Source organism: Micromonospora sp. NPDC023633 (assembly GCF_040640035.1).
In the GTDB taxonomy this organism is placed as follows: domain Bacteria; phylum Actinomycetota; class Actinomycetes; order Mycobacteriales; family Micromonosporaceae; genus Micromonospora.
On record NZ_JBFABB010000011.1, the window covers coordinates 1 to 57344 of the forward strand.

General features: G+C 72.3%; 53 protein-coding genes and 3 pseudogenes (1 of these 56 running past the window's edge). 22 read left to right on the forward strand and 34 right to left on the reverse strand.

Annotation, left to right across the window (positions count from 1 at the left end):
• The 4 genes and pseudogenes from AB0G13_RS04960 to AB0G13_RS04975 form a co-directional block, all read right to left on the reverse strand.
• Positions 1-592 (reverse strand): annotated as a pseudogene (locus tag AB0G13_RS04960) (hypothetical protein); the annotation flags it as partial.
• Positions 589-3327, reverse strand: coding sequence for an SNF2-related protein (locus tag AB0G13_RS04965; protein WP_357869021.1), 2739 nt, complete (start codon positions 3325-3327; stop codon positions 589-591). The gene AB0G13_RS04965 and the pseudogene AB0G13_RS04960, both read right to left, overlap by 4 nt.
• Before the next feature lie 71 nt (positions 3328-3398).
• Positions 3399-4217 (reverse strand): ABC transporter permease, encoded by an 819-nt coding sequence (locus AB0G13_RS04970; protein ID WP_357869024.1) that lies wholly within the window; start codon positions 4215-4217, stop codon positions 3399-3401.
• Positions 4214-5197, reverse strand: a complete 984-nt coding sequence (locus AB0G13_RS04975; RefSeq protein ID WP_357869027.1) for an ATP-binding cassette domain-containing protein — start codon at positions 5195-5197, stop codon at positions 4214-4216. The genes AB0G13_RS04970 and AB0G13_RS04975 overlap by 4 nt, the downstream gene beginning before the upstream one ends.
• A gap of 73 nt (positions 5198-5270) precedes the next feature.
• Here AB0G13_RS04975 and AB0G13_RS04980 point away from each other — a divergent pair, with 73 nt between their 5' ends.
• On the forward strand, positions 5271-6059 hold the full coding sequence (locus AB0G13_RS04980; RefSeq protein WP_357869029.1) for a TetR/AcrR family transcriptional regulator: 789 nt from the start codon (positions 5271-5273) through the stop codon (positions 6057-6059).
• Between the two features lie 10 nt (positions 6060-6069).
• Positions 6070-6579, forward strand: a complete 510-nt coding sequence (gene def / locus AB0G13_RS04985) for a peptide deformylase (protein ID WP_357869032.1) — start codon at positions 6070-6072, stop codon at positions 6577-6579.
• Between the two features lie 81 nt (positions 6580-6660).
• Here the strand turns inward: def and AB0G13_RS04990 are convergent, their stop codons facing one another.
• The 3 genes from AB0G13_RS04990 to AB0G13_RS05000 form a co-directional block, all read right to left on the reverse strand.
• On the reverse strand, positions 6661-8241 hold the full coding sequence (locus AB0G13_RS04990; protein ID WP_357869034.1) for a VWA domain-containing protein: 1581 nt from the start codon (positions 8239-8241) through the stop codon (positions 6661-6663).
• 249 nt (positions 8242-8490) lie between these two features.
• Positions 8491-9261, reverse strand: coding sequence for a GNAT family N-acetyltransferase (locus AB0G13_RS04995; protein ID WP_357869037.1), 771 nt, complete (start codon positions 9259-9261; stop codon positions 8491-8493).
• Between the two features lie 72 nt (positions 9262-9333).
• On the reverse strand, positions 9334-9693 hold the full coding sequence (locus tag AB0G13_RS05000) for a helix-turn-helix domain-containing protein (protein WP_357869040.1): 360 nt from the start codon (positions 9691-9693) through the stop codon (positions 9334-9336).
• A gap of 100 nt (positions 9694-9793) precedes the next feature.
• Between AB0G13_RS05000 and AB0G13_RS05005 the strand changes: the two genes are divergently transcribed.
• Entirely contained in the window at positions 9794-10405 is a 612-nt protein-coding gene (locus tag AB0G13_RS05005; protein WP_357869043.1) for a malonic semialdehyde reductase, read from the forward strand.
• A gap of 45 nt (positions 10406-10450) precedes the next feature.
• On the opposite strand, the gene AB0G13_RS05010 is transcribed toward AB0G13_RS05005, so the two are convergent.
• Positions 10451-11230, reverse strand: a complete 780-nt coding sequence (locus AB0G13_RS05010; RefSeq protein WP_357869046.1) for a TSUP family transporter — start codon at positions 11228-11230, stop codon at positions 10451-10453.
• A 192-nt stretch (positions 11231-11422) separates the two neighbouring features.
• Here AB0G13_RS05010 and AB0G13_RS05015 point away from each other — a divergent pair, with 192 nt between their 5' ends.
• Together AB0G13_RS05015 and AB0G13_RS05020 are read left to right on the forward strand one after the other, a co-directional pair.
• Positions 11423-12202: an endonuclease/exonuclease/phosphatase family protein gene (locus AB0G13_RS05015; RefSeq protein ID WP_357869049.1), complete on the forward strand. Its 780-nt coding sequence runs from the start codon at positions 11423-11425 to the stop codon at positions 12200-12202.
• A gap of 118 nt (positions 12203-12320) precedes the next feature.
• A complete protein-coding gene (locus tag AB0G13_RS05020) occupies positions 12321-13877 on the forward strand; it encodes an NAD(P)-binding domain-containing protein (RefSeq protein ID WP_357869051.1) in 1557 nt (518 codons plus the stop codon).
• A gap of 82 nt (positions 13878-13959) precedes the next feature.
• Here AB0G13_RS05020 and AB0G13_RS05025 read toward each other — a convergent pair whose 3' ends face one another.
• Positions 13960-15102 carry a glutamate--cysteine ligase gene (locus AB0G13_RS05025; protein ID WP_357869260.1) on the reverse strand — a complete coding sequence of 381 codons (1143 nt, stop codon included), beginning with the start codon at positions 15100-15102 and terminating at the stop codon, positions 13960-13962.
• Positions 15103-15338: 236 nt separating this feature from the next.
• Between AB0G13_RS05025 and AB0G13_RS05030 the strand changes: the two genes are divergently transcribed.
• Positions 15339-16205, forward strand: a complete 867-nt coding sequence (locus AB0G13_RS05030) for a tetrahydrofolate dehydrogenase/cyclohydrolase catalytic domain-containing protein (RefSeq protein WP_357869053.1) — start codon at positions 15339-15341, stop codon at positions 16203-16205.
• Positions 16206-16628: 423 nt separating this feature from the next.
• Here the strand turns inward: AB0G13_RS05030 and AB0G13_RS05035 are convergent, their stop codons facing one another.
• From AB0G13_RS05035 to AB0G13_RS05055, 5 genes and pseudogenes are all read right to left on the reverse strand, one after another.
• Positions 16629-17720, reverse strand: a complete 1092-nt coding sequence (locus tag AB0G13_RS05035; protein ID WP_357869055.1) for an FAD-dependent monooxygenase — start codon at positions 17718-17720, stop codon at positions 16629-16631.
• A gap of 65 nt (positions 17721-17785) precedes the next feature.
• Positions 17786-18390 (reverse strand): annotated as a pseudogene (locus AB0G13_RS05040) (aldo/keto reductase).
• Between the two features lie 32 nt (positions 18391-18422).
• On the reverse strand, positions 18423-19640 hold the full coding sequence (locus tag AB0G13_RS05045) for an MFS transporter (RefSeq protein ID WP_357869058.1): 1218 nt from the start codon (positions 19638-19640) through the stop codon (positions 18423-18425).
• A gap of 46 nt (positions 19641-19686) precedes the next feature.
• A complete protein-coding gene (locus AB0G13_RS05050; protein ID WP_357869061.1) occupies positions 19687-20544 on the reverse strand; it encodes an aldo/keto reductase in 858 nt (285 codons plus the stop codon).
• Between the two features lie 12 nt (positions 20545-20556).
• The gene (locus AB0G13_RS05055) at positions 20557-21447 is read right to left on the reverse strand and encodes an aldo/keto reductase (protein ID WP_357869063.1); all 891 of its coding nucleotides are present in this window, start codon (positions 21445-21447) and stop codon (positions 20557-20559) included.
• Between the two features lie 118 nt (positions 21448-21565).
• On the opposite strand from AB0G13_RS05055, the gene AB0G13_RS05060 reads away from it, so the two are divergent.
• On the forward strand, positions 21566-22429 hold the full coding sequence (locus AB0G13_RS05060) for a helix-turn-helix transcriptional regulator (protein WP_357869066.1): 864 nt from the start codon (positions 21566-21568) through the stop codon (positions 22427-22429).
• 92 nt (positions 22430-22521) lie between these two features.
• Here AB0G13_RS05060 and AB0G13_RS05065 read toward each other — a convergent pair.
• Together AB0G13_RS05065 and AB0G13_RS05070 are read right to left on the reverse strand one after the other, a co-directional pair.
• Positions 22522-23144, reverse strand: a pseudogene (locus AB0G13_RS05065) (Tn3 family transposase); the annotation flags it as partial.
• A gap of 134 nt (positions 23145-23278) precedes the next feature.
• Entirely contained in the window at positions 23279-23731 is a 453-nt protein-coding gene (locus AB0G13_RS05070; protein WP_357869069.1) for a hypothetical protein, read from the reverse strand.
• Positions 23732-23966: 235 nt separating this feature from the next.
• Here AB0G13_RS05070 and AB0G13_RS05075 point away from each other — a divergent pair, with 235 nt between their 5' ends.
• Positions 23967-24671 (forward strand): hypothetical protein, encoded by a 705-nt coding sequence (locus AB0G13_RS05075; RefSeq protein ID WP_357869072.1) that lies wholly within the window; start codon positions 23967-23969, stop codon positions 24669-24671.
• Positions 24672-24720: 49 nt separating this feature from the next.
• Positions 24721-25173, forward strand: coding sequence for an adenylyltransferase/cytidyltransferase family protein (locus AB0G13_RS05080; RefSeq protein WP_357869075.1), 453 nt, complete (start codon positions 24721-24723; stop codon positions 25171-25173).
• Positions 25174-25188: 15 nt separating this feature from the next.
• Here AB0G13_RS05080 and AB0G13_RS05085 read toward each other — a convergent pair whose 3' ends face one another.
• From AB0G13_RS05085 to AB0G13_RS05095, 3 genes are all read right to left on the reverse strand, one after another.
• The gene (locus AB0G13_RS05085) at positions 25189-25707 is read right to left on the reverse strand and encodes a hypothetical protein (RefSeq protein ID WP_357869078.1); all 519 of its coding nucleotides are present in this window, start codon (positions 25705-25707) and stop codon (positions 25189-25191) included.
• A gap of 191 nt (positions 25708-25898) precedes the next feature.
• Entirely contained in the window at positions 25899-26378 is a 480-nt protein-coding gene (locus AB0G13_RS05090) for a barstar family protein (RefSeq protein ID WP_357869080.1), read from the reverse strand.
• Between the two features lie 193 nt (positions 26379-26571).
• Positions 26572-27012: a hypothetical protein gene (locus AB0G13_RS05095; RefSeq protein WP_357869082.1), complete on the reverse strand. Its 441-nt coding sequence runs from the start codon at positions 27010-27012 to the stop codon at positions 26572-26574.
• Between the two features lie 186 nt (positions 27013-27198).
• Here AB0G13_RS05095 and AB0G13_RS05100 point away from each other — a divergent pair, with 186 nt between their 5' ends.
• The gene (locus tag AB0G13_RS05100; RefSeq protein ID WP_268247146.1) at positions 27199-27684 is read left to right on the forward strand and encodes an NUDIX hydrolase; all 486 of its coding nucleotides are present in this window, start codon (positions 27199-27201) and stop codon (positions 27682-27684) included.
• 344 nt (positions 27685-28028) lie between these two features.
• Here AB0G13_RS05100 and AB0G13_RS05105 read toward each other — a convergent pair whose 3' ends face one another.
• Complete coding sequence (locus AB0G13_RS05105; protein WP_357869085.1) at positions 28029-29033, reverse strand: tyrosine-type recombinase/integrase; 1005 nt, start codon at positions 29031-29033, stop codon at positions 28029-28031.
• 221 nt (positions 29034-29254) lie between these two features.
• Between AB0G13_RS05105 and AB0G13_RS05110 the strand changes: the two genes are divergently transcribed.
• Positions 29255-29668: an AAA family ATPase gene (locus tag AB0G13_RS05110; RefSeq protein ID WP_357869088.1), complete on the forward strand. Its 414-nt coding sequence runs from the start codon at positions 29255-29257 to the stop codon at positions 29666-29668.
• A 479-nt stretch (positions 29669-30147) separates the two neighbouring features.
• Here AB0G13_RS05110 and AB0G13_RS05115 read toward each other — a convergent pair whose 3' ends face one another.
• The 3 genes from AB0G13_RS05115 to AB0G13_RS05125 form a co-directional block, all read right to left on the reverse strand.
• Positions 30148-32538 (reverse strand): excinuclease ABC subunit UvrA, encoded by a 2391-nt coding sequence (locus tag AB0G13_RS05115; RefSeq protein ID WP_357869091.1) that lies wholly within the window; start codon positions 32536-32538, stop codon positions 30148-30150.
• Positions 32539-32615: 77 nt separating this feature from the next.
• Positions 32616-33026 carry a VOC family protein gene (locus AB0G13_RS05120; protein ID WP_357869094.1) on the reverse strand — a complete coding sequence of 137 codons (411 nt, stop codon included), beginning with the start codon at positions 33024-33026 and terminating at the stop codon, positions 32616-32618.
• Positions 33027-33031: 5 nt separating this feature from the next.
• Entirely contained in the window at positions 33032-33481 is a 450-nt protein-coding gene (locus tag AB0G13_RS05125; RefSeq protein WP_357869097.1) for a helix-turn-helix transcriptional regulator, read from the reverse strand.
• Positions 33482-33617: 136 nt separating this feature from the next.
• On the opposite strand from AB0G13_RS05125, the gene AB0G13_RS05130 reads away from it, so the two are divergent.
• A complete protein-coding gene (locus AB0G13_RS05130) occupies positions 33618-34451 on the forward strand; it encodes a hypothetical protein (protein ID WP_357869099.1) in 834 nt (277 codons plus the stop codon).
• Between the two features lie 160 nt (positions 34452-34611).
• On the opposite strand, the gene AB0G13_RS05135 is transcribed toward AB0G13_RS05130, so the two are convergent.
• From AB0G13_RS05135 to AB0G13_RS05150, 4 genes are read right to left on the reverse strand one after another with little or no spacing between them, the layout of a single operon-like run.
• Positions 34612-37290 (reverse strand): DUF6493 family protein, encoded by a 2679-nt coding sequence (locus AB0G13_RS05135; RefSeq protein ID WP_357869102.1) that lies wholly within the window; start codon positions 37288-37290, stop codon positions 34612-34614.
• The gene (locus AB0G13_RS05140; protein ID WP_357869105.1) at positions 37287-38624 is read right to left on the reverse strand and encodes an SWIM zinc finger family protein; all 1338 of its coding nucleotides are present in this window, start codon (positions 38622-38624) and stop codon (positions 37287-37289) included. Before AB0G13_RS05140 ends, AB0G13_RS05135 begins: the two co-directional genes overlap by 4 nt.
• Positions 38625-38682: 58 nt before the next feature.
• Entirely contained in the window at positions 38683-39429 is a 747-nt protein-coding gene (locus AB0G13_RS05145; protein ID WP_357869108.1) for a methyltransferase domain-containing protein, read from the reverse strand.
• Between the two features lie 51 nt (positions 39430-39480).
• Positions 39481-40209 carry an SDR family oxidoreductase gene (locus AB0G13_RS05150; protein ID WP_357869111.1) on the reverse strand — a complete coding sequence of 243 codons (729 nt, stop codon included), beginning with the start codon at positions 40207-40209 and terminating at the stop codon, positions 39481-39483.
• Positions 40210-40315: 106 nt separating this feature from the next.
• Between AB0G13_RS05150 and AB0G13_RS05155 the strand changes: the two genes are divergently transcribed.
• Both AB0G13_RS05155 and AB0G13_RS05160 read left to right on the forward strand, forming a co-directional pair.
• On the forward strand, positions 40316-40777 hold the full coding sequence (locus tag AB0G13_RS05155) for a peroxiredoxin (protein WP_357869113.1): 462 nt from the start codon (positions 40316-40318) through the stop codon (positions 40775-40777).
• 71 nt (positions 40778-40848) lie between these two features.
• Positions 40849-41541, forward strand: coding sequence for a hypothetical protein (locus tag AB0G13_RS05160; protein WP_357869116.1), 693 nt, complete (start codon positions 40849-40851; stop codon positions 41539-41541).
• Positions 41542-41650: 109 nt separating this feature from the next.
• Here AB0G13_RS05160 and cydB read toward each other — a convergent pair whose 3' ends face one another.
• Positions 41651-42649, reverse strand: a complete 999-nt coding sequence (gene cydB, locus AB0G13_RS05165) for a cytochrome d ubiquinol oxidase subunit II (RefSeq protein WP_357869118.1) — start codon at positions 42647-42649, stop codon at positions 41651-41653.
• A gap of 15 nt (positions 42650-42664) precedes the next feature.
• Positions 42665-44080: a cytochrome ubiquinol oxidase subunit I gene (locus AB0G13_RS05170; RefSeq protein WP_357869121.1), complete on the reverse strand. Its 1416-nt coding sequence runs from the start codon at positions 44078-44080 to the stop codon at positions 42665-42667.
• Positions 44081-44287: 207 nt separating this feature from the next.
• On the opposite strand from AB0G13_RS05170, the gene AB0G13_RS05175 reads away from it, so the two are divergent.
• Positions 44288-45064 (forward strand): lysophospholipid acyltransferase family protein, encoded by a 777-nt coding sequence (locus AB0G13_RS05175; RefSeq protein WP_357869124.1) that lies wholly within the window; start codon positions 44288-44290, stop codon positions 45062-45064.
• Between the two features lie 142 nt (positions 45065-45206).
• Here AB0G13_RS05175 and AB0G13_RS05180 read toward each other — a convergent pair whose 3' ends face one another.
• Positions 45207-46013, reverse strand: coding sequence for a hypothetical protein (locus AB0G13_RS05180; RefSeq protein ID WP_357869127.1), 807 nt, complete (start codon positions 46011-46013; stop codon positions 45207-45209).
• Between the two features lie 963 nt (positions 46014-46976).
• Between AB0G13_RS05180 and AB0G13_RS05185 the strand changes: the two genes are divergently transcribed.
• From AB0G13_RS05185 to AB0G13_RS05205, 5 genes are all read left to right on the forward strand, one after another.
• On the forward strand, positions 46977-48227 hold the full coding sequence (locus AB0G13_RS05185; protein ID WP_357869130.1) for a sensor domain-containing protein: 1251 nt from the start codon (positions 46977-46979) through the stop codon (positions 48225-48227).
• A gap of 41 nt (positions 48228-48268) precedes the next feature.
• Positions 48269-48913: a response regulator transcription factor gene (locus tag AB0G13_RS05190; RefSeq protein WP_357869263.1), complete on the forward strand. Its 645-nt coding sequence runs from the start codon at positions 48269-48271 to the stop codon at positions 48911-48913.
• A 240-nt stretch (positions 48914-49153) separates the two neighbouring features.
• Positions 49154-49921: a glycerophosphodiester phosphodiesterase gene (locus AB0G13_RS05195; RefSeq protein WP_357869133.1), complete on the forward strand. Its 768-nt coding sequence runs from the start codon at positions 49154-49156 to the stop codon at positions 49919-49921.
• An 18-nt stretch (positions 49922-49939) separates the two neighbouring features.
• The gene (locus tag AB0G13_RS05200; protein WP_357869135.1) at positions 49940-51328 is read left to right on the forward strand and encodes an MFS transporter; all 1389 of its coding nucleotides are present in this window, start codon (positions 49940-49942) and stop codon (positions 51326-51328) included.
• A 59-nt stretch (positions 51329-51387) separates the two neighbouring features.
• Positions 51388-52101 (forward strand): thymidine kinase, encoded by a 714-nt coding sequence (locus tag AB0G13_RS05205; protein ID WP_357869138.1) that lies wholly within the window; start codon positions 51388-51390, stop codon positions 52099-52101.
• Between the two features lie 4 nt (positions 52102-52105).
• Here the strand turns inward: AB0G13_RS05205 and AB0G13_RS05210 are convergent, their stop codons facing one another.
• The 3 genes from AB0G13_RS05210 to AB0G13_RS05220 form a co-directional block, all read right to left on the reverse strand.
• Positions 52106-52564 (reverse strand): hypothetical protein, encoded by a 459-nt coding sequence (locus AB0G13_RS05210; protein WP_357869140.1) that lies wholly within the window; start codon positions 52562-52564, stop codon positions 52106-52108.
• A gap of 128 nt (positions 52565-52692) precedes the next feature.
• Positions 52693-53340 (reverse strand): response regulator transcription factor, encoded by a 648-nt coding sequence (locus tag AB0G13_RS05215; protein WP_357869143.1) that lies wholly within the window; start codon positions 53338-53340, stop codon positions 52693-52695.
• Positions 53337-54293 carry a HAMP domain-containing sensor histidine kinase gene (locus AB0G13_RS05220; RefSeq protein ID WP_357869146.1) on the reverse strand — a complete coding sequence of 319 codons (957 nt, stop codon included), beginning with the start codon at positions 54291-54293 and terminating at the stop codon, positions 53337-53339. Before AB0G13_RS05220 ends, AB0G13_RS05215 begins: the two co-directional genes overlap by 4 nt.
• A gap of 448 nt (positions 54294-54741) precedes the next feature.
• Here AB0G13_RS05220 and AB0G13_RS05225 point away from each other — a divergent pair, with 448 nt between their 5' ends.
• Together AB0G13_RS05225 and AB0G13_RS05230 are read left to right on the forward strand one after the other, a co-directional pair.
• Entirely contained in the window at positions 54742-56046 is a 1305-nt protein-coding gene (locus tag AB0G13_RS05225; RefSeq protein WP_357869149.1) for an ArsB/NhaD family transporter, read from the forward strand.
• A 61-nt stretch (positions 56047-56107) separates the two neighbouring features.
• Entirely contained in the window at positions 56108-56593 is a 486-nt protein-coding gene (locus AB0G13_RS05230) for a TrkA C-terminal domain-containing protein (RefSeq protein WP_357869152.1), read from the forward strand.
• A 58-nt stretch (positions 56594-56651) separates the two neighbouring features.
• Here the strand turns inward: AB0G13_RS05230 and AB0G13_RS05235 are convergent, their stop codons facing one another.
• Positions 56652-57344: the 3' portion of a tyrosine-type recombinase/integrase gene (locus AB0G13_RS05235; protein WP_357869155.1), read on the reverse strand. 306 nt of this gene lie beyond the right edge of the window; the window shows 693 of its 999 coding nt (coding positions 307-999); the start codon falls outside the window, past its right edge; it ends in the stop codon at positions 56652-56654.

Sequence of the window (57344 nt, forward strand, 5' to 3'; positions counted from 1 at the left end):
CGGCCCGCGCGGTGGGGCTGGCCGCCGGTGCGGGTCCGTCGCCGTGGGGTGCGGCGGCGCCGGCGGGCACGAGCGCGCGGGCGTCGCGGCCCCGGATCAGCAGCAGCAGGGCCGGGTCGGCGTCCAGCAGCCAGGACACCTGGTGGCACAGCGCGGCGGCGTGCCGGCACGGGTGCTCCCACTGCGGGCAGTCGCACTCCGGGACGACCTCGCCCAGCTCCGGCAGCAGCGGCACTCCCGTCAATTCGGTGAGGTCCCGGGGCAGTTGCCCGGTCAGCAGCGCCGCCTGGTGCCCGGCGCGGGCGGCCACCTCGGCGGCCAGCCGGTCCCAGTCGTCGGCGTGCAGCGGCGCGACGCGTACCCGGGTGGCGTACGCCTGCTCGGTGTCGCCGTCGTGCACCGCGGCGGCGAGCCGCCCGGGGCTGACGGTGATCGGACCGACGTGCCCGGCGGCGGCGAGCCGGCGGCCGGCGCGCAGCGGCCGGGCGTCCAGGGCGCCCGCCTCCCACGCCCGGTTCCACGCGCTGCCCCACCAGGTGCGGGGCCGGCGGGCCCGGCCGGGCGGGAAGGCGGGGAAGCCGCGCGGGGTCATCGGTCGCCGCCGAGGGTCACCAGGTCGGCCAGCTCGGTGTCGCTGAGCGCGGCCAGTGCCGCCGGCCCGGCGTCGAGGACCGCCTCGGCGAGTTCCCGCTTGCCGGCGAGCAGCGCGGCGACGCGGTCCTCGACGGTGCCCTCGGCGACGAGCCGGTGCACCTGCACGGGCCGGGTCTGCCCGATCCGGTACGCCCGGTCGGTGGCCTGGTCCTCCACGGCTGGGTTCCACCATCTGTCGTAGTGCACGACGTGGTCGGCGCGGGTGAGGTTCAGGCCGGTGCCGGCGGCGCGCAGGGACAGCAGGAACACCGGGGCCTGCCCGGCGTCGAAGCGGCGGACCAGGTCGTCGCGGGTGGCGACGGGCAGCCCGCCGTGCAGCAGCAGCGCCCCGACGCCCCGGTCGGTCAGATGCCGGTGCAGCAGGCGGGCCATCGCCACGTACTGGGTGAAGACCAGCACCGCGCCGCCGGCGGGCAGGATCGCCTCGAGCAGCTCGTCGAGCAGGTCGAGTTTGCCGGAGCGGCCGGCCAGCCGCGGCGCGGTCTCCCGCAGGTACTGGGCCGGGTGGTTGCAGATCTGCTTGAGCGCGGTGAGCAGCCTGACCACCAGCCCGTGTCGGGCGAGGCCGTCGGCGTCGGCGATCGCCTCGAGCAGTTCGGCGACGCAGGCCTGGTAGAGGGCGGCCTGTTCGGCGGTGAGCGCGACGGGCTGGTCGGTCTCGGTCTTGGCGGGCAACTCGGGGGCGATGCCGGGGTCGCTCTTGCGTCGGCGCAGCAGGAACGGCCCGACCAGGCGGGCCAGGTCCCGGCCCGCGTCGGGGTCGCGGTCGGTCTGCACCGGCCTCACCCAGCGGGCCCGGAACTCGCCCAGGGTGCCGAGCAGTCCGTGGGTGGTCCAGTCCAGGATGGCCCACAGGTCGGTGAGGTCGTTCTCCACGGGGGTGCCGGTCAGGGCGACCCGGGCGGCGGCGGGGATCGCGCGCAGCGCCGTCGCGGTCTCCGAGTGCGGGTTCTTGACGTGCTGGGCCTCGTCGGCGACGAGCAGCGGCCACCGTCGGGTGGCGAGCCGGGCGGCGTCGCGGCGCAGGGTGGCCCAGGTGGTGAGCACGAAGCCGCCGTCGAGCCCGTCGAGGGTGCGCTCGGGGCCGTGGAAGCGGCGGACGGCGGTGCCGGGGGCGAAGCGGCGGATCTCGCGTTCCCAGTTGCCCAGCAGCGACGCCGGGCACAGCACGAGGGTGGCGCCGGCGGTGGCGGGGTCGGCCTGGCGGTGCAGGTGCAGGGCGATCAGCGTGACGGTCTTGCCCAGCCCCATGTCGTCGGCGAGGCAGCCGCCGAGGCCGAGCGCGGTCAGCCCGGCCAGCCAGCGCAGTCCGTGGCGCTGGTAGTCGCGCAGGGTCGCGGCCAGCCCGGCCGGTACGGGCACCGGGGGCGCGGCGTCGCCGTCGGTGAGCCGCCGGGCGGCCTCGGCCAGCCAGCCCTCGGTGGTCACGTTGACGCGTTCGCCGTCGACGTGCGTCGCGCCGGTCAGCGCGGCGCGCAGGGCGGGCATCGTGGCCAGCGACCCGGCGTGTGGTTCGCGGGCGCGGCGGGCCAGCTGCGGGGGCACCAGGACCCACCGCTCGCGCAGCCGCACCACGGGCCGGTGCGCGTCGGCGAGTTGGGCCAGCTCGGCGGCGGTGAGCGGGGTGTCGTGCAGCTGCAGTCGCCAGTGCAGCGTCAGCTCGCCCGGCTCGCCGAGCGGCCCCGGCCCGCCGGCGCGGCGGGCCGGGGCGCGCAGCACCGCAGAGGCGGTGAGGTTCCGGTCGAGTCCGGCCGGCCAGTGCACGTCGACGCCGTCGGCGGCGAGCCGGGCCGCCGCGCCGGTGGCCAGGTCGACGACCTGCGCGTCGCTGGGCGTGAGCGCGTCGGGTACCGCGGTCTCCAGCAGCTGCGCCAGGGGTGGCCACACCCGCGCGGCGTGGCGCAGGGCCAGCAGCGTGGCGTCGCGGGAGCCGGGCGGGAACCCGGGGACCGTGTCGCGCCACAGCGCGGCGGTGTCGGTGAGCAGCCCCGGCGTGGCGCGGCGGTGCACCTGCGCCACCAGCCGCCACGGTTCGTCGCGCTCGGCGCGGTGCTCCAGGCGCAGCGACAGTCGTACCGCCGCGTCGGCGTTGACGGCGACCCGGGCGGCCCAGTCGCGCAGCCGCCCGACCGGCGTGGGCGCCAGCGCCGCCCACGCGCCGGTGGCCGCGTCGTCGCGGGGCAGGGTGTCGGCGACGGCGTCGAGGAAGTCGCGCAGCAGCCGCGCCGGGTCGGGCAGCCACGCCGGGGTGCGCCCGGGCACCGGCGTGGCGCGGGCGGTGGCGGGCATCGCGGCGGCGAGCCGCGCCTGCCGGGCCTCGTCGTCGTCGGCGAGTGGCCCGACCCGCCAGGTGTCGTGTCCGGCGGGGGTCACGGCGGGCAGCAGCAGGCCGCGGGCGGCCAGGTGCAGGGCCTCCCGGGCCGCCGCGGCCCAGAACGCCGCCGCCGGGTCCGCGGCCGGCCCGGCCAGCAGCAGCGGTACGCCGGCGGCCACGCTCATCCGCCGCGCGGGCACCGGCGTCGGCTCTCCGTGCGGCGGCGTCGCCAGGGTCGCCGTCACGGCGTCGCCGGGCCCGTCGGGCGGGGCGTCGCCGTCGGGGGACCAGACGAGCAGCGCCCCGGCGCGGGGCGGGTCGGCGGGGGTGAACGTGACGGCGTGGGAGCCGATCGTCACGGGCGTCCTTCCGGGGGCGGTTCGGTGGTCAGGTCCTCGGCGGTGCTGGTGGTGCTCGTCGCGGGGGTCGGTCACCGGCCGAGCCTGCGGTATCGGCGTACCGCCAGGGGCAGGAACACGGCGGTCAGCAGCAGCGGCCACGCCACGGCGAGTGCGACGGCGTGCTGCGCGGCGAACGACTCGCCGCCCCAGCCGGGGTTGGCGAACAGTTCCCGGCAGGCCGCGACGGTCGCCGACAGCGGGTTCCACTCGGCGACCGCGGCGAGCCAGCCGGGCATGGTGTCGGGGGAGACGAACCCGTTGGAGGTGAACCCGAGCGGCCAGACGAGGATCTGCAGCAGCACCACCGACTCGGGTCTGCGCAGCACCAGCGCGAGGTGGATGCCGACCCAGATCAGGGCGAAGCGCAGCAGCAGGAGCAGCCCGACGGCCGCCAGCGCCGCCGGTGCCCCGGCCCGCCACTGCCAGCCGACGGCGACGCCGCAGGCGAGCATGACGGCCAGGCCGGCGGCGCAGTGCAGCAGGTCCGCGGCGGCCCGGCCGGTGAGCACCGCCGAGGACGCCGTCGGCAGGGACCGGAACCGGTCGGTGACGCCGCGCGCGGTGTCGGTGGCCACGGCCGCGTACGTCGACTCGATGCCGAAGACCACCGTCATGGCGAACATGCCGGGCAGCAGGAACTCGCGGTAGTCGCCACCGCCGGGCACGCTCATCGCGCCGCCGAACAGGTAGCCGAACATCAGCACCATCAGCACGGGGAAGAGCAGCCCGACGACGAACTGCCCGGGCTGGCGCCGCCAGTGCGCCAGCGCCCGGCCGGTGAGGGTGAGGCCGTCGGCGACGGCCCAGCGCAGCCGCCGCGGCGCGGGGTGGACGGTCGTGGCGCTCATGCGGTCACCTTCGGCGCGTCGGGGTGGGCGGTGGGGGAGTCGGCGGCGGTGAGCCGCAGGAACACCTCGTCGAGGGTGGGGCGGCGCACCGCGACGTCGGCGGCGCTCAGGCCGGCGTCGTCCAGCGCCCGCAGCACGGCCGCCAGCGCGGCGACGCGCCCGGTGACACCGACGCTGAGCCGCAGGCCCGCCGCGTCGACGAGCGGGGTCGCGGCGACGGCGGCGCCGACGACGCGCACGGCCCGGTCCAGGTCGTCGGCGCGGGTCAGCACGACGTCGACGCGGTCGCCGCCGAGCGCGGTCTTCAGCTGCTCCGGGGTGCCGTCGGCGACGACCCGGCCGGCGTCGACGACCCGGACGGTGTGGGCGAGCTGGTCGGCCTCCTCCAGGTACTGCGTGGTCAGCAGCACGGTGGTGCCGTCGGTGACGAGCCGCCGCACCGCGTCCCACACCTGGGCCCGGGCGCGCGGGTCCAGGCCGGTGGTGGGCTCGTCGAGGAAGAGCACCGGCGGGTCGAGGATCAGGCTCGCCGCGAGGTCGAGGCGGCGGCGCATCCCGCCGGAGTACGTGCCGACCGGCCGGTCGGCGGCGTCGGTCAGGTCGAAGCGGGCGAGCAGGTCGGCGGCCCGGGCACGGGCCCGCGCGCCGCCGAGGTGGTGCAGGCGGCCGAACAGCACCAGGTTCTGCCGGCCGCTGAGCACCTCGTCGAGCGCGGCGTGCTGGCCGACCACGCCGATGCGGGCACGGACCCGCCCGGGGTGGCGCAGGACGTCGGCGCCGGCCACCCGCGCCGCCCCGGCGTCGGGCCGCAGCAGGGTGGTCAGCACCCGTACCGCCGTGGTCTTGCCGGCCCCGTTCAGGCCGAGCAGGCCGCAGACGGTGCCGGCGGGCACCGTCAGGTCCAGGCCGGCGAGGGCCTGCGTGCCGCCGTAGCGCTTGCGCAGCCCCTCGGCCTCGATGGCCGCTCCGTCGTCGTGCATCGGCGCCCCCGTCCCACTCGTGCCGTACGCCGTACCGTACAGAATACGGTACGGCGCACGCTACAGTGCCGGGATGACGACCGAGTACAGCGGCACCGGCGACCCCGCACGCAGCCTCGCCCTGCTCTGGCGCACCCGCGAACGCACCAGCCGCAAGGGCCGACCCGACCTGTCCGTGGACCGGATCGTGCGCGCCGCCATCGAGGTGGCCGACGCCGAGGGCCTCGCCGCCCTGTCCATGCGCCGGGTCGCCGAACGACTCGGCGTGGGCACCATGTCCCTCTACACCTACGTCCCCGGCAAGGGCGAACTGCTCGACGTCATGCTCGACACCGTCTACGGCGAGACCGCCCGCCCCGACGACGTGCCCGGCGGCTGGCGCGGCCGGCTCACCCACGTCGCCCGCGAGACCTGGGCGCTCTACCTGCGCCACCCCTGGCTGCTGCAGGTCGCCACCACCCGGCCCCCGCTGGGCCCGAACGTCATCGCCCGCTACGAGTACGAACTGCGCGCCGTCGACGGCATCGGCCTGAGCGACCTGGAGATGGACGCCGTCGTCACCCTCGTCTCCGGCTACGTGCACGGCGCCGTGCGCAGCGCCGTGGAGGCCGCCCAGGCCGCCGCGCACACCGGCATGACCGAGCAGCAGTGGTGGCAGGCCCACGCCCCCTACCTGGAGAAGGCCCTCGACCCGCGCCGCTACCCCCTCGCGGCCCGCGTCGGCACCGCCGCCGGCCAGGAGTACCAGGCCGCCGCCGACCCCCACGGCGCGTTCGAGTTCGGCCTGGCCCGCATCCTCGACGGCATCGAGGTGCTCGTCGCCGCCCGCCCGGACGCCGCCGCCCCGACCGGCGACCGATAACCTTGCCGGCATGACGATGCGCCCCATCAGGATCATCGGTGACCCCGTGCTGCGCACCCCCAGCGAGCCCGTCACCAGCTTCGACGCCGAGCTTCGCGCCCTGGTCACCGACCTGATGGACACCCTGCTCGGCGCGCCCGGGCGCGCCGGCGTCGCCGCCCCCCAGATCGGCGTCAACGCCCAGGTGTTCGTCTACGACGCCGACGGGCACCGCGGCCACCTGGTCAACCCGACGCTGGAGGTGTCGGAGGAGCTGCAGGACGACGACGAGGGCTGCCTGTCGATCCCCGGCCTCTACTTCCCGACCCCGCGCGCCCTGCACGCCACCGCCCACGGCTTCGACCAGCACGGCGAGCCGCTGAGCATCTCGGGCAGCGGATTCCTCGCCCGGGCCCTGCAACACGAGACCGACCACCTCGCCGGCCGCCTCTACGTCGACACCCTGCGCGGCGACACCCGCCGCAAGGCGCTGCGGGAGATCCGCGCCGGCCGCTTCGACTCGCCCAGCCGCCGCGGCTGACCCCGCGTACGCCAACGGCCGCCGGACCCCGACGGGCCCGGCGGCCGGGACGTCACGCGCGGCACCCGGCCACGCCCGGCGTCACTTCGGCGGGGGAGCCACCAGGCACACGGCCGGCGACGAGGCGTTGCCCGCGTCGTCCACACCGACGATCAGCGCGTCGCCGCGCAACGTCACCTTGTAGTCGATGTCGCCGGTGCCGTCCTTCACCCGCGACTGCGCACCCGGCGCCTGCACCAGCTTGATCTTCGTGCCGGCCGGGAACGGCCCGAACCGCACGCTCGGATCCGCCGCGTCACCGATGAACACCTGCACCGCCGTGTCCACCACGTCGGTCGACGTCAGCTCGTAGAACCCGTCCGGGTTGTAGGAGCCGGGGACGTTGCCGCCGCTGGGGTTGTTCGTCGGCACGCACGCCGTCGCCGGCGCGGTGGTGTCCACCACCCGCATCACGGCGGTGTCGCTGCCGGTGTTGCCGGCCGCGTCGGTGGCCGTGCACGTCACCGTCGTCGCGCCCAGCGGGAACGTCGTGCCGGACGGCGGCACGCAGGTCGGGCTCAGGGGACCGTCGACGTTGTCGGTCGCGGTCGCCGGGTAGTCGATCACCGCGCCGGCCGGGCTGGTCGCCTCCACCGTCCGGTCGTCAACGACCACGGTCGGCGGGGTGACGTCGTTGACCCGCACGCGGATCTGCTGCGTGAACGCCGGCCCGCCGGACAGGCCGTTGAGCAGGAAGTCCACCGTGCAGGTCAGTTCGGTGCCCTGCGCGGCGTCCGCCGCGACCGTGATCGTCTCGGCGAACGGCACGTCGGTGCCCGACTGCTGCGTCCGCGACGGCGCGTCGAAGCCCACCGACAGGCCCGCCGCGCACGAGGTCACCGTCGGGGTGACCGTGACGTCCAGATCCCGCAGGCCCGCCAGGATCGCGGCGGTCACCGTGTCGGGGGAGCTGCCCCCCAACTGCCCGCCGGTGGCCGCCACCGCCGCCGTGGCCTGCCCGGTGGCGTCCAGGCCGCCACCGCCGCCGCTGACGTCGACCGCCAGCAGCCGCGCGTCGTCGGCCTGCAACGCCGCCGTCGCCTGGGCCAGGCTGCGCCCGTTGCTCGGGTCGTGGCTCGGCGCGTCGCCGACGAGCACCACGATCCGGCTGCTGCCCGCCCGGTAGCCGATCGCCCCTTCGGAGACCTCGACCAGCGCGTTCACCCACGCCTCGGGCGTGTCCCCGCCGCCGCCGGCGGCCAACCCGTCGACCGCGCCCTGCAGCGCCGTCGCGTCGTCGGTCAGGTCCTGGCGTACCCGGAACAGCTCCGCGCCGTCCCCCGTGTCCCGGTAGGAGGCCACCGCGAACTGCGCCGACGGCTGCGCCGACCGCACGTCGGTGATGACCTGCTGCAGGTTGGCGCGCACGTTGGCGATCGCCCCGCCCATGCTGCCGGTCGTGTCAACCAGCAGCACCACGTCGGGCTTCGGCGGGATCGGCGGGGTGGACACCACCTTGCCGACCGGGATCACGGTCCCCGGGTCGGCCGCCTGGTCGACGACGGCCGGGCTCACCCCGGGCGCGGCCCACGCCGGGGTGGCCAGCGCGGTCACCGCCGCCGTCACCCCGGCCAGCACGATGACAATCCGTGATCGCCGCCAGGGCACTGCTGCTGTTGCCATGGTTGCTCCTTCAGCTCCGCCGCGCGTGGCACGCGCGACCTCTGCCGCGACGCTAGGCCCGGCGACGGGCCCCGTACGTCAGACACGTGCCCAGGTCAGCGTCGGGTTCCCGACCCGCGACGGTGCCGCACACGAAGTCCTCCACCGCTCGTCCAGGTCCCGCCGCCGGGCGGTCGGGCCGGCCCGACCGCCCGGCGAGGGCCACCCTGACCGCACGGCCCGTCACCGACAGGGCACCGCCGGTCGCCGTCAGCGGGCGGTCAGCGCGTACTCCCCGTAGTCGGCGACCCGGGTGAAGCCCAGCCGCCCGTAGAGCCGCAACGCCGCCGCGTTGTCGGCCTTCACGTTGAGCGTGACGTGGGTGACGTGCTCCCGCAGCCGCCGGCACAGCGCGGCCACCGTCGCCCCGGCCAGCCCCCGCCCCCGCAACCGCGGATGGGTGGTCACGTTGCCCAGCGCCGCCACGCCGTACGCCGGGGAGAACACGTGCACCCCGGCGACCGCCACCAGCTCACCGCCGTCGCGCACGCCCACGTACTGGCCGGTGTCCAGCATCCGCGGGTCGAACCAGTTGCCCGGGTAGGCGACGTCGTACAGCCGGCTCAGCGCCGGCAGGTCGCCGGCGTGCAGGACCGTGCCCGCCTCGGCCACCGCGGCCAGCCGCGCCGGATCGGTCAGCGCCATCCGGTGGTGCGGGCCGGCCGCGTCCATCCGGAACGTCCCGGCCAGGGCCGGCTCCACGCCGGGGGACAGGTGCGCCCACAGGCGGGCCGGCAGCACCGGCGCCAGCTCGCTCAGCAGCGCCGCCAGCCGGTCCACCCGCGCCGGGGGCGCGAACGCCAGCAGCGTTGCCGGGTCGGCGCCGTGGTAGAGCAGCGCCACCTCCTCGTCGCGGCGGAACCAGGAGGTGTACGGCCAGAAGAAGTCGTCCAGGTCGCCCAGCTGGTACGCGTGCAGCACCGGGTCCCGCCCGAGCAGCGCGGCGAGGACGGTCCGGTCGTGTTCGGCGCGTACCGGCATCCGCCGATGATCACACACCGGCCCGGCGCGGAGTGCGCGCCCTTCGCCACGCCGGGCCGTCGCCGGTGGCCCTCAGCAGCCCGGCGTCGCCGCCGGCTCGGCGGGAAGGTTCTCGTGCGCCCACCGGCCCAACGCGTCGAGCACCGGCAGCAACGCGGCACCCGGCCCGGTGAGCTCGTAGCTCACCCCCACCGGGGGACCCTGCCGGACCGTCCGGCTGACCAGCCCGACCCGCACGAGCTCGCCCAGCCGGTCGGAGAGCACCGACTCGCTGATGCCGGGCAGGGCGCGGGTCAGCTCGGCGAAGCCGGCCGGCCCGTCGGCGAGGGTGCTCAGGAGCATGCCGTTCCACCGCTTGCCGAGGAACGCGAAGGCCCGGGCGACGCCCCCGTCACACGTGCGGGGCGTGTCGCCCTCCGGCCTGACCGTCATGCCCCCAGGATACGGCGGGCATTCGCCGGACAAGGAGCTACTAAAAAGCTAGCTGCTACCGTTGCCGAAGCAAATCAGCCGACCACCTGGAGACGACCCGATGACCGACGTCCACCCGCCCCTGATCCACCTGGCCCCCGAGGCCCAGGCGCTGCTGTTCACCGACGCCCGCACCGCCAACACCTTCACCGACGAGCCGGTCACCGACGAACAGCTCCAGGCGATCTTCGAACTCGCCAAGTTCCCGCCCACCGCCGCCAACACCCAGCCCCTGCGCATCCTCTACGTGCGCGCCGGCGAGGCCCGCACCCGCCTGGTCGCCCACATGAACGAAGGAAACCAGGCCAAGACCGCCAGTGCCCCCATGGTCGCCGTGCTCGCCGCCGACACCGACTTCCACGAGTTCATCCCGCAGGTCTTCCCCATCCGACCCCAGATGCGCGACAGCCTCGCCGGCAACCCCGACGCACGCGAGCGCATGGCCCGCTTCAACGCCACCCTCCAGATCGGCTACTACCTGCTCGCCGTGCGCGCCGCCGGCCTCGCCGCCGGCCCCATGGCCGGCTTCGACGCCGACGCCGTCGACCGCGAGTTCTTCGCCGACAGCACCTGGAAGACCCTGCTCGTGGTCAACATCGGCCGCCCCGGCGAGAACGCCTGGTTCCCCCGCCTGCCGCGCCTCGACTACACCGACGTCGTCCGCCACGCCTGACGGCGAACGGCGGGCCCGCATCCGCGACCAGTGGGCGGCGACCGGTCAGGCCGCCACCCACTGGTCGAAGCCCAACTTGCCGACCAACGCCACCACCACCACCAACAGCACCACCCGCACGAAACCCGAGCCGCGCCGCAACGCCATCCGCGCCCCCAACGCCGCCCCGGCGACGTTGCACACCGCCATCGCCGCCCCCAACAGCCACCACACGTGCCCCGTCGCCGCGAACACCACCAACGCCCCCAGGTTCGTGCCCACGTTCACGACCTTCGCCATCGCCGAACCGTGCACGAAGTCCGCGCCCACCAGCACCGTGAACGCCACCACCAGGAACGTCCCCGTACCCGGACCCACCAACCCGTCGTACAGGGCGATACCCACCCCCGCCACCGCGACCGCCACACCCACCCGCACCCGCGTACGCCGGTGCGGCTGCGCCACCACCCCCAACCGCGGACGCAACACCACGAACGCCGCCACCGCCACCAGCACCACCAGCACCACCGGCCGGTACGCCGACGCCGGCACCGCCCCCGCCAACGCCGCACCCACCCCGGCGCAGCACATCGCCAACCCCGCCGACGGCCCCGCCACCGCCCAGTCGATCTTCGTACGGCGCGCGTACGTCACCGCCGCCGTCGCCGTACCCGCGATCGCCGTCAACTTGTTCGTGCCCAACGCCGACGCCACCGGCATCCCCGGCGCCGCCACCAGCAACGCCGGCAACAACAGCAACCCACCACCGCCCACCACCGCGTCGATCCAACCGGCCATCGCGGCCGCGGCGAGCAGAGTCGTCAGCGACAGGGGATCCAGATCCACGGGCAGCCATTCTTCCCACCGCCACCCGCCCCACGACGCCACCTGTGGGCAGCCTCACCAGCGCCGCCGCTCACCGACCCCGCGCCCGACGCAGCCACACCCCGACCGCCCCCAACGCCACGAACAACAGCGCCGAACAGAACAACACCTTCAACACCCGGCAACCCTCCCACGGCCACGTAGGGTGCAAGCGTGCGCCTGGCCACCTTCAACCTGCTGCACGGCCGGTCCCTCGCCGACGGACTCGTCGACCCCGACCGGCTCACCGCCGCCGTCACCACCCTCGACGCCGACGTCCTCGCCCTGCAGGAGGTCGACCGCGACCAGAGCCGCAGCGGCAAACTCGACCTCACCGCCATCGCCGCCCGCGCCCTCGACGCCGGCGAACACCGCTTCGCCGCCGCCGTCGTCGGCACCCCCGGCGAACAGTTCCGCCCCCTGACCCACGACGACGACGGACACGGCGAACCCTGCTACGGCGTCGGCCTCGTCACCCGCCACCGCGTCCACACCTGGCAGGTCACCCGACTGCGCCCCGCACCCGTACGCTCACCCGTCTACGTGCCCGGCCCCCGCGGCGGACTCATCCTCCTGCGCGACGAACCCCGCGTCGTACTCGCCGCCGTCCTCGACACCCCACACGGCCGGCTCACCGTCGCCGCCACCCACCTGTCCTTCGTCCCCGGCTGGAACGCCCACCAACTCCGCCAGACCGTGCGCGCCCTACGCACCCTGCCCGCCCCACGCATCCTCCTCGGCGACCTGAACCTGCCCGCCGGCCCCGCCCGACTCCTCACCGGCTGGCACCCCCTCGGCCGCCGCCCCACCTACCCCGCCGGGCAGCCCCGCGTCCAACTCGACCACATCCTCGCCGACCGCCACGGCCTCGACCAGCTGCCACCCGTCACCGCCGTGCACACCCCCCTGTCCACCATCTCCGACCACCGCCCCCTCCTGGTCGACCTCGGCTGACCACCGACGCACAGGCCCCGCCAGCGGGGGGAGAAGACCACCACCCCACCAGCAGTCGCGTGACGATCACCGCACCCAGCGTTGACACCACCCCGCCGCATCGGCGAAGGTCTCTGGCGTGACGGCACCCACCCCCGGCCCGACGAGCCACCGCTACGTGATCATCGGAGCCGGACCAGCCGGCCTCCAACTCAGCTACTACCTCCAACAGGCCGGCTGCGACTACGTCACCCTCGAACGCGCCCCCGCACCCGCCGAGTTCTTCCGCCACTTCCCCCGCCACCGCCGGCTCATCTCCCTCAACAAGGTCCACACCACCAGCACCGACCCCGAGATCCGGCTGCGCTGGGACTGGAACTCCCTGCTACACGAACCCGCCGACCTGCCCTTCGCCAAATACAGCAGCGAATACTTCCCCCACGCCGACGACATGGTCCGCTACCTCACCGACTTCCAGCACCACCACCAACTCGCCGTACGCTTCGACACCCCCGTCAACCGGATCGAACGCCTCGACGACGACTTCCTCGTCCACACCCCCGACCACGTCATACGCGCACGCTGCGTCATCGTCGCCACCGGCTGGGGCCGACCCCACATCCCCGACATCCGCGGCATCGAACACGCCACCGGCTACGAGGACATGCACACCGACCCCGCCGCCTACGCCGGCCAACGCGTCCTCATCCTCGGCAAGGGCAACTCCGCGTTCGAAACCGCCTCGGCGCTCCTCGGCCACGCCGCCATGATCCACCTCGCCAGCCCCCGCCCCCTACGCCTGGCCTGGAACACCAAACACCCCGGAGACGTCCGCGGCCACCACGGCGCCGTCCTCGACAGCTACCAGTTCAAGACCCTGCACTCCGTCCTCGACTGCGTCGTCGACGAGATCCGCCCCCTCGACAACCGCTACCAGGTGCACCTCACCTACACCCACGCCGACGGCGAAACCGCCGTCATGGAATACGAATCCGTCCTGCGCTGCACCGGCTTCGCCATGGACACCAGCCCGTTCGACCCCACCTGCCGACCCGACATGGTCCCCAGCGGCCGCCTGCCCACCACCACCGGCGACTGGCAGTCAACCAACGTCGACGGCCTCTACTTCGCCGGCACCCTCGCCCAGGACCGCGACTTCAAGAAAGCCAGCTCCGCCTTCATCGACGGCTTCCGGTACAACCTGCGCACCCTCACCGCCCTGCTCCTCGAACGCTACGAGGGCGTCGAACTGCCACACCGCCACGTCGACCCCGACGCCGACACCCTCACCACCCTCGTCCTCGACCGGGTCAACTGGAGCTCCGCCCTGTGGACCCAGTTCGAATTCCTCTGCGACGCCCTCGTCGTCGACCCCGACGGGCAGCTACGCCACTACACCGACCTGCCCGAGGACCACGTCCGCGCCCGCTTCCACGACCACCCGCACTACTACACCGTCAGCTTGCGCTGGGGCCGCGACGACTACGGCGACGTCTTCGCCATCGAACGCCACCCCCAACCCGACCGGGCCGCCGAGAGCGCCTTCATCCACCCCGTCATCCGCCGCTACCACGGCGACACCCTCGTCGACGAACTGCACCTGCTCGAAGACCTCCTCGCCGAATGGCGCCGCCCCGACCGCCACGTGACACCCCTGCGCGACTACTTCACCCGGCAACTGCGCCGCCACCGCTGACCCCACCGGGGCACACCGCGCCCGCACGCCCGCGACCCGCACCAGCCCGCCCTCGCACGTCAAACCCCAGGCCCTCGCGCACCTACGCCGGCTGCCGCTCGTCCACCACCGTCTGCGCGACGAGGAAATCCACCACGTCCGCCAGCCGACCCCGACGACCCGCCGCCGCCCGCTGCCGCACCGCACCGCCGCCCACCACCAGCAACCGCTCCAACCAGCCCCGCACCAGATCCTCGTCCCCACACGCCCGCAACACCGGCGCCAACCAGCCCACCACCTCACCCAGCACCTCACGCGCCGGACGCAACCGCCCCGTACCGGCCTCCAGCAACGCACCCTCAAGGCCATCGCGCGCCGCCCGCCAGTACGCCGCCCGCAACCACTCCCCGGCAACCTCCGGACCGTGGTCACCCCGATCCACCGCCTCCAACCCCCGCACCACCAACGCCCGCACCAACGCCGCCACCAACGCCGACTCCTGCGCCGACACCGGCACATCCGCCACCCGCACCTCCAACGTCGGATGCGTCACCGACGGCCGGACATCCCAGAACAACGTCCCCGGATCCACGATCGCCCCCGCCGCCGACAACATCTCCACCACCCGCTCGTAGTGGGCCAACGACGTGAAACGCGGCGGCGGCCCCGCCACCGGCCACCGCGGCCAGACCATCGACCGCCAACTCGCGTAACCCGAATCCCGCCCCTCCCAGTACGGCGAGTTCGCCGCCAACGCGATCAACAACGGCAGATGCACCCGCAGATGGTTACCGACCAGCAACGCCCGCTCCCGGTCCGGCAACTCCACGTGCACGTGCAACGCGCAGATCGCCAACTCGTCGTGCAACCCCCGAAACGTCGCCGTACCCCGATCCTGCCTCGGCCCCCGAGTGACCGGCGGCGACGTCGCCCCCGCCAGCACCGGCGTACCGGTCGCCACGATGCGCAACCCGTCGACCGCCGCGCACTCCGCCACCACCCGACGTGCCTGCACCAACTGCTCCAACAACAGCCGCACCGACGACGTCGGATCCGTCCTGGTCTCCACGTGCAACGTCGTGATCTCACCCGACACCCGCGAACCCAACCGCTCCGCCGCCCGCCGCACCACCGCGCCCGCACCCGGCACCACACCCCGACTCACCGGATCGACCAGCAGGAACTCCTCCTCCACCCCCAACCGTGGACCCGCCCCACCATCCCCGCCGACCAGCACCGGCACCATGGCCTCCACTCGCGACACCGCGGGCGACCCGCCCGACCCGACCAGGCCGACAGGGTAGCCCAACCAGTAACGGGCAAGACACCCTCAGTCAACGCTCCGCCACCGGGCCCACCCCGCCCGAACCGCTGTGGCAAGCTGACACCAGACGCGACTGGCGGCCAGAGGATGGACACCAAACCATCGGGGAGCTCCACGCGCGGGGTCGACCGCCTGGGCCCCGCCGGCAGAGGAGCAGCATGCCCACCGCCCGACTCCTGCCCGGCACCCCCGTCGCCGAACGCATCCTCACCGACGTCGCCGCCGGCGTCACCGCACTGCGCGCCGCCGGCATCACCCCCGGCCTCGCCACCATCCTCGTCGGCGACGACGACGCCAGCGCCGGCTACATCCGCATCAAGCAACGCCAGGCCACCGAACTCGGCTTCACCTCGCCCCACGTACACCTGCCCGCCACCGCCACCCAGGCGGACCTGCACCGCGCCATCGCCGACTTCAACACCGCACCCGACGTGCACGGCCTGCTCATCCAGCACCCCATCCCCGCGCACCTCGACTACGACCGGGCCCTGCAAACCATGGACCCCGACCTCGACGTCGACGGCATGCACCCACTCAACATGGGACGCCTCGCCCTCGGCCTGCCCGGCCCGCTGCCCTGCACCCCCGCCGGCATCGAAGCCCTGCTCGCCTTCCACGACATCCCCGTCGCCGGACGCGACGTCGTCATCCTCGGCCGCGGCGCCACCCTCGGCCGCCCCCTCGCCCTGCTGCTCACCCAGAAACGACCCACCGCCAACGCCGCCGTCACCGTCGTCCACACCGGCGTCCCCGACTGGGCCACCCACACCCGACGCGCCGACATCCTCATCGCCGCCGCCGGCGTCCCCGGCATCATCCAGCCCGAACACGTCCGCCCCGGCGCCGTCGTCATCGGCGGCGGCGTCCGCTACGAGGGCCGACGCCTCCTACCCGACGTCGACGAAACCTGCGCCGACGTCGCCGGCGCCATCACCCCCCGCGTCGGCGGGGTCGGCCCCACCACCGTCGCCATGCTCTTCCGCAACGCCCTCGACGCCGCCCGCCGCGCCACCGGCCACGCCTGACCCACCGGTCCGGCGGCGACACCCCACCCACACCGGTCCGGCGGCGAGACCCCGCCGCCGGACCGGCCCGACTACCAGGCCCGGAACACCACGACCGCGCGCCGCACCCGCCCTCACGACCCGTCCGTAGTTTCCAGATCAAAAACAACTCCAACGCTGGCCAAAGTCGGAATGAGATCCCCGGGCTTTAGGCGTTACGCAGGGCCTCAGACCAGGGCTGGAGTTGTTTTTCGCTGGAAACTACGGCGAAGCCATGCTGGCCGGCGCGCAGGCAGACGCGGACGCGGCCGGGACATTGACTGGCTGGTGTCGCTACCCGGAGGGTGATCCGAGGGTGGATCGTGGCTATCCGCGACGTTGTCCGACCCTCCGCGCGGTCGCCTGGCAACGCGCCTCGGGACTGGGCAGCCTACGCAGCGGACGTCAGCCAGCGATGGCGAAGGATCTGCTGAAGTGCTGTCCGGAGCGCACCAAGCGTTGTGCGGCGGCCAGTCGCTGGTCCTCGTACGTCAGGAGTGCCTTCTCCACAGATTCGGGTGCGGCGTCGGCGAGCGCTCGAGCGATTGCTGTGGCGTCGTCGAGCGAGGTGGGAAAGCCCATGCCGGTCATGGGGGTGGGTACGTGAGCGGCGTCGCCGACCAGCGCGACTCGGCCACGCGCGAGGCGCTCGGGGACGTACTCGGTGATGGGGGTGCAGGTAACGTCGCGGCGGTGGAGGCTGTCGCGGATGGCGGTCGACCACGGCCGGGGCCAGGCGCGTGCGGCCTCGGCGGCGAGTTCGTCGTAGATGCTGTCCGGGATGTCGCCAGCGCTGAGCGAGTGGTGGACGACGTGATCCCGGACGCTGCCCTTGCGGCGCAGCATTTCGTTGCGGGTGGCGTCGTACCAGGCCCAGCCGAGCCGGCGCACCGCGCTGCCGTCGGGTGGTAGTGGGTAGCCGAGCAAGTAGTAGCCGTCCGCGGCGAGGATTGCCAGGTTGTCCGGGACGCCGGATCGGGCCGGGATCTCGCCGATGCCGAGCCACAGGGTGTAGCCGGCGAAGGCGGCGTCGGGGTGTTCCGGGAACGTGCTGGAGCGCACGAGACTGCGGTGTCCGTCCGCGCCGATGAGCACCGGTGCGGTGATCGTGTCGCCGTCGCCGGTGGTGGCCCAGGCGGAGTCGGCGTTCTGTCTGACGGCCACCACCGGGGTGTTGTGCCGTAGCTCGATCAGTGGTTCGCAGGCCGCGGCGTCACGGAAACCGGTGTGCAGGTCACGCCACAGGGCGGGCACGGAGCCGTTGCGGGCGGTTCGGGGGTCGCGGCCGGTGGCCGGTGCGAGGGCTCGGCGTGCCGCCTCGCGGCCGATGGCGCGTGCCAACTGGGCACGGTCGACGGCGAGGGCGGCGCCGTTCGGTCGGTCGGCGGGGGCGCGTTCGAGCAGGGTGACGCGGATCCCGGCGCGGGCCAGCGCCAGGCCGGTCATGAGCCCGGCGAGGGATCCGCCGATGACGATGGCGGGCAGGGGGTGAGGCACGATCGGGTCCTTCATCGAACGGGCGCCGCCCGGAGCGAGGTGTCCGGGCGGCGCGGTGGCTGGTGTCAGCGGCGTCGGGCGGCGGGTTGCAGCGACGGGTTGGCCCAGCCGTTCTCGTTGGGGTTGAGGGTCAGGCCGGGCGGCACGATCTCGTCGATGCGGTCGAGGACGTCGCCGGTGAGTTCGACGTCGGCGGCGACGAGCATGGATTCGAGGTGTTCCATGGTGCGCGGGCCGACTTGCCGTCGCGGACGAGGTCCGTGAGGGCGCCGAGGGTTTCGTCGAGGTCGACGGCGGGGTCCCAGCGGTGAATTTGGCAGAGGTCGATCCAGTCGGTGCCGAGGCGGCGCAGCGAGTCTTCGACCGCGCGGGTGATCCAGCGGCGAGAGTTGCCGCGGTGGTTGGGGTCGTCGCTCATCGGCATGTGTGCCTTGGTGGCCAGGATGATGTCGTCGCGGCGCCCGGCCAGGGCCTTGCCGACGATGACCTCGGACTCGCCGGCGGAGTACACGTCCGCGGTGTCGACGAAGTTGATCCCGGCGTCGAGGGCACGATAGATGATTTTGATGCTTTCGTCGTGGTTCTTGGTGCCCCAGTCGCCGAACATCATGGTGCCCAGGCACAGCTTGCTGACCGATACGCCGGCGCGACCCAGCGGACGGTGTTCCATGGTGGTGCTCCTACCGGTTGGTGACGGTGGGTTCAGGCGTGCGCGGCGTTGCGGTCGGTTTCGGCGCGGCGCAGGATCGGGGCGGCCTTGATCAGCAGGGTCAGAGCGGCGAGAGTGACGACGAGTCCGAGCAGGGGGGTGGCGGTCACGCCGGCGGTGCTGACGATTAGACCGCCGAGGGCGGCTCCGGCGGCCATGCCGGCCTGGGTGAGCACGACGCCGATGCTCATCGACATCTCCGGTGCCCGGTGACCGGTCAGCAGCAGTGCCTGCTGCCAGACCAGCACGAGGCCGGCGAAGGCGATGCCCCAGACGAACAGCAGGGCGACCACGACCGGCACCGAGGTGATGCCCAGCGACAGGGCCGCGAAACAGGCAGCCATCAGCAACGGCATGGCGATCAGCGCGGTCATGCGGGAGCGGGCGACGATCCGGCCCGCGATCGCGACCCCGGCGAAGCCGCCGGCGCCGAAGACGAACAGCGACAGGCTGGTCACCCACGCGGGGGCGTCGAGCTGTTCCAGGTACGGGTCGAGGTAGGTGAGGACGCCCATGTAGGCGAGCATCATCAGCATCCAGCCGATCCCGAAGCGCAACACGCCGGGCTGGCGGGCGGCGCTCAGCAGTCCCAGGGACTTGGTTGCCTGCGCGCGCATCGGCGGGACCAGGACGGCTAGCAGGACCGCACAGATCAGCGCGATGGCGGCCGCGGCGAAGAACGCGGTGCGCCAGCCCAGGGTGGTCCCGGCCAGGGACGCCAGCGGCGCGCCGAGGGCGATACCCAGCGTGTTCGCACCGATGATCATGCTCAGGGCGCGGGCCTCGCGCTGGTGGCCGACCAGGCCGACCGCTACGGCGGGTGCCAGCGACATGAGCAGGCCGTGCGCGCCGCCGGCGATGAACCGGCCGACGAGGGCGGGTGCGAGGTCGGAGGAGAACGCGACGACGGCGTTGCCGATCACGAAGACCAGCAGCGCCGCGGCCAAGCTGACGCGGCGCGCGAATCGTACGGCCAGCACGGTCAACGGGAGCGCGAGGATGGCGTTGCCCAGCGAGTACAGCGCGGTCAGCGACCCGGTCGCGGCGACACTGGCGTGCAGGTCCGGAGCGATGCGGGTGAGCAGTCCCGCCGGGCTGAGCTCAACGGTCAGGGCCAGAAAACCGGCGGCGGCCAGCACCAGCACGGCGAGCCAGACGGAGCGCCGGGTCGCCGGTTCAACCGGTGCCGGAGCGGTGGCAGTCGTAGTCACAGAGGTCTTTCCAAAGAGAAGAACGGTCAGGTATCGGTGAGCCGGCTTACTCGAAGCGGGCAGTGCCCAGCCAGTGCACGCCGGCCGGGTCGTGATGATCGAAGGCGCTGCTGGCGCCGGTGTCGAGCGTGGCGATGAGGGCCATCTCGTCGCCGGTGAGCGTGAAATCGAAGACGTCGAGGTTCTCGGCCATGCGCTCTGGCCGCACCGACTTGGGGATGACGACGATGTCGCGTTGCAGCAGCCAGCGCAGCGCGATCTGAGCGACGGTCTTGTCGTGCGCGGCCGCGATCTTCGTGAGCACGGGGTTGTCGAACAGGTCGGTGCGGCCCTGGCCCAGCGGCCCCCACGACTCGTGCGCGATGCCGTGCTCGGTCATGAGCGTGTGGTCGGCGCCGCGCTGAAAGAACGGGTGTGTTTCGATCTGGTTGACCGCGGGCGTGATCTCGTTGTGGTCGATCAGGTCGATGAGCCGGTCGGGATAGAAGTTCGACACGCCAATCGCCTTGATCACCCCCTGCTTGTACAGCTCCTGCATGGCCCGCCAGGAGCCGTAGTAGTCGCCGAACGGCTGGTGGATCAGGTACAGGTCTAGATAGTCCAGGCTGAGCTTGCGCAGTGAGGTATCGAAGGCACGCTTGGCGCCTTCTTCGCCGGCGTCAGCCACCCACAGCTTGGTGATGACGAACAGCTGGTCGCGGGGGATGCCACTGGCCGCGATGGCCCGGCCGACGGCCTGCTCGTTCTGGTACGCCGACGCGGTGTCGATGTGCCGGTAGCCAGCCGCCAGGGCGTCCGTAACCGTCTGCTCGGTCTGCTCGGCCGGGACCTGGAAGACGCCGAAGCCGAGGACCGGCATCCGTACGCCGTTGTTGAGGGTGACGTCGGGAATCTGCGACGGCATCAGGGGCGCCTTTCATGCCTCGGGAATGTCGAAGGAGTGGGTGTCGAGCGTGATCGAGGTGGGCTCGGGGCCGCCGCGGACGCCGGTGTCCAGCGCGTCGATCGCGGTCAGCTCGGTGTAGGTGAGCTGGAAGTCGAAGATGTTGAAGTTCTCAGCGATGCGCCGCGGGTTCACCGACTTGGGGATCGCCGAGCGGCCCTGCTGCAGGTGCCAGCGCAACATCACCTGCGCCGGAGTCTTGCCGTGCGCCTCGGCGATCGTGCGCAGCGTGGGGTCGTCGAGGGTGCTGCGGCGGTCCTCCCCACCCCAGCCGGGGTAGAAGGTGATGCCGCCGATCGGCGACCATGCCTGCGAGACGATGCCGTGCTTGGCGTCGGCCTCCAGCACGCGGCTCTGCCGGAAGTACGGGTGGACCTCGACCTGGTTGACCGCCGGGACGATCGAGGTCTCGGCCAACAGCCTCTCCAGGTCGTCGCCCATGAAGTTGCTGACGCCGATTGCCCGCACCCGGCCGTCAGCCAGCAGCTTCTCCAGAGCCCGGTACGCGCTCACGGTCAGGTCGAAGCGGCTCGGCAGGGGCTGGTGCAGGATGAGCAGGTCGATGTAGTCCATGCCGAGTTTGCCGGCCGATTTGTCGAAGGCGTGCAGGGTGGCGGCGTAGCCGTAGTCGGTGATCCACACCTTGGTCTCGACGAAGATCTCCTCGCGCGGGATGCCGGAACGACGGATCGCCTCGCCGACCTCGCGTTCGTTGCCGTATCCGGCGGCGGTGTCGATGTGCCGGTATCCGACCTGCAGCGCCGTCTGCACCGCAGTGGCGGTCTGCTCCGGCGGTGTCTGGAAGACGCCGTACCCGACAGCCGGCAGGACAACGCCGCTGTTGAGAATGAAGGTGCTGGTCATGGCTTCAAGACAACCCGGCATCGGAGGCGGGTGGCAGAGCCGGTATCACCCAGGGTCTGGCAGACCCTGGTACGAACAGGACCCGGAAGGCCGGGTTTACCCAGCCTAAGCTCGAGTCGTGGACTTTCCGGCTGAACTGCGTGACTTCCTGACGACTCGTCGGGCCCGACTCTCCCCGGACAAGGCGGGAGTGCCGACCTTCCACGGCACCCGGCGGGTGCCTGGTCTCCGCCGCGAGGAGGTCGCCCACCTCGCCGGCGTCAGCGTCGACTACTACACCCGCCTCGAGCGCGGCAAGGTGGCCGGTGTGTCCCAGGAAGTTCTCGAGGCGGTCGCCCGGGCGTTGCAGCTGGATGAGGACGAACGCGAACACCTGCTGCACCTGGTCGAGTCGATCCAGCCGGTCCGCCCCGCCCACCCGCGCCGCACGGCTAAGAGAGCGGCTGTCCGGCCCGAGTTGCAGCGGGTGCTCGACTCCCTGACCGTGCCGGCGTTCATCCAGAACAATCGGCTCGACTTCGTCGCCGCCAACCACCTCGGCCGGGCCATCTACTCACTGCCGCAACCCGGCGACGGTGAGCCGTTCAACCCCTTGCGATACCAGTTTCTCGATGCCCGAGCGCAGGAGTTCTACCGCGACTATGAGCTGGCCACCACCAACGGTGTCGCCCTGCTGCGCGCAGCGGCCGGGGAGAACCCCACCGACGAAGGCATCATCAAACTCGTCGGGGAGCTGTCCACCCAGAGCGAAAGCTTCCGGACCCTCTGGGCCGCCCACAACGTCCTGCGCTACCGGCACGGCGCCAAGCGCTACCAGCACCCCATCGTCGGCGACCTCGACTTCGACTACGAATCCCTCCAGGTCACCGACACCCCCGCGCTCACCATGATCGTCTACACCCTCGAACCGAACTCGCCGACCCAGCAAGCACTTCAGCTCCTCGCGAGCTGGACCACGACCACCGGCCCAAGCCTTAAATGACGACCCACGCTTCGACCATTCTCAAGCCACCACGACCGTTCAAGTGGAAACTGCGGTCGGCCAGCCCGAATCTCCACCCTGGCTGCAGATCCCGTGGCCACGATGACCTTGGTGTCGAAGGTGAAGTGCTGGTCGGAGACGTGCGTGTAGGTGGAGACGCCCTGCCCGCGGGCGAAGTGCCGGGACAGGTGCCGGGCGGTGATGCTCTTGCCCTTGGCCGGAACCGCTACCCATCCGAGCTCGACAGGGTGCCCGAGCCGAACGCCTGAGTGAGCGGGAGTCGGTGGTGGTAGTTGACCACCGCGGCGTTGGCCGCCTCCAAGGTCTCCGGCCGGAAGTACCACTCGGCGGTCCAGGCGAGCACGTCGTACGGCACCCCGCACGACTCGGCCATCGCGGACAGCCCCATGTTCGTGGCCTCCGCGATGATCACGTACAGCAGGTTGCGCTTGAGCTCAGCCGGACGAGCGACCTTCCCGCCGGCGTGCACCAGGTGATCGGTGAACCCGGTCCGCGCGTCGACCTCCACCAGCACCGACGCGATCGGCACCCGCGGCAGCATCCCGGCCAGCTCAGCACGCAGCGCGTCGGCCTCGGCAGGAACGTCCTCAACGGTCAGCGGCGGGATGATCAGCTCCCCGTCGTCGGTGTGCCGGACCTCCCCCGGGTTGCCCTTCGCGAGCTGGGTCTCCAGATCGGCCAGGGCGGTGTGCAGCCTGCCGCACCTGCCACGACCGGGGGCTACGCACCCGCGGCTGCTGCCCCGGCTGCGGCCACGACCGCGTCCTGGCCGGGATCCGGAGCGCGGACCAGGCCGCAATCTGCACCAACTGCGCCGGGTTCTCCACCTCATACGCCTGCGCCCAGTGCGGGCAGGAAGGCAAGCTGCACGCCGGCCGCCGCTGCACCCCGTGCATGTCCGCCCGCCGCATCGCCGAGCTGCTCGACGACGGCACGGGCAGAATCCGGCCCGACCTGGTTTCCTTGGCCGAGCTGTTGACCAGCATGGACAACCCGCTCACCGGGCTGGCCTGGGTTTCGTCGCGGCACGGCCGCTCCGCCGCGGCCGCGGACCTGCTGCAGAGCCTGGCCCGGGGCGACATCGAACTCACCCACGAGGCGTTCCACCGCCTGCAACCGTGGCGGGTCGCCGCTCACCTGCGGGAACTGCTCATGCAGTGCGATGCCCTGCCCCAGGTGGACAAGCAGGTGCTGCTGTTCGAGCGGTGGCTGCTCGAGCACCTGGATAGCGTCGTCGACGCCGATCAGCGTCGGCTGCTGCGCCAGTACACCACCTGGCACAGCCTGCCCTGGCTACGCCGCCGCGCCGAACGCGGGCCCGTCAGCAGCGGAACCCGCTCCGATCTCGGGCCACAGGTCTTGCGCGCTGGCGACTTCCTCGCCTGGATCCAAACGCACGAGCTTGCCCTCACCCGGCTCCGGCAAGCTGACCTCGATCGCTGGGCTCGTCGACCATGGGCCGCACCAACGGCAGAGCCTCAAACCGTTCCTGGCCTGGGCTGCCTGCTCCGGGAACATGCCCCGCCTCCAGATTCCCCCACACCGCTCCGGTCAGCAGACCCCGATCACCCAGCACCGCCGCATCACGCTGCTACGCAAGCTGATCACCGACGACGCCCGTGGGCTGCGCACCCGCGTCGCTGCGATCCTCGTCCTGCTCTACGCCCAACCGCCTGGCCGCATCCTGCGCCTGACCATCGACGACGTCCACACCGACGGGCCCGACGTCCTCCTGCGCCTCGGCGACCCACCGACCCCGGTCCCCGAACCCGTCGCCGCCCTGCTCCTGGCCCTGCGCGACCAGCCAACCAACATGCGCACCGCCACCAACCGCGACGCCCGCTGGCTGTTCCCCGGCCGCCGAGCCGGCCAACCGCTAACCACCCAGGCGATCGCCCCACACGTCCGCGCCCTTGGCGTCCCCACCGTCCCCGGCCGCCTGGCCGCACTCCGCCAACTCGTACTCCAAGCCCCGGCACCGGTCGTCGCCCAAACCCTCGGCTTCCACCACCACACCACCCACCGGCACCACGCCGCGGCAGGAAGCTTGAACCGCTACAGCCGTTATGACGATCCACCTGACGGCTCTCTACCGGAGTGGCTGCTCGCGGCTCTCTACAGCAGCGGCCAACCAACCCTCCGTCACCGCTGGTGGAGCGCTCAACACCCGCAAGACATACTGATCTACCGATGTGCGCGCCTCGCCGGTCTCGTCCGGTAGAACGGTGAGCGACCACGACTGGTGTGGGCGAAGGAGCAGGTGAGTTGTCGTGGAGAACCCAGACGTGGGTGCGGCTGCCATATCGCGGGTTTACGTCGACATGGTTGGAGACCTGTTCCACGCGGGCCACGTGTCGCTCCTCCGGGAGGCGCGCCGCCATGGTGACTGGCTCGTCGTCGGCGTGCTGTCCGACGACACCGCAGCCTCCTACAAGCGTCGTCCCATCATGACCCTCGCCGAGCGTGTCGCCGTGATCGAGTCGTGCAGGTACGTCGACGAGGTGATTGAGGACGCCCCGCTCCAAGTGACCGAAGAGTTTCTTGCCGAGCACGGGATCACCACCGTGGTGCACGGCGACGACTTGTCGCCCGAGGTGGCCGAGTTCGTATACGGGCCCGCTGCAGCAGCCGGGAAACTCACTTTCGTTCGGCGCACGGGAGGAATCTCAACCACCCAGTTGATCCAGCGGGTGCTCGAGGCGGCCGCCTCGCGAAATGAATGACCGGATCTGCCGCGATCAGGGTGGGGAATCGTGGAGTCGGTGTGCCAGTGCCGGCCTGCGGCGAACTCGCCACCACACCTCGACGAGGATCGGTGGCAGCGCGATCGCGGCGCCGGCGAACGCAAGTGCCCGGGTGCGCCGTTGCTGGATTTCTTCACGTAGTTCTTCGTAGGTGGCCTGGTGTTCGATGACGTCGCCGCGGGACCGTACGCATTCGTCGCCGGGCCCGATCAGGACATCGTGGTTGGCCGGGTTGGCCTCGAAGCAGGCGATCCTGGTCGGCTTCAGTTCCCAGTTGACGCGGTCCCAGTCGACGTCGATCCACGACTGCGACGTGCACACGTCGCCTGAGCAGGAGGTTCGCACCGGCAGCTCCCAGCCGGAACGCAGCATGAGAGCGCCGACGAACAAGCCCAGCAGGACAGAGCTGAGAGAGACGACCGCGCGCATGTCAGGTTGGACCGCCGACAGTCGTGCCTGGTTCCACCAGCGGCCCTCCAGAATGATCCATCCTACGCTCGCCTCGGCGTGCACCAGCGAGACGAACGCAAACTGCGTTGTCTACGTCGGTCCCATGTGGGTCTTCGAGCGGGCTCACCTCGTCGAAGATCAGACGCATTCAGCTGTCGCCGAGCGGGCGTCAGGGGGCCGCACCGGCGAGATTGACACCGTCAGGCGACGGTCGATGTGCGGGTGACAGGTGGTGGTCGCTAATGTCGACGATCTCACCGTGTGGTACCGACTGCACAGGCCATCTCCTGCCGCAAAAGCACCGCCTTCTCGTCGCGGTCGCACAACAGCAGCACTTTGAACGGGACGCCCCTGCCGTCCGGCCTGCCGAGCGGGTTAGCCCAGTGGTGCACGGCCCGGGACAGGATCCGGAACATCGTGCGCTGATCCTCGGCACTGCTCGACAGCAACCGGGGCGCGTTCTCGACAACGATCAGGTACCCGTCTGCAGGCAACCAGTTCAGATCCCGGAGACAGTCGGACAATGCGTCCCAGTTCCAGCCGAAGTAGCCAGGAAAGAGCAACGCGTCGGAGAACTCGTAGAAGGCGTGGTCGGCATCCGTCATCTTCGTTCCGTCAAGCCGGGCGACGACGAACCTGCCCGTTGCCGGTAGCACCGCTGCCAACTCCACCAGGGCACTGCGCGAGCAGACCGCAAGCTGACCAGTGGAGTCGTTCCACCAGTCGTTCACCATTCAGCCCCACCGGGGCTGACGTGGTTCCACGACCTCTGCGGCCCCGCGCATGCCGTGTCTCCCATGGTCATCAGTGTCGCCGGGAGGGCAGCACAGTACAACGGCAGACCTCGACCGAATGACCGGATCTGCCGCGAGGTGGGCGCGTGGACGGTCGCTCTCCAGCATCGTGACGATCGATGTCGGGGCTGCTTCAGATCTCGAAGTCCTCTGCCCACCGCTCCCATTCGACATCGCTGAGGCCAGCCGGCGCTCCTTGAGAGGACGGCAGCGTGGCATCGTCTTGCAACCACACGATTACCAGCTGCGAGCGATGGAGTACAGGATCCTTGCCGTCATTGACGGGCCCTGACGAGAACCGTCCCATCACGATCACTGATGGGAGCGACTCAACCGGCCCGAACGGCAGCGAACCAGCACCCTGGTCTGACTCCTGGGTGCGTGGAGGGTCGATAACGTGGACCGGTGCGCCGGGCAGGACACGCGCCGCTCGCTTCGCCAAGCCGCCCATGATCATGTCGTTCAGTCGCCGCATCGGGTAGCCCTCGATCAACCCTCCGTACGTCAACACCAGATGCACCTCGGTCAGTGTGATGTCACGCCCGTTGGGCAACACAACCAGTGCCAAGTCCACAGCCGTGGAAGGTACGTGATACCCGTGACGGCACCGCCGCTCGCCCGCCTCGCCCCGCTCGCCCGCCTCGCCCCGCTCGCCCGCCTCGCCCCGTGTGCCCGGCGCGCTGTCATGCCGCAGATAGTGAAAGCTGTGACGTGCCCGTGCGCGGTGCTGAGGTGAGGTTGAATGGCCCCCGTGCCAAGCATGAGTCGGTCCCGGTACGCCGGCGTTCTCGCACATCACGACGACAAAGTCGTTCTCGTGTACGAGGAGTACCCACGGTGGGGCGGCCCCTACTGGAACATCCCGAGCGGGCGCATCGAGGACCACGAGACGCCGTTTGAGGGCGCCTGCCGAGAGTTGGCCGAGGAGACAGGTCTGGTCGTCGCAACCGCGGACCTCGTTCTTCATGGCACGGCGGCGGTGACCGGAGCAGTCACCGTCAGCCGGGTGTGGAACTTCACCGTCGACGTGGTGGATCCGACCCTGCACGTCCGCGACCCAGACGGTCTGATTCAGGAGGCCCGCTGGTTCCCCGTCGAAGAAGCAAGCCGCTTGCTTCATGAGTTGCCCTACCGGCCGCTGTCGGAGCCGTCAGTTGCGGTCCTCACCCGTCAGGCTCAGCCGGGCGCCCATTGGGCGTATTCCGATCCGGAAGCGGAGCCGGTTGTCACCTACCCCAACGGGTGAAGGACATTTGCCACGTCCCTGTCCTGCTGATGACCAAGATGCCCCGAGACCTTGCTGGACCGCGGCGACGAGCCCCGCGGACGGACTACAGCATGTTCGCCTCCCGAACCGTTCTCGATCTCTGTCGTTTACCGGATCTGCCGCTGACATGGCGCGCCAGTCTTCCCAATACCGTCACTGTCGGTCCGGCATCCAGGTCGGCCGCCGCGCCGTCAGACCATGATCGTTGGCTGCAGAACTGGCCGCCAGTACCAGGGTCGACGTGACTCACCGTGATTACTGGACCGGCTATCAACGCGAATACAAGACAGTTGGATTACCTGACCCTGCCAGTCGGACGGGCCTCACGACCGCGCCTCCCGATCCACCAACCCCGCCAACGCCCGATTGGTACGGTTGGACCGCACCGCCGCGCGCTGCTGCCCGGCCGTCACCTCGATGTACGTCTGCGACGACGCCAACGACGCGTGACCCAGCAACCGCATGATCTCCGCCGCACTCGCGCCGTCCTCCGCCAACCGCGTCGCGAAGGTGTGCCGCAGCGCGTGCAACCGCGCCCCGCGCGGCACCCGGTCGGTGATGCCCGCCCGCCGGTAGCAGGACTCCACGAGGTACTGCAGCCCACCCCGGCGCAGCGGTTCACCCTGACGGTCCACCAGCAGCGGCGCGTCCGGCCGCACCGTCCGCGACCCGAACCGGCGGACCCGGCTGTCCAGGTAGCCCACCAGCACCCCGTCCAGTTCCGGCTCGATCGGCACCACCCGCGGCCGACCGCCCTTGCCGGCCACGTCGACCCGCCGCTCGCCCGCCCGGCCCGTCAACGACCCCACCCGCAGCGCCAGCAGCTCCGACAGCCGCAGCCCCGCGCAGAGCGCCAACGCCAGCACCGCCAGGTCGCGCTCCGGCCACGGGTCGCGCTGCCGGCCCTCCTGCCGGGCCACCGAGGCGAGCAACTGCTCGGGGGTGTCCGCGCCGCGTAGCGGCTTGGGCTGGGGGAGCGGTGCCCGGGGACGACCGACCGCCGGCATCGGGTTGCCGGCGACCACCCCGTCGGCGACCAGGAAGGAGAAGAAGCTGTTCCAGGTGGACCAGGCCCGGTGCACCGACGCGGCCGCGCGGGGAGCGGCGAACCGGGCGAATGCCGCGCGCATGACGCGGGCGGTGAGGGCGGCGACGGGCAGCGCGTCGAGGGGGAGGGGAGGGGTGGTTTCCTCGGCCGCCAGCGCGGCGACGGCGCGCAGGTCCCGCCGGTACGCCTCCAGCGTGTGGGGGGAGGGCTTGCGGGTGGCGCGGGCCGTCAGGAACTCCTCGATCAGCCGCTGTACCGATTCGTCCTGTTTGTCATGCATAAGCGATATTATGCATGACTTTCGGGTTGGCCGACAACTGAGGGGGAGAGCATGCGGCGGTACGTACTGACGGGCGCGCCGGGAGCGGGCAAGACGACACTCGCCGACGCGCTGCGCTGACGCGGGTGGGACGTCGTGGCCGAGGCGGCCACGACGTCATCGCGGCGGAGTAGGAGCGGGGCGTCGCCGAACCGTGGCAGGAGGAGGGATTCGTCGACGCGGTGGCAGGGCTCCAGCGGGAGCGCCGTGAGGCGTCCGGGGCGTGCGGGTCGGTGCAGGTCCACGACCGGTCGCCGCTGTGCACGTTGGCTCTCGCGCGGTACCTGGGGCGCCCGCCGGGACGCGTGCTCACCGAGGAGTTGCAGTGGGTGCTGCGCGACGGCGCCTACCAGCGGCAGGTGTTCCTGGTCGAGCCGCTGGGCTTCGTGACGCCCAGCGCCGCCCGCCGGATCGGCTACGCCGAGTCGCTGGCGTTCGCCCGCGTGCACGAGGAGGTCTACCGGGCGCACGGCCATCATCTGATCGCGGTGCCGCCCGCGCCGGTACGCGTACGGGTCGCGCTGGTGGAAGCGCACCTGCGGCGCCTCGCCGAACTGCCGTCCGAGGGAGTGCCCGATCCAGCTTACTTGACATAATGTGCATTATCGAATCGGGGTTACGGCAGGTGGAGCGGCTTCGGAGACGCGTTGTACCGGCGGCGGGCCCTGCGGACGCCGCCTCGACGACACCCGGTCGGCCGTCTCCTCGCGGATCCGTGCACCGAACCCGACCCCCGCGCGACCCGCGAGCCGAAAGCGCCAGGCGCTGGTGAACGGCTCGATCGCAGCCGAACCCCGCTGGCACCACCGCCCGGGGCCGACGGGGCGTGCTCACGGCGGACCCACCTGGATCCGCCGTGAGCACACAACCCGGGCCCCCGTCGGCGCCCGTCGTAACACCGACCGTCACCCAGCGAGGTGATTCGATCCCCCACCGTCATCGCGGAACGCGAGTGCGTCCCGCGAACTCCTCGGCGAGCGCGGGCCGCTCCCCCGGCCGCGACCTCGCCGCGTACGCTGCCGCACCTGCTCAGCGGTCCTCGGCGCGAGGCCAGCGCCCGTCAGTGTCCTCGGTGTCAGGCGCCGACGTAGGCGGCGAGGTGCTCGCCGGTGAGGGTGGAGCGCGCGGCGACCAGGTCGGCGGGGGTGCCCTCGAAGACGATCCGGCCGCCGTCGTGGCCCGCGCCGGGGCCGAGGTCGACGATCCAGTCGGCGTGCGCCATGACGGCCTGGTGGTGCTCGATGACGATGACGGACTTGCCGGAGTCGACGAGGCGGTCGAGCAGGGCGAGCAGTTGCTCGACGTCGGCGAGGTGCAGGCCGGTGGTCGGTTCGTCGAGGACGTAGACGCCGCCCTTCTCGGCCATGTGGGTGGCGAGCTTGAGTCGCTGGCGCTCGCCGCCGGAGAGGGTGGTGAGCGGCTGGCCGAGGCTGAGGTACCCCAGCCCGACGTCGGCGAGTCGGGTCAGGATCGCGTGGGCGGCCGGGATGCGGGCGTCGCCGGCGCCGAAGAACTCCTCGGCCTCGGCGACCGACATGGCGAGCACCTCGGCGATGTTCCGGCCGCCGAGCGTGTACTCCAGCACAGACGTCTGGAAGCGCTTGCCCCCGCACTCCTCGCACGTGGTCTCGACGGTCGCCATGACGCCCAGGTCGGTGTAGATGACGCCGGCGCCGTTGCAGGTGGGGCAGGCGCCCTCGGAGTTGGCGCTGAACAGCGCCGGCTTCACGCCGTTGGCCTTCGCGAACGCCTTGCGGATGGGGTCGAGCAGGCCGGTGTAGGTGGCCGGGTTGCTGCGTCGTGAGCCGCGGATCGCGCCCTGGTCGATGACGACCACACCGTCGCGGCCGGCGACCGAGCCCTGGATGAGTGAGCTCTTGCCGGAGCCGGCGACGCCGGCGATGACGCAGAGCACGCCGAGTGGGATGTCGACGTCGACGTCGCGCAGGTTGTGCTCGGTGGCGCCCCGGATCTCCAGCGCGCCGGTGGGGGTGCGCACGGTCGCCTTGACGGTGGCCCGGTCGTCGAGGTGGCGGCCGGTGACGGTGCCGCTCCCCCGCAGGCCCTGCACGGTGCCTTCGAAGCAGACCGTTCCTCCCTGCGTGCCGGCGCCGGGGCCGAGGTCGACGACGTGGTCGGCGATCGTGATCGTCTCGGGCTTGTGCTCGACGACGAGCACGGTGTTGCCCTTGTCGCGCAGTTGCAGCAGCAGGTTGTTCATCCGCTGGATGTCGTGCGGGTGCAGGCCGATGGTGGGCTCGTCGAAGACGTAGGTGACGTCGGTGAGGGAAGATCCGAGGTGGCGGATCATCTTGGTGCGCTGCGCTTCGCCGCCGGACAGGGTGCCGGCCGGGCGGTCGAGCGAGAGGTAGCCCAGGCCGATCTCCTCGAACGAGTCGAGCAGGTGTTGCAGCCCTTTGAGTAGGGGGGCCACCGAGGGTTCGTCGAGTTCGCGTACCCATCCGGCGAGGTCGCTGATCTGCATGGCGCAGACGTCGGCGATGCTCTTGCCCTTGATCTTCGAGGAGCGGGCCTCGGGGCTGAGCCGGGTTCCTTGGCAGTCCGGGCAGGTCTGGAAGGTGACCGCCCGCTCGACGAAGGCCCGGATGTGCGGTTGCAGGGCGTCGACGTCCTTGGAGAGGAACGACTTCTGGATCTGCGGGATGATTCCGGCGTACGTCAGGTTGATGCCGTCGACCTTGATCTTGGTGGGCTCCCGGTGGAGCAGGTCGTGCAGTTCCTTCTTGGTGAACTTGCGGATCGGCTTGTCGGGGTCGAAGTAGCCGCAGCCGCGGAAGATGCGGCCGTACCAGCCGTCCATGCTGTAGCCGGGGATCGTGATGGCGCCCTCGTTGAGGGACTTGTCGGCGTCGTAGAGGGCGGTGAGGTCGATGTCGTTGACGGTGCCCATGCCCTCGCAGCGCGGGCACATGCCGCCGAGGCGGTGGAAGGTGGCCTTCTCGGCCTTGGTCTTGTTGCCGCGCTCGACGGTGATCGCGCCGCTGGCTCTCACCGTGGGGATGTTGAAGGAGTACGCGTTGGGCGAGCCGATGTGTGGCTGGCCGAGTCGGCTGAACAGGATGCGCAGCATGGCGTTGGCGTCGGTGGCGGTGCCGACGGTGGATCGCGGGTTGGCGCCCATCCGCTCCTGGTCGACGATGATCGCCGTGGTCAGCCCGTCCAGCAGGTCGACCTCCGGTCGGGTGAGCGACGGCATGAAGCCCTGCAGGAAGGCGCTGTAGGTTTCGTTGATCATCCGCTGTGACTCCGCGGCGATCGTGCCGAACACCAGCGAGCTCTTGCCCGAGCCGGAGACGCCGGTGAACACCGTCAGCCGGCGCTTCGGGATCTCGACGCTGACGTCCTTGAGGTTGTTCACGCGGGCGCCCTGTACGCGGATCAGGTCGTGGCTGTCGGCGACGTGCGGCGCGGGTGCCTGCGTGTCAGTCCTCGTGGCCGTGCTCATCGTGTCTCCATCTGTTGCGGGGTCGCGTTCGGCGCCGCGACCGGGTCATCCGTGCGGGTGCGGCGTCGCCGCAGGGCTCAGCGCAGTTCGTTGATGCGGATGAGGTTGCCGGTGGGGTCGCGGAAGGCGCAGTCGCGGACGCCGTACGGCTGTGCGGTCGGTTCCTGGACGACGTCGGCGCCGCTGGCCTGCAGTCGGTCGAAGAGGCCGTCGAGGTCGTCGGTGGCCAGGGTGATGGCGGTGTAGCTGCCCTTGGCGATCAGTTCGAGGATCGTCTGGCGCTCGTCGTCGGTGATGCCGGGGTCGGCGGCCGGCGGGTGCAGGACGATGGACGTGCCCAGCTGGTTGGGGGGACCGACGGTGATCCAGCGCATCCCGTCGTATCCGACGTCGTTGCGGACCTCGAAGCCGAGGGTGTCGCGGTAGAAGGTCAGGGCGGCCTCCGCGTCGGTGTGCGGGAGGAAGGCGTAGTGGATGGTGATGTCCATGGCGGTCAGGCTAGTTGCGGCTGCGTGGCCCGTGCTTCTCGATTCCTGATCGGTCTGGTCACCTGTTTCGCCAGGCACGGCGGCATCTCCGTCGTCGCGTGGGCGCTGCGGGCCCGGTAGGTGCTCGGCGGCACGCCGACGAGTTCGGTGAAGCGCGTGCTGAAGGTGCCCAGAGAGGAGCAGCCGACCGCGAAACAGACTTCGGTGACGCTGAGGTCGCCGCGGCGCAGCAGCGCCATGGCGCGCTCGATGCGCCGCGTCATCAGGTAGGCGTACGGCGACTCGCCGTAGGCGAGGCGGAACTGGCGGCTGAGGTGTCCGGCCGACATGTTGACCCCGCGGGCGAGCGCCTCGACGTCCAGCGGTTGTGCGTACTCCCGGTCGATCCGGTCGCGGACGCGGCGCAGCCGGGCGAGGTCGCGCAGGTGTTGGGCTGCGGCGTCTCTGCTGGTCACGTGCAAGATCGTGCCACGTCACGGCGGAGTTGCCCAGCAGCGCCGGCGGCCTGCCGCCGCGGTGTGCCCGGGCGGGTGTATCGGGTGGTGTCGGGGCGGGTCCGTCTGGAAGGCTCTGCGGCCCGGAGGTGTGAGCGTGGGCGCGGATGCCGAGATCTTCGTGTTCGACTACGGGCGCTATCGCGGCGAGGTCGTGCCGGCGCTGGTGGAGCTGCTGCGCACCGGTGAGGTGGTGCCGTGGCTCGGTGAGGTGTTCCGGTCCGCGGCGGCGATGGGTGGGTACGGCTACGGCGTGCTGTGGCCGCGGTTGGCGGCGCAGCTGCGGGTGCGGCCCACGGATCTCGCGCGGTACTGCACGTGGCTCGGTCGCGACCTGCGCTACGTCGGGACGGAGCGGGTGGACCGGGCCGTCGGCGAGCAGCTGGCCTGCCCGTCGGGCACGTGTCCGGAGCGGGTGCGGTGCCGGTTCCACCGCGATGGTGGCCGGCACGCCGTCGAGGAGTTGAACGCGTTGCACGAGGCGCTGGTGGCGGTGTGCTGTCTCGGGCCGGCGCAGTTCCTCGGGCGCTCGATCACCCCGGCTTACTACCTGCCGTTGTTGGCGCGTCAGGGCGTGCCCGACGACGATCCGTTGCGGGGTCTGCTCGGCGCGCTCGCCACGCGCGGGGCGGCGTGGGGTTACCAGTTCGGCCGTACCGAGGGGATCCATGGTTGGCTGACCAGCGCCGAGACCGCCGAGCTGTCGGCGCGCCTCGGGCGACTGGACCTGCCGCGGTACGAGCCGACGTTCGCCGCGATGGCGGAGTGGTCGAAGCGTGCCGGGTCGGCGCAGCGCGAGTGGCGGGGTGTGAGCCTGTCGTTCGTGCGGACGGTGGCCACGGTCGCTGCCGGGGCCGGTCGGGGGTTGTTGTGGGGCAACGACGTGTGTCCGGATGTCTGGCGCGATGTGTGCGGCCTGTCGTCAGGGTGAGGCCCGCCCGGATCTGAGCTGGTGCGGAGGGTCGGCTCCGCCGCGTCGGTGCCCGTGTCCGGCCGGCGTGGGGCCGCATGTCGCGCTGCGGCTCCACGCCAATCGGCCGTCGGGTCTCGGCGCGCCAGCCGCGCTGTGCCCGGGCTGGCCGGATGCCGGGTCAGGCCGGATGCCGGATCAGGCCGGGTTGGAGCGCGTGGCGCAGGCGTCGGGCCTCGGTGACGAGGCGGCCGGACCCGCCCCGGTCGGCGACGTCGGCCAGGCCGGGCACCTCGATGCGGGCGCCGGTCGTGGTGGCCGTCTCGGCGGCCAGGCTCAGCAGGTCGGGCAGGCCGCGCGGGGGCTTGGGTGCGGTGAGTGCCGCCGGTAGTGCGGCGGCGATCAGCCGCCACACGGTCAGGGGCGCTCCGGCCAGGGCGGCGTCGCGGAGCGGTTCGAGGGCCCTGGACAGCTTCACCATGTGCCCGGCGACCAGCTGGCCCAGGTGCTCGCCCGTTGCGGTGGCGTCGAGCTGCCCGGCTGCGGCGAGGGCGAGCAGGGCGTCGAGGGCGGCGATCCGGTCGGCGCCGTGCCGGGCCCCGAGGCCGTAGGCCAGGGCGAGGTCGAGGGCGGCCCCGCCGGGGCCGGTGCTCTCGGCGAGCAGCGGCAGCATGGTGGCGCCGTCGCGTTGGTCCATGTCGGCGGCGCTGGCCACGATCGGCAGGGCGTACGCGGCGACCACTGCCCTGTGCCCCGGCAGGATCGACGGCCACAGGTTCGCCCAGCCGGAGTGTTCGACGCCGATCGGTGCCGGGTCGGCGGTCAGCAGGCCGTACCGGTCGTCGTGTCCGTCGGGTGGGCGCAGCTCGACGGTGAGGCGCTTCGGCGGCAGTTGGTCGTACTCCCAGTCGTAGCCGTTCTTACGGGGTCGTCGGGTGAGGGTGGTGACCCGCATGAGCGGTTGCGGCAGGCCGCCGGCGCGCAGCCAGGTGGCGAGCCGCTCCCCCGCCGGGGTGCCCAGCGCGGCGGCCTTGCCGGCCACGGCGTCGTCGGTGTCGGTGGGCAGGCGCAGCAGCGCCTGGGTGAGGTCCCAGTGCCAGGGTGTGCGGTCGCCGAGCGCCGCGAGGCGCTCGGTCAGGGCGAGGGGGTCGAGGGTGCCGTTGGCGTGGGTGGGGGTGGCGAGCAGCCCGGGGTGTCCCGGCTCGTTGAGGTGCGCGCCGATCTCGGCGAGGCGGGCTCGGAGCAGCCGGTGCGGTGGGGGTACCCGGGGGTCGGTGGCGAGCAGTTCGGGGGCGCGGGTGCTGCGGTCGGTGCGGCGTAGCGCGGCGAGCAGCGCCTCCCATCGGCTGCGTCGGCGGGCCTGCTGGTCGGTGGCTGCGGCGGTGGTGAGGACGTCGACCACCACCTCGCACAGGCAGAGGGGGTCGTAGCGGTGTTCGTTGCCCCAGGACCAGTGTCGGCGTGCGATGACGGGGGCGAGGGCGGCGTGCACGCGTGCGCCGTCGGTGGCGGTGAGCCGGACCAGTGCGTCGAGGATGCGGTCCAGCGGTGCGCCCTGCGACTGCGTGCCGAGCAGGGCGGCTGTCTCTTCGGCGAGTTCGTCGACGTCGGTGATCGGGGCGGGTGCCGGCGCGGGCGGCGCGGGTGGGGGCAGGTCGTCGCCGCGTGGCCGGGCGGTGGCGGGGCCGGCCGCTGTGGCGTCGAGGCCGTGGCGGGCGGTGAGGGCGTGGGCCCGGTCGCGCAGTTCGGCGGCGGGGTGTTCGGTGGCGATCGCGATGACCTCGGCGATCTCCCGGGTGCGGTCGCGGTGCTGGCGGGCGAGCCGGTCGAGCCAGGTGAGCTGGGCCCGTACGAGGGTCTTGTCGGGTCGGGTGAGCACGTCCCGGGAGGTGTCGAGGAGGGCGTCGAGGTCCGGGGCGGGCAGGTCCCGGAGGGCCTTCTGCGCCATCGTGGCGACCGGTGCCGGTGCGTCAGTGAGCAGGCGCAGGTAGTCGGTGGCGCGGGCGGCGACTTCGGCGGTGGTGGGCGCCAGTTCGGTGAGCAGGGTGGTGAAGGCGCGCAGCGCCGCGGTGCGGTCGCCGCGCAGGAGCCGGCCGAGCGCGCCGTCGATCAGCGTGCTCCGGTCGACGATGCCGTCGGCGGCGAGGCGGGCCAGTGCGGTCGGCAGGGGGTGGCGTCGGCGTTCCTCCCAGGTGGTGACGACCTCGTCGAACATCATCGGTGCGCCGAGGCCGTCGACCTCGAAGAGCCGGGGCAGCATGGTGGCGAGGAACGGGTCGTCGCGTAGCCGGTCTTCCACGGGTGCCGGTTGTGCGTGGCGTCGCCGCTGCGGCGAGGCCACCGAGTTCAGCCACAGTTCGACGAACCGGTCGTGGGTCGGCGCGGTGGTGCCCGTGGCGTGCAGGAGCGCGGCGATGAACCGCCACCGTTCGATCCAGGTCTGCTGGGTGACCTTCGTGGCCAGCCGGTGGGCGAGGTCGCCGAGCCAGGTGATGCCGCGCTCGTCGGCGACGCGCACGACGAGGGCGGCGGCGCGTTCGCCGTCGGGGTTGACCGTGTTGCGGGCGAGGATGGTGGCGGCCTGTGCGGCGCTGGGCAGGCAGCCGACCACGGCGACGGCCAGGGCGGCGCCCGCGCCGGGCGTCCAGCGGGTGGAGTTCTGCCGCTGTTTGCACCAGGTCGTCAGGTTGGTGCCGATTTCCCGGCGGCGTTGCTCGGGCAGCCCGGCGAGGGCGGCTGCGATCTGGTCGGCGGCGCCGTGTGGGATCAGGTCGAACAGGTCGCTGGTGCCGCCGGCGGCGAGTTCGCGGTGGCGTCGTGCGGTGCTCTTGACGAAGAGCATCTGCTGTGCGCTGCTCACGCCCGCTCCTCGGCCTGGTGGGTGGTGAGCATCCGGGTGGCGAGCGCGTGCCGGCATGGTCCCCGTTGCCCGCGGTGCTTGGCCCACCAGGGGCAGGTGCAGGTGAGGTCGCCGTCGGGCAGGCGGCGGACCCGGTAGACCTGGTCGCCGCTGTGGATGGTGGCGGTCGTGCCGTCGAGGGTGACGGCGCCGGCGTCGAGCAGTGCCCGGGCGCCGACCAGGCGGGGGTTGTCGCGTTCGGCGCGGCCCGCGTCGTAGGGCATGACCCGGTGGAAGTACGCGGCTTCGGAGACGTCGTAGCCGACGCGGCCGGCGGTGCCGAGCTGGGCGAGCGCGGCCCGGACGCGGGTCGGGTCGAGGCCGGTGTCGGTGGCCAGCCGGTCCACGTCGATGGTGGGGTCCCAGGAGAGTACGGCGGCGACGAGGTTGGCGTCGTCGACCACGTCGTCGCCGGCCAGCGCGGTGAGGGCGGCGCCTTCGCCGGAGAATCCGCGGTACGGCTCGGGTGAGAGGGTGAGGGAGAGGCGCAGCGCGCCGGTGTCCAGTTCCCAGGTGCTCGGCACGGGTGCCGCGCCGGCGGCGACGGTCGGCCCGTAGACGCGCAGGGTCTGGGCGAAGCGGAGCATGCCGCGCAGCGCGGTCAGTCGGCTCGCTCCGGCCAGGCAGACGGCGCCGGGGACGGGGCGGGAGGTCAGCCGCAGTGACCGGCCGGCCGGCACCGCCCAGAGGATCGACCGGTCGCTGGTGGTGGGTAGTCGGCGCAGGAACGTCGCCGCCTCGGTGGCGGGGATCTCGGCGCGGGGTTCGAAGGCGGCGGCCAGGATCTGCACCTCGGCGAAGCCGCGCAGCCAGCGTGCCGGCAGTGGGACCTTCTTCTCCACGATGGGGCCGTCGAGGGTGGAGACGGTCAGGTCGTCGGGGCCGACGTTGAGGTGCAGCGGGTCGAGGCTGCCGACGCGGGCCAGTGCCTCGCGCAGCGGGTTGTTGACGTCGACGTTGGTGGTGCCGTGTTCGACCACGTCGCCGTCGAGGCCGGCGGGCAGGGTGTCGAGGCGGGCGTAGACGCCGCAGCAGCCGGAGAAGGACTCGAACCGGAGCCGGTCGCGGCTGCCGGTGACGACCGGGTCGAGGCTGGCGGGGCTGACGGGCCGGTGGTAGCGGGTCCGGGCGACCTCGGCGACGGCGAGCAGGCCGGCGGCCGCCGCCTGTGGAGTGGTGAGGAATCCGGTGAAGAATCGGGGGTGGGGTGCGGGTCCGCCGCTGGTCTGCAGGCCGAGGCCGCCGTGTCCGAGGGTGGAGGATCCGAGGTACCGGTAGGTCTGCACTGCGCTCACGTCCGGGGACGGTAGAGGACGCCACCGACAGGAACCGGCCGCGTGGCCGGCGACGGGCTCAGGATCGGCTGGTGCGGGGGCGGCGGGCGAGGACGAGGGTGGTGCGCAGGCGCAGCACGACGGTGCCGCCGAAGTCGTCCACGAGGGTGCGCATCGCGGTGGCCGCCCGCGTCTGCTGCTCGGCGGTGCGCTGCCGGTAGGGGCCGAAGGTCTGCAGCAGGCGCAGGTAGCGGTCGGTGCTCAGGGGGAGGTCGCGGTGCAGGGTGTCGGCGCGCACGTCGGTGAACAGGTCGCTGGCGGTGATGTCGTGGTGGAACCAGTCGGCGCGGCGGCGGGTGGCGGTGGGGTCGATGGCGCGCAGCGTGGTGTCGACGGCGCGGGCCTGCGCGGGGTCGGCGTAGCCGTACTCGTGGCCGAAGACGGCGAGGGTGCCGCCCGGGGTGAGCGCGTCGTGGGCGCGGGCGTTGCGGGTGGCGGGGTCGAGCCAGTGCCAGGCCAACGCGCAGGCGAGCAGGGGCACGCCGCCGGTGGGTGGCTGCCACCGCTCGAAGGTGGAGGTGACGGCGTGGACCTGGGGGAAGGTGGCGGTGAGGCGGGCGGCCATGCGGGGGTCGGGTTCGACGCAGGTGACGGGCGCGCCGAGGCGCAGCAGCACGGCGGTGCCCTTGCCGGTGCCGGCGCCGATCTCGGTGACGGTGTCGGGGGTGCCGCCGTGGTAGTCGTGGATGAGGTCGGCGAGGGCGGTCGGGTAGTCGGGGCGCACGTCGTCGTAGAGGTCGGCGACGTCGCCGAAGACACCGGTCACGGGTGGCATCGTCGCACGGGTGGCAGCGGGTCCGTTGGGGGCGGTGACGGGTCAGAGGCCGCCGGCGACGCGCAGGACGGTGCCGGTGGTGTAGGTGGCGTCGGGGCCGAGCAGCCAGGCGATGGCGCCGGCGACCTCGTCGGGTTCGCCGGGGCGGCCCAGGGGGATGCGGGCGGCGGCCTGGTCGGGGCGGTCGGGTTGGCCGGAGAGGGCGTGGATGTCGGTGCGGATGATGCCGGGGGCGACGGCGTTGACGCGGATGCCGCGGGGGGCGAGTTCCTTGGCGAGGCCGGTGGTGAGGGTGTCGGTGGCGGCCTTGACGGCGGCGTAGTGGACGTACTCGCCCGGGCTGCCGAGGGTGGCGGCGACGGAGGAGACGTTGACGATGGCGGCGCCGCGGCTCATGCGGCGGGCGGCCTGCTGGGCGCAGAGGACGTAGCCGATGAGGTTGACGTCGACGACGTGGCGCAGGTCGGCGGGGTCGAGGTCGACGAACGCGCCGATGGGGCTGGTGACGCCGGCGTTGTTGACCAGGCCGGTGATCGGGCCGAGGGTGGCGGCGGCGTCGAACAGGGCGGTGACCTGGTCGGGGTCGCGGGTGTCGGCGGGGACGGCGAGGCCGCGTACGCCGGTGGCTTCGAGGTCGGCGAGCACGGTGGTGGCGGCGGTGCGGTCGCGGCGGTAGCTGAAGGCGACGTGGTGGCCGGCGTGGGCGAGGCGGCGGGCGGTGGCGGCGCCGATGCCGCGGCTGCCGCCGGTGATGACGGTGACCGGTTTCAATGTGCCTCTCCCCTGTTGTGGCTGCGGGGCCGACGCTACCGGGGCGGGTTCGTCGGTCGGCGCATAGGCTCGGGCGCGTCGGTGGACGGTGACGTGGAGGTGCGCGGTGGCGGGTGTGGGTGTCGGGGACGTGGTGGCGGACTTCGAGTTGCCCGACGAGACGGGTACGCCGCGGCGGCTGTCGGAGCTGCTGGCCACCGGGCCGGTGGTGCTGTTCTTCTATCCGGCGGCGATGACCCGGGGGTGCACGGCGGAGAGCTGTCACTTCCGGGACTTGGCGGCGGAGTTCGCGGCGGTGGGCGCGACCCGGGTGGGGATCAGCCGGGATCCGGTGGCGAAGCAGGCGGAGTTCTCCCGGCGGCACGGGTTCGACTATCCGTTGCTGTCGGATGCGGACGGTGTGGTGGCGGACCTGTTCGGGGTGCGGCGGCGGCTGCCGCTGGGCGCGCTGAGCACGCGGCGGATGACGTTCGTGATCGGCACCGACCGGCGGGTGGTCGAGGTGATCCACAGTGAGCTGAACATGAACGACCACGCGGACGCGGCGTTGCGGGCGCTGGGGGGTTGATCTTCCGCTTGTCGGGGCGGGCTGGTATCAAGGCAGGCATCTGAACAGGTGTACGAGGGAAGAGGTTGCTGATGGGTGCTGCTGGCCAGGGTTTGTCCACTGACGAGGTGCAGAGCATCCGGGAGGCGCTGGCGGCGGGCCGCAAGCCGAAGGTGGTGTTCACCGCCTCGGCCGGCCAGATCGCCGGGCAGGTGGGTCAGGTGGTGGAGCTGACCGACCCGGCGGTCTCGGACGAGTTCGTGGTGGTCCGGTTCGGTCGCGACGAGTTGCCCTTCTCCCCCGCCGACGTGGCGGTGGCGCCGCGGGGCGCCGGGCGCAAGGCTGCGGAGCCGCAGCCGGAGCCGCAGGAGCAGGAGCAGGTGCAGGCGGCGCCGGCGGAGCCGGAGTTCGTGCTGGACCGGGTGCCGCAGCAGCGGCGGGAGGAGCCGAAGGTGGAGACGGTGGAGGCGAAGCCGGCGGCGCGGCGGCCGGTGAAGGCGGTGAAGCCGAAGGGCCCGGCGGGGCTGACGGTGACGCTGGCGTACGCCGACGGTGAGTGGACGGTCGCGGCGCAGCAGGGCAGCAAGTCGCTGGCGAAGCCGTACGTGGTGAAGCCGGCGGAGGCGCTGCGGATGGTGGCGCTGGTCGACGTGCCGGGCGTGCACGAGGCGGTGGAGCAGATCATGGCCGCCGAGCGGGCCGAGGCGGAGCAGCAGGCGGAGAAGCTGCGCGCGGAGCTGGCGGAGATCGAGGCGCGTCTGGCGGAGTTGCGCGAGGCGCGCTGACGCCGGGGCGGGGTGCGGCCACGGGGCCGACGCGGCAGGGGTGTCGTGTCGGCCCCGTGGCCGGTGCGGGTGGCGGCGGCGGGGCCCGCGGCCACCCGGCGGGGGCGGGTCAGTGTCGCGGGATGTGGGCCACGCCGATGCGCTTGCGGAACACCCAGTACGTCCAGCCCTGGTAGGCCAGCACGATCGGGGTGAACACCACCGCCACCCAGGTCATGATCTTCAGGGTGTAGGGGGTGGAGGCGGCGTTGGTGGCGGTCAGCGTGCCGGCGGCGTCCGCGGTGGAGGGCAGCACGTTCGGGAAGAGCGCCGCGAACAGCGTCGCCACGGCCAGCGCGATGGCCACGGCGGTGCCGGTGAACGCCCAGCCCTCGCGGCGGGCGCGGGCGGCGGCGAGGCCGCCGAGCAGCGCCAGGGCCGCGCCGACGGCGAACACGACGGCGGCGGTGCTGGAGCGGATGTTCAGCGTCCAGGTCAGGAACGCCACCGCGAGGGCGGCGGCGGCCACGCCAAGGCGCATTGCGAGCGCGCCGGCGCGCTCGCGTACCTCGCCGACGGTTTTGAGGGCGATGAACACGGCGCCGTGGGTGAGGAATAGCGCCGCGGTGGTCGCGCCGCCGAGCAGGGCGTACGGGTTGAGCAGGTCGAGCAGTCCGCCGATGTACTCGTGCTCGGCGTCGAGCGGCACGCCGCGCAGGATGTTGGCGAACGCGACGCCCCACAGCACGGCGGGCACGACGGAGCCGACGAAGATGGCGTTGTCCCAGCGGCGCTTCCAGGACGCCTCGGGGCGCTTGTGGCGGTATTCGAAGGCGACGCCGCGGATGATCAGGGCCAGCAGGATCAGCAGCAGCGGCAGGTAGAAGCCGGAGAAGAGGGTGGCGTACCACTCGGGGAAGGCGGCGAACATGGCGCCGCCGGCGGTGATGAGCCAGACCTCGTTGCCGTCCCAGACGGGGCCGATGGTGTTGATCAGGACGCGGCGTTCCCGGTCGTCGCGGCCGAGTACGGGCAGCAGCATGCCGACGCCGAAGTCGAATCCCTCGAGGATGAAGTAGCCGGTGAACAGGACCGCGACGAGCAGGAACCAGATGGTGGTGAGTTCCACGGTTGTCTCCGGTGGTCAGTAGGCGAACGCGAGCGGGCGCTCGGCGTCGTCGTGGCTGTCGTCGATGTCGGGGTTCGGGGTGAGGTCGGGCACGCCGGCCTTGGCGTAGCGCAGCAGCAGCTTGACCTCGACGACGGCGAGGGCGGCGTAGATGAGGGTGAAGGCGGTGAACGAGGTGAGCACCTCGGTCAGCGAGACGCTGCGGGACACGCCGTCGCGGGTGAGCATCTCGCCGAAGACGATCCACGGCTGGCGGCCCATCTCGGTGAAGATCCAGCCGAAGGAGTTCGCGACCAGCGGCAGCAGGGGCATGACCAGGCCGGCGCGCAGCAGCCACTTGCTGGTGGGGGTGCGGCCCTTGCGTTGGCTCCAGAGCACCAGCAGGGCGATCGCGGCGGCGGCCATCCCGAAGCCGATCATGAAGCGGAAGCTCCAGTAGGTGACCGGGATGATCGGGGTGTAGCTGCCGGCGCCGTACTGGGAGGCGTACTGGGCCTGCAGGTCGTTGATGCCCTGCACGGTGCCGTTCGGGTCGCCGGTGCCGAGCCAGGACAGCAGGTGCGGGATCTTGAGGGCGAACAGTTCGCGGCTGCCGTCGAGGCTGCCGACGGTGAGTACGGAGAACGAGGCGGGGCTCTCGGTGGTGTAGAGGCCCTCGGCGGCGGCCATCTTCATCGGCTGCACCTGGGTCATGATCTTGCCCTGGATGTCGCCGGTGATGGCGACGGCGGCGGCGGAGACGAGGGTGACCCAGGAGCCGAACTTCGCGGCGAAGCGGTAGGCGGGGGTGTCGGCGCAGTCGCGGTTGCGCACCAGGTGCCACATGGCGACGGCGACCAGCAGCGAGCCGGCCACCAGGAACGCGCCGGCGATGGTGTGCGGGAAGGTGATCATGGCGACCTTGTTGGTCAGCACGGCCACGAAGTCGGTGAGTTCGGCGCGCCCGGTGTCGGGGTTGATGCGGTAGCCGACCGGGTTCTGCATGAACGAGTTCGCCGCGAGGATGAAGTACGCGCTGAGGTTGCTGCCGATCGCGGCGGCCCAGATGCTGGCCAGGTGCAGCCGCTTGGGCAGCCGGTCCCAGCCGAAGATCCACAGGCCGATGAAGGTCGACTCCAGGAAGAACGCGACCAGCGCCTCGATCGCCAGGGGGGCGCCGAAGATGTCGCCGACGAAGCGGGAGTAGTCGCTCCAGTTCATGCCGAACTGGAACTCCTGCACGATGCCGGTCACCACGCCCATGGCGAAGTTGATCAGGAAGAGCTTGCCGTAGAACTTGGTGAGCTTCAGGTACTTCTCGTCGCCGGTGCGGTGCCACAGCGTCTGGAGGATCGCCACCAGCACGGACAGGCCGATGGTCAGCGGCACGAAGAGAAAGTGGTAGACGGTGGTGACACCGAACTGCCAGCGGGCGACGTCCAACGCGTCCACCAGTAACCCCCAGGCTGTGCATACTACGAGACGTAGTAAATACTACTGCTCGTCGTAGAGAAATCGGCAGGGGCGGGCGGCCCTAACCGGCCCGGGACCAATGACCCTGATCACCTCTGCCGGACGGCCCGGCGATCACCGCGGCGCCGGGGCCGATCCGCGCCCCGGACCCCGCCACCCGGCCCGCGCGTGCGACCATTCCCGCTGATGGACACCGCCCACCCGACGTGGCAGCCGCCACTGATCTGGCGCACCGCGCAACTGCTCGCCCGCGTCGTCGTCGCGCTCGTGGCCCGCCTGGAGGTCAGCGGCGACGTGCCCGAGGCGCTGCGTCGGGGCCCGCTGATCCTGGCCGCCAACCACATCAGCCCGTTCGACCCGGTCGTGCTCGCCGCCGCCTGCCGGGCCCGGGGCGTCGCCCCCCGGATCATGGCCACCGGCGGGCTGTTCCGCACCCCCGTCATCGGCGCCGCGATGCGCCGCGCCGGGCACATCCGCGTCGACCGGGGCACCAGCGCCGTGCACCAAGCCCTCGACGACGCCGCCGCGGCCGTCGCCGGCGGCTCGGTGATCCTGGTCTACCCGGAGGGTCGCATCGGCCTGGACCCCGGCATGTGGCCCGAACGCGGCAAGACCGGCACCGCCCGCCTCGCCCTCGCCTGCGGCGCCCCGGTGATACCGGTCGCCCAGTGGGGCTCGCACGAGGTGGTGCCCTACCGCGCCCCGAAGGGGCTGCTGCGCGGCGTCGCCCGGGCGGTGTGGCGGCGCCCCGTGCTGCGGGTGCACTTCGGCGACCCGGTCGACCTGGCCGACGTCACCCCCGGCACGCCCGCCGCCGCCCGCCGCGCCACCGACCGGATCATCGACGCCATCACCGACAACCTCGCCCCGCTGCGGCCCGACGAACCCGACCGGCCCCGCCACGTCGACCCCGGCCGCCCCGCCGACACCAGCCGCTCCCACCGCCGCCGCCCCACCGCCTGAGCCCGAGCCTCGCCCCGGCTGCCGTCGGGACGAACCGGCCAGATGCCGTCCCGCCGGATCAACGCGGCGGCACGACCGCCGGGTGGTGGTGTTCAGCGGTGTTCTCGCTGGAGCGCGTGAAGCTGAACGCCCACGAGGTGCATCACCATCCGCCCTCGAAGAAGGCCAAGAGTGCCGGCGCCGGGTCCGCTGCGGTGGTCGTGTTCGCCACAACGACAACGATCACGACCAGCGACAACAACGCCGAGAGAACACCGAACGACCCCAACACGCGCCTCGTTCGCCTGTCGGACGACCCCGTTCTCGCAAACCTCTTCCACAACACCACACTCATGCCGATGAGGACGACCGCCACGATCGCAGCAACCACGGCCATCGCCACGTGATATCGAGAAAAGTCGCTGATCATCACCTCGAGGGCAGGCGGGGCTTGGTCACCCCCACTCAGGGAGTCAGCCAGCCGCTGCCTGACCTGGTCGAGCGTATCGGCGAGCTCTCCGTCGGTTTCACCGACCGCCAGCATCGGCAACAGCGAGGCGAAGGGCGCTACTGCACCCTGGACGTTGGCCATCACCGTCGCCGACGTGAACACCGCGAGCATCGTGACAAGAACGCCGGCCGACGCGAGGGCGGCCCTCCTCTCCGCCCCGAGACCGCCGGCCCGCAGGAACGCCTTCCAGAGAAGAACGCCGAGTGCGGCGAGCACGATCAGCAAGATCGCGGCGATCACGGCCTTGGCCACGTGGTAGCGGAACCAGTAATCGACAACCCCCTCCAGGCCCGGGGAGAAATCCCGATCGCCGGAACTCCAATAGTCGACGAATGCCTCGCGGAGGGCTTCGGTGAGGTCGCGCTTGTCGACGAAACCGCCGTCCGGCCCGCTCGCCGCCAGCGTGCGAGGGGCGACGACGAAGGCGGCGACGAGGGCCACAGCGAGGGCAACGAGCACAGCGAGTGCGCGACCGGAGATACCTGCGGATCGCGACGGGACTGCGGGACTGCGCAAGGAGGTTCCTTCGGCTCGATCGAGTGGGTGGACGGCGCACCGACCTGCAGGTTCGCCGGTTTGAGCGGTGTGGTGCAGCAGGGTCCCAGGACAGGGTGTTCGAGGCGCGGCTCTGCCGCAGCACGCGGGACCGGCTCCGCCATGAGGCGGTTACGGCGTCGGTGGTGAGCAGGTCGTGTTCGGGATTGTTCGTGCGTGTGGTGGGTGGTGATGCTGTTGCATTGCGATGACCATTCCGCACCGGCGGTCGCCCGGTCACCGGGGTACGCCGGACACTTGGGGGTGGGGCCTGCCCCACCTCTCGGGGCAGGGCAGGTGGGCGTTGGGGCGGGCGGAGGGTTCCGTCTCCTCCGGCTTGCACCGTCGACCCGCGCGCTTCGAGGCGGCCGCGGAGCGCACGGTGGCGATCCGCCACCGTTTCCACGTCGGCACGTACCGGCCAACGCGACGAGGAACTAGCTGACCGCGGTCAAGCCAGTCGCGCACATGCTGTGGCCCGGGCTGACCTTCGGCGTGCCGTGCGCGTATACGATGGACGCGCTCGCGGCCGGGGCCCGGACGCTCACCTGCTGTGATGCCTGAACCGCCACGCCAGAACCACGATGTCAGAGCCGCTGCGCCAGAACAGGGAACAATGGGCATGAACACGGTCCAGCGGGTCGGGCGTGAGCTACCGCCGGCGCACGTCCACATCGGTGCGGTGCGTCCTGGTCTTCGAGGACCACAGCCAGACCGGCACCGGGTCACCTCCACGGGGTCGACCTGAAGGCGGATCGGCGTGCGCTCGATGATGGGGAATTCGCCATCGTGGTCGATCCAGGCCGCGCGGTGGTGAGCCGCGGGTGGATCTGGTCCCAGTGGCGGTCGGGTGTCAGGTTCGTCTTCCGCACGGGGCGTCGCGCGATCGTGGAGTCGCTGTACCTGCTCACCGCGCCGGTGACCGCCGCGGTTGGCCTGCTGCTGGTGCTCGCCGGTCTGTGTGTTGGAGCGGTCGGTCTGCTGTTGCCGGGCGGGTCGCCGGTCGTGGCCGGCGGTCTGGCGCCGGTGCGGTGGTTCGCCGACGTGGAACGGTGGCGGATCGCCAAGGTGCGTTTCCCGGCCGCCGCGGTGGAGGGTGTGGGCCAGCGGCAGAGACCGAAGGAGACGGCCGCCGCCTCCGACCCGAGGCTGTGGCTCGGCGTGGCGCACGCGGTGGTGGTGCTCCCTGTCGCGCTGGTCACCTCGGTGGTGACGGTGCTGTGGTGGTTCGTCGGCCTCGGTGCCGGCACAACCGCTCTGCGTAACCAATACTCGTCCGCTGAGCCGATGCGGCCCATGACCCTGACCGTGGGCAGCGCCCAGTCCCACATCGCCTTGAGCCTGGGGCTGACGTCGCCGACCGAGCGGCTCGCCTTCGGGACCGCGGTCGGCCTGCTGCTGCTGCTCACCCTGCCGCTGGGGACCCGGGCGTGCGTCGCCGCCCAGGCCGGGCTGGGGCAGACGCTGCTGTCTGACACGTCCGCGTTGCAGCGCAGGATCAGCGGACGGGAGCAGGAGAGCGTTCGCGCGCAGACCGTCGCGCCGGTGACGGCCGAGACGACCGCGCTGCGCCGGCTCGAACGCGACATCCACGACGGGCCCCAGCAGCGGCTGGTCCGCCTGGCGATGGAGCTGGGCCGCGCCCAGCACCACTTCGACAGCAGGCCGGAGGCCGTCCGCGCGGCGCTCGCCGACGCGATCGTCCAGACCGAGGAGGCGCTGGACGAGCTACGGGCCCTGTCGCGTGGCATAGCTCCGCCGCTCCTCGTCGACCGCGGCCTGCGCGCGGCGCTCACTGCCCTGGCCGCGCGCTCGACCGTGCCCGTTGAGCTCGATGCCGACCCCCTGAACCGCCGGCTGGACGCTGCCGTCGAGACGGCCGCGTATTTCATGATCGCCGAGGCCCTGACCAACGTGGCCAAGCACAGCCACGCCGGCCGGTGTGCGGTCGGACTGCGCCACAGCGAGGGAACGTTGCGGGTCTGGGTGACGGACGACGGAGTGGGCGGCGCCGCGCTGGACAAGGGACACGGGCTGCGGGGGCTGGAAGACCGGCTGCACGCGGTCGGCGGCCGGCTGTGGGTCACCAGTCCCTGCGGCGGCCCGACGACGATCACCGCGGAACTGCCGTGCTGCTGAACCCGCCCGAACCACCACCGGACCGCGCGGCCCGCGCTCCGCTGCGGATCGTCCTGGCCGACGACGCGGTACTGCTGCGCGAGGGCCTGGTCCGCCTGCTCACCGAGGACGGTCACCAGGTGGTGGCCGCGGTCGGTGATGGCCCGGCCCTGGTCGAGGCGGTGCTCAGACACCGCCCGGACGTGTCGATTGTCGATGTGCGGATGCCGCCGACCTTCACGGACGAGGGCTTGCGCGCGGCGATCACGGCCCGCTCGCGGTTGCCCGGCACCCCCATGCTGGTGCTCAGCCAGTATGTGGAGGCGTCCTACGCCGGCGATCTGCTCGCGGACGGCTCCGGTGCGGTCGGGTACCTGCTGAAGAACCGGGTCGCCAGGGTAGAGGAGTTCCTGGACGCCCTGGATCGGGTCGCCCGGGGCGCGACGGTGCTCGACCCGCAGGTTGTTGCGCAGTTGCTGGCCGGCCAGCGCCGGGACGACGCCCTGGGGGCGCTGACCACGCGTGAACGGCAACTCCTGGCGCTGATGGCCGAGGGTCATTCCAACACGGCCATCGCCGAGCAGCTGGTGGTCTCCGCCAGCACGGTGGAAAAGCACATCGGCAACGTTTTCGCCAAGCTCGGCCTGCCGCCCGACGACGCCAAGCACCGTCGGGTGCTCGCCGTCCTCACCTATCTCAGGGCCTGACGGCGGCCCGCCCGCAGCGCCCTCGGTGGGCCTGCCCCACCCCAGGTGTCCGGCGTGCTCCCCGCTACGGCGAGGGGCCCAATGGCGGTGTCACATCCTGTGACGCCATGGCGGCCGGCCGTGGGGTCGGCGGCGACCCGTGGAGCCCCGCAGTGGCCGCCCAGGAACGGTCCGTGGGCGACCATCCACGGTCACGGGCTGGTCGCCACGCGGCAACCCGGGACCGGCATACTGCGTCGCGTGCTGACCCGTCACCCCTACCTCGACGCCCCCGCGCCGCTGGCCTTCGCCCACCGCGGCGGCGCCGCCGAGGGTGACGAGAACACCGCCGCGGCGTTCGCCCGCGCGATCGGGCTCGGCTACCGGTACGTCGAGACCGACGTGCACGGCACCACCGACGGCGTGGCGGTGGTCTTCCACGACGCCACGCTGACCCGGGTCACCGGCGAGCCGGGGCGCATCGCCGACCTGCGCTGGGCAGATCTGGCCTCGGTACGCGTCGGCGGCGCCGCCGTGGTGCCCCGCCTCGACGAGGTCCTCGACGCCTGGCCCGAGGTGCGGTTCAACATCGACGTCAAGGCCGACGGCGGCGTCGACCCGACCGTGACCACCGTCGCCCGGGGCAAGGCCGGCGACCGGGTGCTGCTCGCCTCGTTCAGCGACGCCCGACTGGCCCGGCTGCGCGCCCTCACCGAGGGCCGGATCGCCACCAGCCTCGGCATGCGTGGGGTCGCCCGGCTGCGGATGGCGTCGCTGACCGGCCGGGCGCTGCGGATGCCCCCGTCGGTCGTCGCCGCCCAGGTGCCGGTGCGCTACGGGCGGGTGCGCGTGGTGGACCACCGGTTCCTGCGCTACGTCCACCGACTCGGCCTGCAGGTGCACGTCTGGACGATCGACGAACCTGCCGAGATGCACGAGTTACTTGATCTTGGTGTGGATGGCATCATGACCGATCACGTCGGCGTGCTGCGCGACGTCTACCGCAGCCGCGGCCACTGGGCCGCCTGACCCGTTCGAAGGACCCCGATGGCCGAGACCGTCTCCCCCGCGGTGGACGACACCCCCGCCCCGGCGAGCACCCGCCGCGAACGCAGCGGCTGGTACTTCTACGACTGGGCGATGTCCGCCTTCTCCACCACCGTCATCACCGTGTTCCTCGGCCCGTTCCTGACCACCGTCACCGAACTCGCCGCCGGCTGCGAACTCGGCGCCGACACCTGCAACGGCTACGTGTACCCGCTGGGCATCAAGGTCGCCGCCGGCTCGTACTTCCCGTACCTGGTGTCGCTGTCGGTGTTCCTCACCGTGTTCGCGCTGCCGGTCGTGGGCGCCATCGCCGACCGGTCGGCGCACAAGAAGCGGCTGCTCGCCGTCGCCGCCTTCACCGGCGCCGGCGCGACCGTCGGCATGCTCTTCGTCACCGGCGACCGGTACCTGCTCGGCGGGGCGCTGTTCATGATCGCCAACATCGCCTTCGGCGCCGGCGTCGTGGTCTACAACTCGTTCCTGCCGCAGCTCGGCGGCCCCGACGACCGCGACGGCATCTCCAGCCGCGGCTGGGCGCTGGGCTACCTGGGCGGCGGCGTGCTGCTGGCGCTCAACCTCGTCGCGGTCAGCATGCTCGGCGAGGAGGGCAACCACCAGCGCACCCTCGATTTGGCCCGCTGGTCGATCGTGTCCGCCGGCGTGTGGTGGGCGGTGTTCACCCTGGTCCCGCTGCGCTGGCTGCGTGAGCACCCCACCGCCGCCGCGCTGGCCGGCGGCAACCCGGTCACCGACGGGTTCCGGCAGCTCGGCCGCACCCTGCGCGAGATCAAGGCGTACCCGCTGACGCTGTTCTTCCTGCTCGCGTTCCTGGTCTACAACGACGGCATCCAGACCGTCATCGCCCTGGCCAGCCAGTACGGCACCGAGGAACTGAAGCTCGAGCAGAGCACCCTGATCGTCACCATCCTGCTGGTGCAGTTCCTCGCCTTCGGCGGCGCGCTGCTGCTCGGCGCCCTCGCCAAGCGCATCGGCGCCTGGAAGACCGTGCTGATCAGCCTGGTGCTGTGGACCGGGGTGATCCTCGGCGCGTTCCGGCTGCCCGCCGAGGCGCCGGTGCCGTTCATGGTCCTCGGCGCCGCCATCGGCCTGGTGCTCGGCGGCAGCCAGGCCCTGAGCCGGTCGCTGTTCAGCCAGCTCATCCCCGCCGGCAAGGAGGGCGAGTACTACGGCTTCTACGAGATCAGCGACAAGGGCACCAGCTGGCTCGGCCCGCTGGCCTTCGGCATCGTGTTCCAGCTCACCAACTCCTACCGGGTGGGCCTGGTCTCCCTGCTGATCTTCTTCGTCGTCGGATTCCTGCTGCTGCTGGCCGTGCCGATCCGCCGGGCGATCGTCGCCGCCGGCAACACCCCGCCCCGGGTACTCTGAGGCTGATCCGGTCCGCGCCGACCGGATCAGGCGACGTCGATCGGCTAGGCTGCCCGACCGTGACCGACCACGCCGCCGCCCCGACCTGCCTGGCGCGCCCGCCGCTGGGCCCCGACGACTCCCCCGCCGGGTGCGCCGCGGCGCGGGGCGTGGACGGGCGTCCACTGCACGCGGCGGCGTTGAAGTTCTTCTGGGGGCCGATGGACTGCGGCAAGTCCACGATGGCGTTGCAGATGAACCACAACCACTCCCGGCAGGGCCGCCGCGGCCTGGTCACCACCCGCATCGACCGCTCGCTCGGCCCGCAGGTCACCACCCGCATCGGCCTCGCGCACGAGGCCGTCGAGGTCACCGACGAGCTGGACCTGCGCACCCTCGTGCGCGACACCTGGGCCGAGGGCGTCCGCGTCGACTACCTGATCTGCGACGAGGCGTCGTTCTACAACCTGGAGCACATCGAGCAGATGGCCGAGCTGGTCGACAGCTACGACGTCGACGTGTACGCCTTCGGGCTGGCCACCGACTTCCGCTCGTGTCTGTTCCCGGCCGCGCAGCGGCTGTTCGAACTGGCCGACGAGGTGGCCCGCATCCAGGTCGAGGTGCTCTGCTGGTGCGGCCGGGAAGGGCTGCTCAACGCCCGGGTGGTCGACGGCCGGGTCGTCCGCGAGGGCCTGCAGGTCGTCATCGGCGACACCGTGGACAGCGCCGACGTGCGCTACCAGGTGCTCTGCCGCCGGCACTACCGCGCGGGCGAGCTCGGCCCCCGCCGCTGAGGCGTCAGTACGGGTCGCCGCACACCCGCCAGTCCCCGTCCTCGCGCACCACCGACAGCTTCCGCTCCTCGGTGAGGCCGCTGTCGCGGGTCAGCCGCACGGTGACCGTGCCGCTCGGGCGGCCACCCCGGGTCGCCACCGACACGTCGACGATCTCGTAGCCGTTGACCACCGGCGGGGTGCGCAGCCAGCTGGTGAACCCGATCGGGCTCCACCGGCTGCGCGCGTCGGCGCAGAGCCGGTCGTACGCGCCGTCGGTGTCGCCCGCCGCCACCGACCGTAGGAACCCGTCGGCGGTCTCCCGCACCGGGCCGCTGGCCTGCGTGACCACCTGCACGTTCCAGGCGCCCAGCCCGGCCACCCCGACGCAGCACAGCAGCACGGTCACGCCCGCGAACACCAACCCGGTACGCACCGGGCGGCGTCGACGGGCCGGCCGGCTCCACGGCTGCTCAGCGCCCACCCGTCGACCGTAGAGAACCGGCGGGCCCGCCCGCAGCAAAGTCGGCTCTGTCGCCCCCGCCGCGTCAGCCCGCGCGCCGCCCGGCCGGGTCGGGGTCGCCGCCGACCGCCACCCCGGACCGGTCCCGGTCACGGCTCGATGAGCCCGGCCCGGATGGCGTAGCGGGTCAGTTCCAGCCGGTCCCGGAGGCCGAGCTTCTGCAGCAGGTTCGCCCGGTGCCGCTCGACGGTCTTGACGCTGATGAACAGCAGGCGGGCGATCTCCTTGGAGGAGTGCCCCTCGGCGACGAGCTTGAGGATCTCCTCCTCGCGCTCGGTGATGGCCCTGGCCGGCAGGCTCTCGCCCCGCGCGCTGCGTTGCAGGTAGGTGCGGATGACGGCGTTGATGGCACCGGGATAGAGGAACGGCTCGTCGCGTACGGCGGCGCGGCAGGCCTCCACCAGGTCACGGTCGGCGACGGACTTGAGCACGTAGCCGTTGGCGCCAACCTTCAGGGCCTCGAAGAAGTACTGCTCGTTGTCGTACATCGTCAGGATGAGGATGCGCAGGCCCGGCTGCTGGCGGGACAGCTCCCGGGCCGCCTGCAGGCCGGTCAGCCGCGGCATGGCGATGTCGAGGATGGCCAGGTCGGGGCGCTCGGTCCGGGCCAGGGCGATGGCCTGCGCGCCGTCGCCGGCCTCGGCCACGACGGTCAGGTCCGGCTCGCTGTCGAGGATGAGCCGGACACCGCGGCGCACCAGGGCGTGGTCGTCGGCGAGCAGGATGCGGGTGGTCACGACCGGCCCTCCCGGTCACCGACCGGCACCCGCAGCCGCACCTCGGTGCCGCCGCCCGGGCCGGGTCCCACGCTGAGCTGGGCGCCGATGAGCAGGGCCCGCTCGCGCATGCCGCGCACGCCGGCGCCCTCGGCGGCGTCGCCGACGCCCCGGCCGTCGTCGCGGATCCGCAGCTGCACGTGACCCGGCCGACGGGCCAGCGACAGCTCGACGGTGGCGGCCCGGGCGTGCCGGACGGTGTTGGTGAGGGCCTCCTGCGCCACCCGGTAGATCACCAGCTCGGCCTCGCCGTCGAGGGCGGGCAGGTCCGCGTCGAGGTGCTGGCGCACGGACAGGTCCGTGTGCCCGGTGACCTCCGTGACGAGCGCCTTGAGGGCGCTGGTCAGACCGAGTTCCTCCAGTACGCCGGGGCGCAGCCGGCGCGCGATGCGGCGGATCTCGTCGAGGCTGTCGCGGGTGGTCTCCTGCACCTGGGCGAGCTGCGCGCGCACCGGTTCGGGCGCGTGCCGGGCGACCTGCTTGAGTTCGAGCAGCACCGCGGTCAGCGTCTGACCGACCTCGTCGTGCAGTTCCTGGGCGACGCGGCGGCGCTCGGCCTCCTGCGCCGACAGGGCGCTGGCGGCGCTGGCGGCCCGCTCCGCCTCCAACCGGTCGATCATGGCGTTGAAGGCGCGGATCAGGTCCGCGATGCCGGCCTGCCCGGCCGGGACCGGGCGGGGTTCGGGCTGGAGCAGGTCGATGGTGGTCATGGCCCGGGTCAGCCGGTGCAGCGGCGCCAGGCCGACCCGCAGCAGCGCGGCGTTGGCGACCAGCATCGCGGCCAGGCCCACGGTCAGGACGACCGCCTCGGTGAGCAGCACCGGGGTGGAGACCGTGACCGGGCCGAGCAGCAGCAGCGTGGCGGCGACGAGCACGGCGGCGTTGAGCACGAAGATCCGCCAGAACAGCGGCACGACGATGCCTCCCCTCCCGGTCCGGGTCCGACGCCGGCGGTTGCCCGCGGCCCGACACGCGGCGGGTCGGCACGCCCCGCGGCGGTGATCACCCTCATCGTGGCCAGCCTGACGGCCGGGGCGCGGCCTGTAAATGCGTGCCCGCACCCATTATCCGCCGGGCCCCTCGGCGGGCCGGCGGCAAATGGGTGTCAGCCCCGATGTCGGCCCGCACCGCACCGATGACCATGAACGCGAGCCCGGGGCCGGGAGCCGCTCCGGGCTCCGCTGTCTCGTGCCCGGCTCCAGTTGTCGCCGCCCGCGGGGCCGTTCCCCGCCCCGCCGTGCCGAACCCCCGGGAGGACGCTGTGAACCGTCATCCGATGGTGACCGAACCCACGCCACCGGAAGCCGCCACGGGCACCCGCGCGCACCGGCCCGCCGGGGCGGAGCACGGCCCGCCGGGCGGATGCCCGTGAGCGCGTGGCCCGCCCTCGCCGCGATCGTCGTCTTCACGGTCGCCTTCGTCCTCATCGCCACCGAGAAGATCAACCGGGTCGCGGTGGTGCTGGGCGCCGCCGGCCTGATGGCCGCGCTCGGGCTGGTGCCCGGCTCGGAGGTGTTCTACGCGCACCACGCCGGCATCGACTGGGACGTCATCTTCCTGCTCCTCGGCATGATGATCATCGTCGGGGTGATCAAGCAGACCGGCGTGTTCGAGTTCATGGCGATCTGGGCCGCCCAGCGCTCGCAGGGGCGGCCGTACCGGCTGATGGTGCTGCTCGTCGCGATCACCGGTGTCGCCTCGCCGGTCCTGGACAACGTCACCACGGTCATGCTGGTCGCCCCGATCACCATCTCCGTGTGCCGCCGGCTGGGCATCCCGGCCGCGCCGTACCTGATCGCCGAGGTGCTCGCCGCCAACATCGGCGGCGCGGCCACCCTGATCGGCGACCCACCCAACATCATCATCGGCAGCCGGGCCGGCCTGAGCTTCAACGACTTCCTCTGGCACATGGCCCCGATCACGGTGCTGATGTTCCTGGCGTTCCTGGTGCTGGCCCGGGTCATGTTCCGCCGCGCGTTCGTGCACCGCCCGGAGCTGTTCGAGGCCGTACGCGACATGGACGCCCGCGCCGCCGTCACCGACCCGCGGATGCTGGCCCGCTGCCTGGTCGTGCTCGGCCTGGTGATCGCCGCCTTCATGCTCCACACGGTGATCCACATCGACGTGGCCGTCGTCGCGCTGCTCGGCGCCGGACTGATGGTCCTGGTGTCCAGGACGGACCGGTCGACCTACCTGGGCGAGGTCGAGTGGCCCACGCTGGTGTTCTTCACCGGCCTGTTCGTGATGGTCGCCGGCCTGACCGAGACCGGGGTGATCAGCCGGATCGGCGAGTGGGCCAGCGCCGCCGTCGGCGACAACTACTTCGCGGCGGCGACGGGCCTGGTCTTCGGCTCGGCGGTGCTCGGCGCGTTCTTCGACAACATCCCCTACGCGGCGACCATGGCGCCCATCGTGGAGGGCCTCGTCGCCGGGGCCCCGGATCCGGGCACCGGCCAGGCGCTGTGGTGGTCCTTCGCCCTGGGCGCCGACCTGAGCGGAAACGGCACCGCCGTCGCGGCCAGCGCCAACATCGTGGTGCTGGGCATCGCCGCCCGCGCCAAGGAGCCGATCAGCTTCTGGCAGTTCACCCGGTACGGCATCGTCACCACGGCGATGACCACGGTGATCGCCTGGGTGTACGTGTGGCTGCGCTACTTCGCGGCGTAGCCACACCTCGAGGCGCGACGAGGCCGGCCCATCGCGCCACGCAACACGACAGGAGGCAATGATGCAGATAGAACGCGTACCGCTGCCCGGTATCGGCGTCGGCTACACCCTGCACACCGGCGAGGGACAGGTGATCGGGGTCGTCTGCCACCGCGGCGGCCGACGCGACGTCGTCGTCTACGCGCCCGGTGACCCGGACACCGTGGAACGGTCCGTGACCCTCACCCCGGCCGAGGCGCAGGAGGTGGCCGAACTGCTGCACCCCATCGCCACCATCGACCACGTCGCGCTCCTGCAACGGCACCGGGAGGCGATCAGCGTCGCCGAACTGCCCGTCCCGGCCGCGTCGCCCTACGACGGCCGGACCCTGGCCGAGGCCGTCGCGCGCACCCACGGGGTGAGCGTCGTCGCCGTCGTGCGCGACGGACGCACGATCACCGCGCCGGGGCTCGGGCACGTCCTCGCCCCCGGCGACGTCCTGGTCGTCGCCGGGGGCCAGCAGAGCATCGGTGCGCTGAGCCGCGCGCTGGTCCACGCGGACCCGTAGGCCGCGAGCACCGGCCGGTGGAGGCCACGTACGCGTGGCCTCCACCGGCCGTCGCACCTCAGCCGCGGCGGCGGGCGCGGGCCGCCCAGATGGCGTACGCGGGATCGCGGTCGAGGTTGTGCCGGTCCCGGTCGTAGCGGCGGGTGGTGCGCGGGTCGGCGTGGCCCATCGCGTCCTGCACGTCCTCCAGGGGCACGCCCTCGGCGCGGGCGGTGGTGGCGAACGCATGCCGCAACGAGTGTGGCGACAGCCTCGCCCAGGCCGGGATGCCTGCCGTACGGGCCAGCCGGCGCACCAGCCGGAACATGGCGTGCCGGTCCAGCCGGGCCCCGCTGGCGGTGACCAGCAGCGGACCGGTCAGCTCGTGCACCGCCACGCCCTGCGCGGCGGCCCGCTGGGCCAGGTACGCGTCGACGGCGTACGCGGTGCCGGGGGTCAGGGCGCGGCGGCGTGACTTGCCGCCCTTGCCGACGAACCGCACGCTGCGGTGGCCCCGCTCGGCGCCGAGGTCGGCCAGGTCGAGCGAGACCAGCTCCCCCACGCGCAGCCCGAGGTCGGCCAGCAGCGCGATGGCGGCCCGGTTGCGGGCGGCGGTCGGCCCGGTGTCGGCCTCGGCGGCGGCGAGCAGCGCGTCGACCTCCGCGGGGGTGAGGCCCACGGTGGCGGAATGGTCCCGGTCGATGCGGGGGCGGTCGGCGCCGGCGACCGGGTTGACCTCGACCGCGCGCAGCTTGACCAGGAAGTCGTACCA

Coding starts and splice junctions, on each gene's coding strand:
- AB0G13_RS05050 (WP_357869061.1), bottom strand. CDS start 20,544: ATGCCGTCGCAGATTCCCGACGTCACCCTCAACAACGGCGTACGGATG.
- AB0G13_RS05055 (WP_357869063.1), bottom strand. CDS start 21,447: ATGACCAGCACCTTCATTCTCAACAGCGGCGTTGTCCTGCCGGCTGTC.
- AB0G13_RS04990 (WP_357869034.1), bottom strand. CDS start 8,241: ATGGCAACAGCAGCAGTGCCCTGGCGGCGATCACGGATTGTCATCGTG.
- AB0G13_RS05115 (WP_357869091.1), bottom strand. CDS start 32,538: ATGAGCACGGCCACGAGGACTGACACGCAGGCACCCGCGCCGCACGTC.
- AB0G13_RS05105 (WP_357869085.1), bottom strand. CDS start 29,033: ATGCATGACAAACAGGACGAATCGGTACAGCGGCTGATCGAGGAGTTC.
- AB0G13_RS05120 (WP_357869094.1), bottom strand. CDS start 33,026: ATGGACATCACCATCCACTACGCCTTCCTCCCGCACACCGACGCGGAG.
- AB0G13_RS05200 (WP_357869135.1), top strand. CDS start 49,940: ATGGCCGAGACCGTCTCCCCCGCGGTGGACGACACCCCCGCCCCGGCG.
- AB0G13_RS05075 (WP_357869072.1), top strand. CDS start 23,967: ATGCCCCGCCTCCAGATTCCCCCACACCGCTCCGGTCAGCAGACCCCG.
- AB0G13_RS04980 (WP_357869029.1), top strand. CDS start 5,271: ATGACGACCGAGTACAGCGGCACCGGCGACCCCGCACGCAGCCTCGCC.
- AB0G13_RS05005 (WP_357869043.1), top strand. CDS start 9,794: ATGACCGACGTCCACCCGCCCCTGATCCACCTGGCCCCCGAGGCCCAG.
- def (WP_357869032.1), top strand. CDS start 6,070: ATGACGATGCGCCCCATCAGGATCATCGGTGACCCCGTGCTGCGCACC.
- AB0G13_RS05175 (WP_357869124.1), top strand. CDS start 44,288: ATGGACACCGCCCACCCGACGTGGCAGCCGCCACTGATCTGGCGCACC.
- AB0G13_RS05025 (WP_357869260.1), bottom strand. CDS start 15,102: ATGGTGCCGGTGCTGGTCGGCGGGGATGGTGGGGCGGGTCCACGGTTG.
- AB0G13_RS05160 (WP_357869116.1), top strand. CDS start 40,849: ATGGGTGCTGCTGGCCAGGGTTTGTCCACTGACGAGGTGCAGAGCATC.
- AB0G13_RS04970 (WP_357869024.1), bottom strand. CDS start 4,217: ATGAGCGCCACGACCGTCCACCCCGCGCCGCGGCGGCTGCGCTGGGCC.
- AB0G13_RS05090 (WP_357869080.1), bottom strand. CDS start 26,378: ATGGTGAACGACTGGTGGAACGACTCCACTGGTCAGCTTGCGGTCTGC.
- AB0G13_RS05230 (WP_357869152.1), top strand. CDS start 56,108: ATGCAGATAGAACGCGTACCGCTGCCCGGTATCGGCGTCGGCTACACC.
- AB0G13_RS04995 (WP_357869037.1), bottom strand. CDS start 9,261: ATGCCGGTACGCGCCGAACACGACCGGACCGTCCTCGCCGCGCTGCTC.
- AB0G13_RS05000 (WP_357869040.1), bottom strand. CDS start 9,693: ATGACGGTCAGGCCGGAGGGCGACACGCCCCGCACGTGTGACGGGGGC.
- AB0G13_RS05030 (WP_357869053.1), top strand. CDS start 15,339: ATGCCCACCGCCCGACTCCTGCCCGGCACCCCCGTCGCCGAACGCATC.
- AB0G13_RS04975 (WP_357869027.1), bottom strand. CDS start 5,197: ATGCACGACGACGGAGCGGCCATCGAGGCCGAGGGGCTGCGCAAGCGC.
- AB0G13_RS05225 (WP_357869149.1), top strand. CDS start 54,742: ATGCCCGTGAGCGCGTGGCCCGCCCTCGCCGCGATCGTCGTCTTCACG.
- AB0G13_RS05100 (WP_268247146.1), top strand. CDS start 27,199: ATGAGTCGGTCCCGGTACGCCGGCGTTCTCGCACATCACGACGACAAA.